The organism is Telluria mixta (assembly GCF_029223865.1).
GTDB lineage: Bacteria > Pseudomonadota > Gammaproteobacteria > Burkholderiales > Burkholderiaceae_D > Telluria > Telluria mixta.
This window is the reverse complement of record NZ_CP119520.1, coordinates 3,771,095-3,828,765: the sequence shown is the minus strand read 5'-3', so window position 1 is coordinate 3,828,765 and position 57,671 is coordinate 3,771,095. Positions and strand designations below refer to the sequence as shown.

42 protein-coding genes, 1 tRNA gene and 1 pseudogene (2 of these 44 running past the window's edge) are annotated in these 57,671 nt (G+C 66.6%); 21 read left to right on the top strand and 23 right to left on the bottom strand.

Annotated features, from left to right (window positions below; genetic code table 11):
* Together ppc and P0M04_RS16975 are read right to left on the bottom strand one after the other, a co-directional pair.
* Positions 1–2,351: the 5' portion of a phosphoenolpyruvate carboxylase gene (gene ppc / locus P0M04_RS16980; RefSeq protein ID WP_259452790.1), read on the bottom strand. The gene continues 397 nt to the left of window position 1, outside the view; the window shows 2,351 of its 2,748 coding nt (coding positions 1–2,351); its start codon is at positions 2,349–2,351; its stop codon lies off the left edge, out of view.
* Positions 2,352–2,550: 199 nt separating this feature from the next.
* The gene (locus P0M04_RS16975; RefSeq protein WP_259452789.1) at positions 2,551–3,402 is read right to left on the bottom strand and encodes a LysR family transcriptional regulator; all 852 of its coding nucleotides are present in this window, start codon (positions 3,400–3,402) and stop codon (positions 2,551–2,553) included.
* Between the two features lie 94 nt (positions 3,403–3,496).
* Here P0M04_RS16975 and P0M04_RS16970 point away from each other — a divergent pair, with 94 nt between their 5' ends.
* On the top strand, positions 3,497–4,039 hold the full coding sequence (locus P0M04_RS16970) for a lipocalin-like domain-containing protein (protein WP_307727370.1): 543 nt from the start codon (positions 3,497–3,499) through the stop codon (positions 4,037–4,039).
* On the opposite strand, the gene P0M04_RS16965 is transcribed toward P0M04_RS16970, so the two are convergent.
* On the bottom strand, positions 3,972–5,177 hold the full coding sequence (locus tag P0M04_RS16965) for a GGDEF domain-containing protein (RefSeq protein ID WP_259452788.1): 1,206 nt from the start codon (positions 5,175–5,177) through the stop codon (positions 3,972–3,974). The genes P0M04_RS16970 and P0M04_RS16965 overlap by 68 nt on opposite strands.
* Before the next feature lie 279 nt (positions 5,178–5,456).
* Here P0M04_RS16965 and P0M04_RS16960 point away from each other — a divergent pair, with 279 nt between their 5' ends.
* Together P0M04_RS16960 and eutC are read left to right on the top strand one after the other, a co-directional pair.
* A complete protein-coding gene (locus P0M04_RS16960) occupies positions 5,457–6,848 on the top strand; it encodes an ethanolamine ammonia-lyase subunit EutB (RefSeq protein ID WP_259452825.1) in 1,392 nt (463 codons plus the stop codon).
* Positions 6,849–6,858: 10 nt separating this feature from the next.
* Entirely contained in the window at positions 6,859–7,671 is an 813-nt protein-coding gene (gene eutC / locus P0M04_RS16955) for an ethanolamine ammonia-lyase subunit EutC (RefSeq protein WP_259452787.1), read from the top strand.
* A 64-nt stretch (positions 7,672–7,735) separates the two neighbouring features.
* Here eutC and P0M04_RS16950 read toward each other — a convergent pair.
* From P0M04_RS16950 to P0M04_RS16915, 8 genes are all read right to left on the bottom strand, one after another.
* A tRNA-Pro gene (locus tag P0M04_RS16950) sits at positions 7,736–7,812 on the bottom strand.
* Between the two features lie 59 nt (positions 7,813–7,871).
* Positions 7,872–9,767 (bottom strand): MFS transporter, encoded by a 1,896-nt coding sequence (locus tag P0M04_RS16945; RefSeq protein ID WP_259452786.1) that lies wholly within the window; start codon positions 9,765–9,767, stop codon positions 7,872–7,874.
* 152 nt (positions 9,768–9,919) lie between these two features.
* Positions 9,920–10,897 carry an AbrB family transcriptional regulator gene (locus tag P0M04_RS16940; protein ID WP_307734427.1) on the bottom strand — a complete coding sequence of 326 codons (978 nt, stop codon included), beginning with the start codon at positions 10,895–10,897 and terminating at the stop codon, positions 9,920–9,922.
* A gap of 53 nt (positions 10,898–10,950) precedes the next feature.
* On the bottom strand, positions 10,951–12,018 hold the full coding sequence (locus P0M04_RS16935; RefSeq protein WP_259452785.1) for an ABC transporter ATP-binding protein: 1,068 nt from the start codon (positions 12,016–12,018) through the stop codon (positions 10,951–10,953).
* Positions 12,019–12,036: 18 nt separating this feature from the next.
* Positions 12,037–13,833 (bottom strand): ABC transporter permease, encoded by a 1,797-nt coding sequence (locus tag P0M04_RS16930; protein ID WP_371877401.1) that lies wholly within the window; start codon positions 13,831–13,833, stop codon positions 12,037–12,039.
* A 144-nt stretch (positions 13,834–13,977) separates the two neighbouring features.
* A complete protein-coding gene (locus tag P0M04_RS16925) occupies positions 13,978–15,066 on the bottom strand; it encodes an ABC transporter substrate-binding protein (RefSeq protein WP_259452783.1) in 1,089 nt (362 codons plus the stop codon).
* A 20-nt stretch (positions 15,067–15,086) separates the two neighbouring features.
* On the bottom strand, positions 15,087–16,040 hold the full coding sequence (locus tag P0M04_RS16920) for a tripartite tricarboxylate transporter substrate binding protein (protein WP_259452782.1): 954 nt from the start codon (positions 16,038–16,040) through the stop codon (positions 15,087–15,089).
* 32 nt (positions 16,041–16,072) lie between these two features.
* Positions 16,073–17,128 carry a porin gene (locus tag P0M04_RS16915; protein WP_259452781.1) on the bottom strand — a complete coding sequence of 352 codons (1,056 nt, stop codon included), beginning with the start codon at positions 17,126–17,128 and terminating at the stop codon, positions 16,073–16,075.
* A gap of 164 nt (positions 17,129–17,292) precedes the next feature.
* Between P0M04_RS16915 and P0M04_RS16910 the strand changes: the two genes are divergently transcribed.
* Both P0M04_RS16910 and P0M04_RS16905 read left to right on the top strand, forming a co-directional pair.
* A complete protein-coding gene (locus tag P0M04_RS16910) occupies positions 17,293–17,991 on the top strand; it encodes a response regulator (RefSeq protein ID WP_259452780.1) in 699 nt (232 codons plus the stop codon).
* Between the two features lie 2 nt (positions 17,992–17,993).
* On the top strand, positions 17,994–19,487 hold the full coding sequence (locus tag P0M04_RS16905) for a sensor histidine kinase (RefSeq protein ID WP_259452779.1): 1,494 nt from the start codon (positions 17,994–17,996) through the stop codon (positions 19,485–19,487).
* On the opposite strand, the gene P0M04_RS16900 is transcribed toward P0M04_RS16905, so the two are convergent.
* The 4 genes from P0M04_RS16900 to P0M04_RS16885 all read right to left on the bottom strand — a co-directional run bounded on the left by P0M04_RS16900 (position 19,465) and on the right by P0M04_RS16885 (position 25,020).
* Positions 19,465–20,808, bottom strand: coding sequence for a sigma-54-dependent transcriptional regulator (locus P0M04_RS16900; protein WP_259452778.1), 1,344 nt, complete (start codon positions 20,806–20,808; stop codon positions 19,465–19,467). The two genes, P0M04_RS16905 and P0M04_RS16900, sit on opposite strands and share 23 nt — an antisense overlap.
* 11 nt (positions 20,809–20,819) lie before the next feature.
* On the bottom strand, positions 20,820–22,682 hold the full coding sequence (locus P0M04_RS16895; protein WP_259452777.1) for a sensor histidine kinase: 1,863 nt from the start codon (positions 22,680–22,682) through the stop codon (positions 20,820–20,822).
* Positions 22,683–22,711: 29 nt separating this feature from the next.
* The gene (locus P0M04_RS16890) at positions 22,712–23,671 is read right to left on the bottom strand and encodes a porin (RefSeq protein ID WP_503827475.1); all 960 of its coding nucleotides are present in this window, start codon (positions 23,669–23,671) and stop codon (positions 22,712–22,714) included.
* A gap of 77 nt (positions 23,672–23,748) precedes the next feature.
* Positions 23,749–25,020, bottom strand: coding sequence for a dicarboxylate/amino acid:cation symporter (locus tag P0M04_RS16885; protein WP_259452775.1), 1,272 nt, complete (start codon positions 25,018–25,020; stop codon positions 23,749–23,751).
* Positions 25,021–25,319: 299 nt separating this feature from the next.
* On the opposite strand from P0M04_RS16885, the gene P0M04_RS16880 reads away from it, so the two are divergent.
* The 3 genes from P0M04_RS16880 (at position 25,320) to P0M04_RS16870 (ending at position 28,028) form a co-directional block, all read left to right on the top strand.
* Positions 25,320–26,246 (top strand): LysR substrate-binding domain-containing protein, encoded by a 927-nt coding sequence (locus P0M04_RS16880; RefSeq protein ID WP_259452774.1) that lies wholly within the window; start codon positions 25,320–25,322, stop codon positions 26,244–26,246.
* A 99-nt stretch (positions 26,247–26,345) separates the two neighbouring features.
* Positions 26,346–27,629 (top strand): Glu/Leu/Phe/Val family dehydrogenase, encoded by a 1,284-nt coding sequence (locus P0M04_RS16875; RefSeq protein WP_259452773.1) that lies wholly within the window; start codon positions 26,346–26,348, stop codon positions 27,627–27,629.
* A 186-nt stretch (positions 27,630–27,815) separates the two neighbouring features.
* Positions 27,816–28,028 (top strand): hypothetical protein, encoded by a 213-nt coding sequence (locus P0M04_RS16870; RefSeq protein WP_259452772.1) that lies wholly within the window; start codon positions 27,816–27,818, stop codon positions 28,026–28,028.
* Between the two features lie 57 nt (positions 28,029–28,085).
* Here P0M04_RS16870 and P0M04_RS16865 read toward each other — a convergent pair whose 3' ends face one another.
* A complete protein-coding gene (locus P0M04_RS16865) occupies positions 28,086–29,405 on the bottom strand; it encodes a homoserine dehydrogenase (protein ID WP_259452771.1) in 1,320 nt (439 codons plus the stop codon).
* A 29-nt stretch (positions 29,406–29,434) separates the two neighbouring features.
* The gene (locus tag P0M04_RS16860; protein ID WP_036233021.1) at positions 29,435–30,661 is read right to left on the bottom strand and encodes a pyridoxal phosphate-dependent aminotransferase; all 1,227 of its coding nucleotides are present in this window, start codon (positions 30,659–30,661) and stop codon (positions 29,435–29,437) included.
* 289 nt (positions 30,662–30,950) lie between these two features.
* Between P0M04_RS16860 and P0M04_RS16855 the strand changes: the two genes are divergently transcribed.
* The 10 genes and pseudogenes from P0M04_RS16855 (at position 30,951) to P0M04_RS16810 (ending at position 41,251) form a co-directional block, all read left to right on the top strand.
* Positions 30,951–31,340 carry an Mth938-like domain-containing protein gene (locus tag P0M04_RS16855; protein WP_259452770.1) on the top strand — a complete coding sequence of 130 codons (390 nt, stop codon included), beginning with the start codon at positions 30,951–30,953 and terminating at the stop codon, positions 31,338–31,340.
* A complete protein-coding gene (locus tag P0M04_RS16850; protein WP_259452769.1) occupies positions 31,337–33,004 on the top strand; it encodes a glycosyltransferase family 39 protein in 1,668 nt (555 codons plus the stop codon). The genes P0M04_RS16855 and P0M04_RS16850 overlap by 4 nt, the downstream gene beginning before the upstream one ends.
* Before the next feature lie 9 nt (positions 33,005–33,013).
* Positions 33,014–33,388 (top strand): DMT family transporter, encoded by a 375-nt coding sequence (locus P0M04_RS16845; protein ID WP_259452768.1) that lies wholly within the window; start codon positions 33,014–33,016, stop codon positions 33,386–33,388.
* Between the two features lie 75 nt (positions 33,389–33,463).
* The gene (locus tag P0M04_RS16840; protein ID WP_259452767.1) at positions 33,464–34,603 is read left to right on the top strand and encodes a DegT/DnrJ/EryC1/StrS family aminotransferase; all 1,140 of its coding nucleotides are present in this window, start codon (positions 33,464–33,466) and stop codon (positions 34,601–34,603) included.
* Positions 34,604–34,614: 11 nt separating this feature from the next.
* On the top strand, positions 34,615–35,598 hold the full coding sequence (locus tag P0M04_RS16835; RefSeq protein ID WP_259452823.1) for a glycosyltransferase: 984 nt from the start codon (positions 34,615–34,617) through the stop codon (positions 35,596–35,598).
* Positions 35,599–35,740: 142 nt separating this feature from the next.
* Positions 35,741–36,658 carry a formyltransferase gene (locus tag P0M04_RS16830; RefSeq protein ID WP_259452766.1) on the top strand — a complete coding sequence of 306 codons (918 nt, stop codon included), beginning with the start codon at positions 35,741–35,743 and terminating at the stop codon, positions 36,656–36,658.
* Between the two features lie 22 nt (positions 36,659–36,680).
* Complete coding sequence (locus P0M04_RS16825; protein WP_259452765.1) at positions 36,681–37,721, top strand: bifunctional UDP-4-keto-pentose/UDP-xylose synthase; 1,041 nt, start codon at positions 36,681–36,683, stop codon at positions 37,719–37,721.
* Positions 37,722–37,736: 15 nt separating this feature from the next.
* Positions 37,737–38,678: a polysaccharide deacetylase family protein gene (locus P0M04_RS16820; protein WP_259452764.1), complete on the top strand. Its 942-nt coding sequence runs from the start codon at positions 37,737–37,739 to the stop codon at positions 38,676–38,678.
* 110 nt (positions 38,679–38,788) lie between these two features.
* Positions 38,789–39,210: pseudogene (locus P0M04_RS16815) on the top strand (peroxiredoxin).
* A gap of 223 nt (positions 39,211–39,433) precedes the next feature.
* The gene (locus P0M04_RS16810; protein ID WP_259452762.1) at positions 39,434–41,251 is read left to right on the top strand and encodes a PhoH family protein; all 1,818 of its coding nucleotides are present in this window, start codon (positions 39,434–39,436) and stop codon (positions 41,249–41,251) included.
* Between the two features lie 176 nt (positions 41,252–41,427).
* Here the strand turns inward: P0M04_RS16810 and P0M04_RS16805 are convergent, their stop codons facing one another.
* The 5 genes from P0M04_RS16805 to P0M04_RS16785 all read right to left on the bottom strand — a co-directional run bounded on the left by P0M04_RS16805 (position 41,428) and on the right by P0M04_RS16785 (position 51,900).
* Positions 41,428–42,183 (bottom strand): FecR family protein, encoded by a 756-nt coding sequence (locus P0M04_RS16805; protein WP_259452761.1) that lies wholly within the window; start codon positions 42,181–42,183, stop codon positions 41,428–41,430.
* Positions 42,149–46,270 (bottom strand): two-partner secretion domain-containing protein, encoded by a 4,122-nt coding sequence (locus P0M04_RS16800; RefSeq protein WP_259452760.1) that lies wholly within the window; start codon positions 46,268–46,270, stop codon positions 42,149–42,151. The genes P0M04_RS16805 and P0M04_RS16800 overlap by 35 nt, the downstream gene beginning before the upstream one ends.
* 10 nt (positions 46,271–46,280) lie before the next feature.
* Positions 46,281–47,855, bottom strand: coding sequence for a ShlB/FhaC/HecB family hemolysin secretion/activation protein (locus tag P0M04_RS16795; RefSeq protein ID WP_259452759.1), 1,575 nt, complete (start codon positions 47,853–47,855; stop codon positions 46,281–46,283).
* A gap of 200 nt (positions 47,856–48,055) precedes the next feature.
* Positions 48,056–50,278 carry a CHASE2 domain-containing protein gene (locus P0M04_RS16790; protein WP_443098683.1) on the bottom strand — a complete coding sequence of 741 codons (2,223 nt, stop codon included), beginning with the start codon at positions 50,276–50,278 and terminating at the stop codon, positions 48,056–48,058.
* A gap of 2 nt (positions 50,279–50,280) precedes the next feature.
* On the bottom strand, positions 50,281–51,900 hold the full coding sequence (locus P0M04_RS16785; RefSeq protein ID WP_259452757.1) for an HD family phosphohydrolase: 1,620 nt from the start codon (positions 51,898–51,900) through the stop codon (positions 50,281–50,283).
* Between the two features lie 210 nt (positions 51,901–52,110).
* On the opposite strand from P0M04_RS16785, the gene P0M04_RS16780 reads away from it, so the two are divergent.
* The 3 genes from P0M04_RS16780 to P0M04_RS16770 are packed head-to-tail and all read left to right on the top strand — an operon-like array spanning position 52,111 to position 55,691.
* On the top strand, positions 52,111–53,013 hold the full coding sequence (locus tag P0M04_RS16780; RefSeq protein WP_259452756.1) for an MBL fold metallo-hydrolase: 903 nt from the start codon (positions 52,111–52,113) through the stop codon (positions 53,011–53,013).
* Positions 53,013–55,406 carry a GspE/PulE family protein gene (locus P0M04_RS16775; protein WP_259452755.1) on the top strand — a complete coding sequence of 798 codons (2,394 nt, stop codon included), beginning with the start codon at positions 53,013–53,015 and terminating at the stop codon, positions 55,404–55,406. The genes P0M04_RS16780 and P0M04_RS16775 overlap by 1 nt, the downstream gene beginning before the upstream one ends.
* Before the next feature lie 36 nt (positions 55,407–55,442).
* A complete protein-coding gene (locus P0M04_RS16770) occupies positions 55,443–55,691 on the top strand; it encodes a hypothetical protein (protein WP_259452754.1) in 249 nt (82 codons plus the stop codon).
* 62 nt (positions 55,692–55,753) lie between these two features.
* Here the strand turns inward: P0M04_RS16770 and pulA are convergent, their stop codons facing one another.
* Positions 55,754–57,671: the 3' portion of a pullulanase-type alpha-1,6-glucosidase gene (gene pulA / locus P0M04_RS16765; protein WP_259452753.1), read on the bottom strand. 1,154 nt of this gene lie beyond the right edge of the window; 1,918 of the gene's 3,072 nt are visible here — the last part of the coding sequence; the start codon falls outside the window, past its right edge; it ends in the stop codon at positions 55,754–55,756.

Sequence of the window (57,671 nt, the reverse complement as noted above, 5' to 3'; positions counted from 1 at the left end):
GCGAGGCGCTCGGCCGGCGCGTCCGCGATGAAGCGCTCCACCGCCGTGCCGAAACCGTACCAGCCCGGCAGCATCAGGCGGCACTGGGCCCAGCTGAACACCCAGGGAATCGCGCGCAGGTCTTCGATCGAGCGCGATTTCTTGCGCGACGCCGGCCGGCTGCCGATGTTCAGGGCGGCGATTTCCGAGATGACCGTCGACTCCCAGAAGTACGTCTCGAAGCCTTCCGTTTCGTACACGAGCGAGCGGTAGGCGGAAAGCGCTTCCGTGGACAGGCGGTCCATCGCGGCTACCTGCGCCGCATCCGGCTGCGGTTGCGCATGCGACAGCAGGGTCGCTTCCATCGTCGCGGCGACGAGCACCTCGAGGTTGCGGCGGCCGACGTCAGCGTTGGCGTACTTCGCGGTGATGACTTCGCCCTGTTCCGTGAGGCGGATGCGGCCCTGCACGGCGCCCGGCGGCTGCGCGAGGATCGCTTCGTAGCTCGGGCCGCCGCCGCGTCCCACCGAACCGCCGCGGCCGTGGAACAGCTGCAGCTTGATGCCATGGGCGCGGAAGACGGCGATCAGTTCCAGCTCCGCCTTGTGCAGCTCCCAGCCGGACGTGACGTAGCCGCCATCCTTGTTGCTGTCCGAGTAGCCCAGCATGACTTCCTGCAGGCGGTCGCGCGACTGCAGCAGGCGCATGTAGAACGGCAGGCCGAACGCCGCCGCCATGATCGCGGGACCGGCGCGCAGGTCGTCGATGGTCTCGAACAGCGGGATGATGTTGACGTCGAGCGTGCCGAGCGTCGGATGCAGCAGGCCCGCTTCCTTCAGCAGCACGGCCACTTCCAGCAGGTCGGAGACCGAGGCGGCCTTCGAGATGATGTAGTTCGTGACGGCGGCGCGGCCATACGTCAGGTGCGCGCGCTTCGTCTCGCGCAGGATCGCCAGTTCGGACGCGGTCTCTTCGGAATAGTCTTCGAACGGCGACACGAGCAGGCGCGGCGACTGCAGTTCTTCCAGCAGCAGCGTGCAGCGCGCGGCTTCGTCCAGCGCCAGGTAATCGACGCCGGGACGCGCCTGCGTCAGCAGTTCGGCGATCACGCGCTCGTGCACGTCGGAGTTCTGGCGCAGGTCGACCGGCGCGAGGTGGAAACCGAATACCTTCACGGCGCGGCGCAGCAGGCGCAGACGGCCGCGTGCCAGCTGGCGGGCACCGTTGGCCACGAGCGAGTCGTGGATGACGTCCAGGTCGGCCAGCAGTTCCGCCGCGCTGGTGTAGGCCGTCGCATCCGGTTCATCGGCGCCGGCGACGAGCCACGCGCGCGTCGCCACGAGGCGCGCGTGCATGCCGTGCAGCGCCTGGCGGTACGGCTCGTCCTGGTGGTGCGGCGACTGGTCGGGCGTGCGCTCGGCGATGCGGCGCAGCGCGTCCGTGCTGCCGCACAGCGACTGCGCCTGCGACAGTTGCGACGCCAGCGTGTGCACTTCCGGCAGGTAGAAATCCAGCGCGCGGGTCGATTGCGCCTTCAGGGTGGCACGCAGGATGTCGGCCGTGACGAACGGGTTGCCGTCGCGGTCGCCGCCGATCCAGCTGCCCACTTTCATGAACGACGGCAGCTCCGTGTCGGCCCATGCGCCATCCTTCTGCGCGAGCGTGTCCTCGAGGGCACAATACAGGCGCGGCACGCTCTTGAACATCGTGTAGTCGAAGAAGGACAGGCCGTTCTCGACTTCGTCCAGCACCGACAGCTTGGTGGGACGCAGCAGGCGCGTCTGCCACAACGTCAGGATCGCGCGCGCGAGGGCTTCATCGTTGTCCTGCTCTTCGTCGGGCGTCAGCTGCGTGCGGTCACGTTCGCCGATCAGGCGTGCGATCGCCATCTGGCAGTTGAGGACACTCTTGCGCTGTACCTCGGTCGGGTGCGCGGTGAACACGGGACTCACGTGCGCGTCGTCGAAGAAGGCACGCAGGTCGTCCATGCGGCCGGCGTCGAACACGCCGTCGACGGCGTGGGCAATGCTGCCCTTCTTCGGTGCCGATCCGGCCGACAGGTGCGCGCGGCTGCGGCGGATGTGGTGCTGGTCTTCGGCGATATTGGCCAGCAGCGAAAAATACGTGAAGGCGCGGATCAGCTGGGTCTTCTCGTCGGACGAGATGTCTTCGAGGATAGCCGCCAGTTCCTCGTGCGCGCTGCCGTCCTCGTCGCGCCGGAAGCCGATGCAGCTCTTGCGGACCGACTCGATGCGTTCGAATACCCCGTCACCCTCCTGGGCCCGGATCGTTTCCCCCAGCATGCGGCCGAGCTGGCGGATATCCCGCCCCAGCAGCTCTTCCTTGAAGTTCCGTGCCTCTTCAACGCTCATTCAGCTCTCCAAAATGTAAATAATTTACAGAACACGCACCAGTTAACCAGCGTTGGCGGACAGATACCTTGTATATACCAGCCTTTATACACAGCGCGGCACGGCGAAAAATGCAATGTTATGAAATTTTACTACGAACATTGATCAGTTCGGTGAGCTTGGTTGAAAAAATGCTACACATGAAGAAACGAAAACGCCGCTATTCCTGCTCGAACATGGCGATGATCTCATCGGCCACCGCGCGCACGTGCGGGGCGCGGCGCACGTCGTCGTGCATCACCAGCCACAGTTTGCGGCGCACCGGACAGGCCGGATCCAGCACGACCAGGCCCGGTGCACGCGCCGCCGCATACCGGGGAAAGACACCCACGCCGCAGCCGCCGACTGCGGCCTGCAGCAACGTCAGCAGATCGTTCGAGCGCACGCTGTAGCGGCGGGCACCGCGCAGCTTGTCCAGCCAGTCCTGTTGCGGCGCATCCTGCTGCAGCTCGTCGTAGCCGAGGAATTCCCATTGCGCCGGCGCGCGGCTCGCCACGTAGTCTGCGTGCGCATACAGGGCGTAATCGACGTGCGCCAGCAGCCTGGTAACGAGGCCCGGCGCCGTGGGGCGCGCAAAACGCAGCGCGATGTCGGCCTGGCGCCGCATCAGGTCCGTCGTGCGCGCCTCCGCGCGCAGGTCGATTTCCACGCCGGGCAGGCGCGACAAGGGCGCACGGAGGCGCGGGGCGAGCAGGCAGGCCGTCAGCGCCGGCGGCGCCGAGACGCGCACGACACCCGCCACCTCGATCGCGCCGCGCGCCACGTTGAGCAGGGCGTGCATGTCGTCTTCCAGCTTGCGCGCATGCGGCACCAGCGCCGTGCCGGCCGCCGTCAGCGACCAGCCCCTGGGAAAGCGGTCGAACAGGCGGGCGCCCAGCGCGGTTTCGAGCGCGTCGATGCGGCGTGCCACCGTGGTGTGTTCCACCCCGGTCGCGCGCGCGGCGCCCGTCAGCGTGCCCGCCTCGCACAGCGCGAGAAAGAAGCGGAGGTCGTCCCAGTCAGGTGTCTGCATTGTGCAATTATGCACGGAACAGGTGCGGAATTCGGGAATTCCGTTCAGGCGCTGTCGTCGCTACGCTGATGCTTTCATCAGCAAGGAGAACGATATGAACAGGCAGATCGCCAGCATGGTGCTGGCCGGCGTCGTCCCGGCCGCACACGCCGCACTCCCCGACCTCGCGGGCACGTGGACCCTCGTCGCCGCCGACGTCCAGCGCCCCGACGGCAGCGTCGAACGCGACTACGGCGCGGCGCCCAAGGGCCGGCTCGTCATCGACGCGCAGGGACACTACGCGCTGCAGATCTTCAAGGCCGAGCGCCCGCGCTTCGCGTCCGCGGACAAGGCGGCCGGCACGAGCGACGAATTCCGCGCCGCCGTGCTCGGGTCCAGCACGCACTACGGCACCGTCGCGCTGGAAGACGGCCAGCTGGTGTTCCGCATCGAAGCGGCATCGTTTCCGAACTGGGAGGGCGCGGTGCAGCGGCGCAGCTTCGAGCTGCATGGCGACGAGCTGCGCTATCGCGTGCCGGCGCGGCCGGACGGCGGCATCCGATTTCGGTGTGGCGGCGCATGCCCTGAGGTCAGGCGATTTCGACCCGGTTGCGGCCGTTCGCCTTGGCGAGGTACAACGCCCCGTCGGCCCGTTTGATCGCCGCCCCGATGTCCTCTTCCGGCTTCAGCGACGTCACGCCGAAGGATGACGTGACGCGCAATCCCTGCGGCCACTCCTGCTTCGCCAACGCCGCGCGCAGCTTGTCCAGCATGGACACGGCATGCGGCACGTCGGTTTCCGGAGACAGGAGCAGGAACTCCTCGCCGCCCCAGCGCACCAGCTTGTCGCTGGATCGGATTTCGCCGCGGATGACCGCGGCGAAGCGCCGCAATACCTCGTCGCCGGCGTCGTGGCCATGCTGATCGTTGATCCGCTTGAAATGGTCGAGATCCATGAATACGACCGCCATCTCCTCGTCGACGTGGCCGGCGACGTGCAGGCGCTTCATCAACACCTCCCGGAGCCCCTGGCGATTCAATGCGCCGGTCAGCGGATCGGTATGGGCCTGGTTGGCCAGGTCGCGCGCTTCCAGTTGCAGCGCCTTGTTGACGGCGGCCAGCAGCTCCAGGCGCGCGTTGGTCGCGGAGAGACTGGAGCGGACATGCAACAGGCTCAGCGACAGCCCCAGCAGGCCGCAGCCGATCCACGCGCCCACCAGCCAGGTCAGCAGCCTGGTTTTCGAGATCCATTTTCCGCGAAACTCGATGGACCGCACGTCGATCGTGATCGATTGGCCGGGCGGTACCGATCCCGTCGAGATCTCCAGCGCCGTGACGTTGTCGAGCCGGGTATACGTTTTCTCCAGCGGGACGTCATGCGCCGTGATCCACCAGTCCGCCGTGCGCACGACATTGACGGGAATCGTGAACGTGGCCTGTGCCGGCGCGTCGAATTCGACGGAGTTGTATCGCTGCGAGTTCCAGTCGCCGACGGTGGAGAATTCCGGCTCGAAGTTCGTCATGTGCAGCCTGATTTTGCGCCCGGCCTCGCCCGCATAACGCATGTCGAACGTCACCGAATCGAACTGGCTGAAGTCCACGCCTTTGCCGGCCTGCCCAAGGTGGAACTGCAGCTTGCAGAATGGCCAGGCATAGCCCGCGCGCAGGGCACAGCCCATGATGAAGGCATCCGCGGTCGGCACCAGCGATGCGACGGAATTGCCGTTCTCGTGGCGGTCGTCGGTGACGGTCGCGCCGTACGGGTGCCGGGGCGAGATCTCGAGGACCCGGGTCATTCCGACGTGCTGCCAGACCAGTAATGTGGGCGTCAGAACCAACAATAATCCAACCAGGGACTGGACTATCGTCATTGCTCGCGCGGATCGACGAATCATGGCGGATCGCTGATGTATTTATAGGGCGATCAATATACTGAATTCATGATGATGCTGCGCCAGTTTTCTGTGCGGCAAACAGCGGAAGAGATGGTCCGTCAGCCTGGCGGCCATGCATAATGATGGTTCCCGGGAGCGCGCCACACGTGCCGCTCTTTCTGTCACTCGGTGGGGGCAATGATGAGTCAGTATCACCACACCGTCGGCGCGCGAACCTATACGTTCGCCGACCTGCGCGATCTGATGGCCAAAGCAACGCCCGCGCGCTCCGGCGATCATCTTGCCGGCGTGGCTGCCGGCAGCGCCGAGGAGCGTGTGGCCGCGCAGATGGCCCTCGCCACACTGCCGCTCACGACGTTTTTGAACGAACCGGTCGTGCCCTACGAGACGGATGAGGTCACGCGCCTGATCATCGACGAACACGACGCCTCGGCCTTCCTGCGCATCCGTCACCTGACGGTGGGCGATTTCCGCAACTGGCTGCTGGGCGACGAGGCCGACACGGCGACGCTGGCCCAGGTCGCCCCCGGGATCACGCCCGAGATGGCGGCCGCCGTGTCGAAGATCATGCGGATCCAGGACCTCGTCCTCGTCGCACGCAAGTGCCGTCCGGTCACGCGCTTCCGCAACACGATCGGCCTGTCGGGCACGATGTCGACCCGCCTGCAGCCGAACCACCCGACCGATGACGCGTTCGGCATCGCCGCCAGCCTGTTCGACGGCTTGCTGTACGGGAGTGGCGATGCGGTCATCGGCATCAACCCGGCGACGGACAACGTGCCGCAGGTCATCCGCATCGTCGAGATGCTGGACGAGATCATCGCGCGCTACAACATTCCGACCCAGTCCTGCGTGCTGACGCACGTGACCAACACGATCGCCGCGATCGACCGGGGCGCGCCGGTCGACCTGGTATTCCAGTCGATCGCCGGGACGCAGGCCGCCAACGCCAGCTTCGGCATCGACCTCGCGCTGCTGGCGGAAGCCCACGCGGCCGCCCTGTCGCTGCGACGCGGCACGGTAGGCGACAACGTCATGTATTTCGAGACCGGACAAGGCAGTGCGTTGTCCGCCAACGCCAACCACGGCGTCGACCAGCAAACCTGCGAGGCACGCGCCTATGCCGTGGCGCGCAAGTTCAAGCCGCTGCTGGTGAATACCGTGGTCGGCTTCATGGGACCGGAATACCTGTACGATGGAAAGCAGATCATCCGTGCCGGCCTGGAAGATCACTTTTGCGCCAAACTCCTTGGACTGCCGATGGGCTGCGACGTGTGCTACACCAATCATGCGGAAGCGGACCAGGACGACATGGACGTCCTGCTGACGATGCTCGGCACTGCCGGATGCACGTTCGTGATGGGCGTCCCGGGTGCGGACGACATCATGCTGAACTACCAGACCACCTCGTTCCATGATGCGTTGTACGCACGCCGCGTCTTGAACCTCCAGCCCGCGCCGGAATTCCACGCGTGGCTGCGCGACATGGGCATTTTCGCGGGCGATGGGGAGATCAGCCTGGGGCGCACCCTGCCCGCGCCGTTCGAACGCGCGTTGACGCGTATCACCTGAGGAGGACGCCGTGCCGGACACCATCGTCACACCCAACCCCTGGCAGGCACTGCGCCAGTTCACGGCCGCGCGCATCGCGCTCGGCCACACGGGTGTCAGCCAGCCGACGTCGGCCCAGCTGGATTTCCAGCTCGCGCACGCGCGTGCGCGGGATGCCGTGCACCTTGCGCTGGATACGCAGGCACTGCGGACCGATATCGAGGCCGTCTGGCCCGGGATCGGTCCATGCGTGCAGCTGCACAGCGCGGCCGCCAACCGCAACGTCTACCTGCAGCGTCCCGATCTCGGACGGCGGCTGGATGACGATTCGCGTGCCGCCCTGGCCGCCCTGCGCCCGTCCGCGCCGGCGATGCCGCCCTACGACGTCGCCTTCGTGGTCGCGGATGGTCTTTCCTCTCTCGCGGTCGCGCAGAACGCGGCCCCGTTCCTGCAGGTGGTGCGTGCTCGGCTTCTGCAGGAGCAATGGCTGGTTGCCCCGCCTGCCATCGTGCTGCAGGGACGCGTGGCGGTCGGCGACGAAGTCGGCGAACTCTTGGGGGCGAACATGGTAGTCGTCCTGATCGGCGAGCGTCCGGGCCTCAGTTCGCCCGACAGCATGGGCCTGTATGTCACGTGGGCGCCCCGGGTCGGCCTGACCGACGAGCGCCGGAACTGCATCTCGAACGTCAGGCCGGCCGGTCTACGGTACGACGAGGCCGCGGGCAGGTTGCACTACCTGCTGGCGGAAGCGCGCCGGCGCGGGTTGACGGGGGTGGAACTCAAGGATGAGACGAGCGGGTCGGTCGAGCTCGCGGGTGAGGAAAAGCGGAATTTTCTGCTTTGACCGCGACGACCGGCCGGAAACGAAAAAGGCCAGCTCGAAAGCTGGCCTGATTCACTGAATTCATTGGTCGGGGCGAGAGGATTCGAACCTCCGACCACGTGCACCCCATGCACGTACGCTACCAGGCTGCGCTACGCCCCGACTCGGGCCACAATTATAACAGAGGGACGCAAGATGACTAGCTTTTTTGTCACGTGACACTATTTCCAATCGCCACGTAATGCCAGCACTTCTTCGTACAGCCCCTCCGGCGTGACCTGCTGCGGCGGCACCGGCCGCCCGACGGCCAGCGCCAGCCGCGACCGCAGCCCGCGGGCAAAAGACCGCTCGAACACATTCGACGGATCGCGCGAAAACACACTCCCCCACAACCCGCGCAGCGCCATCGGGATCACGGGCACCTGGCTGCGCGCGAGGATCTTGGCGATGCCGCCGCGGAATGCGTTCATCTCGCCCGTGCGCGTCAGCTTTCCCTCCGGGAAGATGCACACGAGTTCCCCTTCGTGCAGCGCCTGGGCGATGTCGACGAACGCCTTTTCCATCAGCCACGGGTTTTCCTGCGCCGGGGCGATCGGGATTGCCTTGCCGGTGCGGAAGATGAAGCCCAGCAGCGGCGTTTTGAAAATGCGGTGGTCCATCACGAAGCGGATCGGGCGCGGGCTCGCGGCCAGGATGACGATGGCGTCCACGTAGCTGACGTGGTTGCAGACGAGGACCGCGGGGCCCTCTTCCGGGATGCGCTCGACGTCCACCGTCGACACGCGGTGGATCGTGTGGATCAGCAGCCAGGCCAGGAAGCGCATCAGGAATTCCGGCACGAGCGAGAAGATGTAGATGGCGACCACGGCGTTCAGCAGCGCGGTCGTCAGGAACATCTCGGGGATGCTGAAGCCGCGGCCGATCAGGAACACCGCGACGCCGGCCGACGCCACCATGAACAGCGCATTCAGGATGTTCATGCCGGCGATGGTGCGCGAGACGTGCGCCGGGTCGCAGCGCGTCTGGATCAGCGCGAACAACGGCACGATGAAGAAGCCGCCGAACACGCCCAGCAGCAGGATGTCGGCCAGGATGCGGAGCGTGCCATGCTGCGCCAGCACGCCGACGAAGTCGACGGGGGCCGTGTTCGTGTAGCCGAGGCTCGCAAAATACAGGTCGATGCCGAACAGCGACAGGCCGATGGTGCCGAACGGCACGAGGCCGATTTCGACCTTGCGGCCGGAGAGCTTTTCGCACAGCAGCGAGCCGGTGCCGATCCCCAGCGAGAAGATGGTCAGCAGCAGCACGAATACGCTGTGGTCGCCGTGCAGGTAGTCCTTCGCGTACAGCGGGAATTGCGACAGCACGAGGGCGCCGTAGAACCAGAACCAGGAATTGCCCAGCATCGACAGGAACACGGTGCGGTTCTTCTTCGAGAACGCCAGGTTGCGCACGGATTCGGCGACGAAGTTCGCGCTGATCTTCAGCGCCGGCGCGGGCGCCGGGGACACCGGAATGCGCCAGCTCGTGGCGAGGCCCAGCACGGCGACGGCCAGCGTTCCGAACGCGACGAGGTGCACGCCGGCGGCGCCGTGGCCGGCCAGGATCGCGCCCATCACTTCGCCCAGCAGGATGCCGACGAACGTGCCCATCTCGATGACGCCGTTGCCGCCCACGAGTTCTTCCGGTTTCAGGTGCTGCGGCAGATAGGCATATTTCACGGGGCCGAACAGCGTCGAGTGCACGCCCATGCCGGCGACGGCGGCGACGAGCAGCCACAGGTTGTGCGTCAGCCAGCCGATGGCCGCGATGCCCATGATGCCGATTTCGAGCAGCTTGACGAAGCGCGCCAGCCGGCCCTTCTCGACCTTGTCCGCGACCTGGCCCGCGGTCGCGGAGAACACGACGTACGGCAGGATGAACAGGCCCGGGATCAGGTTGTTCAGCAGCGCGGGGGGCAGCGTCGTCCACGACAACGCGTCATAGGTCAGCACGACCAGCAGCGCCGTCTTGAACAGGTTGTCGTTGAAGGCGCCCAGGAACTGGGTCCAGAAAAACGGGCCGAAGCGGCGCTGGGTCAGCAGGGCAAACTGGCTGGTGTGGTTCGGGTGGCTCATGGTCGATGATGCGAATGTCGGGGATGCGACAATCTACAACACAACCGGCACGTTGAACACACAATGTTGCTGGGCGTGAATCAATGGTCGCGCAATCCGCTACCCGAAGCGACTGGATATGCAACCACGCTAGCGCCAAGTCGCGCCCGGCGTCACCCGACCCGCATCCACACCCGGTACAACGGCCCGATCCCCAGCACCACGACGACCATGCGCGCGACGTGGAACGCCGTCACGACGGGCACGCCCAGGTGCAGCACGCGCGCGGTCAGCGCCATCTCCGCGATGCCGCCCGGCGACGTGGCCAGCACCATCGTGCCCGGATGCAGGCCCGTCACCTCCGCCACGCAGAACGCGAACAGGCCGGCCAGCAGCAGCGTGACGGCCGTGCACGCGGCCACGCTGGCCAGGAAGCGCGGCGCCGTGTGCACGAACGCCGGCGTAAAACGGGTGCCGAGCGAGACGCCGATGAACAACTGGCCCGTGCGGATCATCCATTCCGGAAGGCGCGAGAGCTGCACGCCGGCCGCCGTCAGCATCAGCGCGACGACCAACGGGCCGATCACCCACGCATTCGGCACGCGCAGGCGTTTCAGCGCCAGCGCGGCACAGCTGGTGACGGCGATGAGCACGCACAGGCCGGCGGCGTCGACCCGGCCGGCGAGCGGCACGAACGCATCATGGCCGTTGCCCCAGCCGTGGGCCGCAAGCCAGCGCACCACGAAGGGAATGGTGCCGACGACCATCATGATGCGCAGGCTGTGCGCGGCCGCCACGCGTTCGACCACGGCACCGTGGCGCTCCGCCTGCACGGCCATCTCGGAGGCGCCGCCGACGGCCATCGCGAAGAACGCCGTCGCGGCGTCGCTGCCGGACAAGCGGCGCAGCAGCGCGCTGCCCGCCATGCCGAGGCAGATCGCGAAGGAGACGGCCAATGCGATCCAGCCGAGGTGTCGGGCCAGCACCGCCAGCACGGGCGCGCTGAAGTACAGGCCCAGCGCGGTACCGATGGCCCACTGCCCCGCTTCGCGTGCCTGCACGGGCGCGGAGAGACGCGCGCCCAGCATGCAGGCGATCGCCGTCGAGAACAGCGGGCCGATCATCCACGGCAGCGGCGTGTCGAGGAAGATACAGAGCTGCGCCGCCGTGAAGGCCAGCGCCAGCGCGGGGAGGAACGTCCTGATCAGAACACCCAGAGCTTCTCGGCCGGCATCTCGAGCCAGTAATTGCCCGGATCGACGCGGTATTTCGAATACGCGCGCACGTTCGAGTTGCCGTGCTTGAACAGGCATTCCCACCGGTCGCCCAGGTACATGCACGTGGACAGCGGGAGCTTGATGCCGTTCTCCACGGGGTCGCGACCGATGCGCACTTCTTCCACCCGGATCAGGGCCGTACCCTCGACGTCGGGCGCGCCGCTGCCGCGCGCCGTCGCGTTCAGCGCCATGCCTTCCACCTGCACGCGGGCCGCGCCGCCGTTGCGCGCCACCACGCGCGCCGGCAGGCGGTTGTTACTGCCCATGAACTCCGCGGTGAACAGCGTGTCCGGCGACTCGTACATCGATTGCGGCGTGCCCTGCTGCTCGATCTTGCCGTTGTTGAGCAGGAGGATGCGGTCGGAGATCGCCATCGCCTCGGCTTGGTCGTGCGTGACCATCAGTGCCGAGAGGCCCAGGCGCACGATCAGCTCGCGCAGGAACGCACGGGCTTCCTCGCGCAGCTTGGCGTCGAGGTTCGACAACGGTTCGTCGAGCAGGATGACGGGCGGGTTATAGACCAGGGCGCGGGCGATCGCCACGCGCTGCTGCTGGCCGCCGGAGAGCTGGTGCGGGAAGCGTTCGCCCAGGTGGCCGAGGCCCAGTTGCGCGAGCACTTCGCGCACCTTCGGCTCGATGTCGCGCGCGGCCATCTTGCGCAGCTTGAGGCCGTAGGCGACGTTGTCGAACACGGTCTTGTGCGGCCACAGCGCGTACGACTGGAACACGAGGCCCAGGTTGCGTGCCTCCGCCGGCAGTTCGAGCTTCTTGCTGCCGTCGAACACGCGGCGCTCGCCGATGTCGATCGTGCCCGATTTCGGGCTTTCCAGGCCGGCCACGGCGCGCAGCAGCGTGGTCTTGCCGCTGCCCGAAGGGCCCAGCAGCGCCACCACTTCGCCGCGCTGCAAATGCATCGACACGCCCTTCAGGATCGGGTTGGCGGTGGCGCCATGGCCGTAGTCCAGGTGCAGGTCGTTGACGGTCAAAACGTTCATGATATGTCTCGTATTGAATTAGTTATGAAGCTTGACGCCGAAGCGCAGCGCGATCCCGAGGCCGATGGCCACGAGCGTGATGTTGATGAACGAAAGCGCGGCCACGAGGTCCGTCGAGCCGCCCGCCCACAGCGACACGAGCATCGCGCCGATCACCTCGGTGCCGGGCGACAGCAGGTACACGCCCGTCGAGTATTCGCGCTCAAAAATCAGGAACACCATCAGCCAGGCGCCCAGCATGCCGAACTTGATGAGCGGGAGCGTCACGTCGCGGGTGACCCTGCCGCGGCTCGCGCCGACGGCGCGTGCCGCCTCTTCCAGTTCCGGGCCCACCTGCAGCAGCGACGTCGACACGAGGCGCATGCCGTACGCGAGCCACACGACGGAGTACGCGAGCCACAGCGCGAAGATCGTCGAGCGCAGCTGGCGCAGCGCCGGGATGAAGTGCTCCGACAGCCAGGCGGCCACGCTGTTGTCCATGCCGTGCAGGATGCCGTCCAGCCAGCTCGGCACGAACAGGAACACCCACAGGAACGACAGGCCGGCCAGCAGGCCCGGCACGGCGCGCGGCACGAGGACGCTGTAGTCCAGCAGGCGCGTGACGCCGTCGTTCTTGCGGTGCATGGCCAGCGCGATCGCGGTATAGCACGCCACCGCCAGCGCGCCGCCGATCACGCCGATCAGGATCGTGTTGACGATGCCGCGCACGAGCGACGGCTGCTCGAAGATGTCGCGGAAGTGCTGCAAGGTGAGCACGTCGGCCAGTTTCACGCCCTCGCCCCAGTACTGGACGAACGAGCGCAGCACGATGCCGGTCAGGGGCAGCACGATGGTGACGAGAAGCCAGACGCCCAGCACGGCGAATGCCATCCACTTCCATTTGCCCAGCGCGAGCGGCTTCTGGCGCGCGCCCTTGCCCTTGATCGAGACGTATTTGTTGGCCGATTTAAGGAGCCAGCGCTGCAGCATCACGAGCGGCAGCGTCACGGCAACGAGGCAGACGGCGACGGCGGCCATCAGGTGGTACGACGGCGTGCCCAGTTTATTGGTCAGCTTGTACAGGTAAGTCGCCAGCACGAGGTGGCCTTCCGGGTCGCCCAGCACGAGCACGAGGCCGAACACTTCGAAGCCGAGGAAGAACACGAGCACGCCCGCATACGCGAGGGCCGGCATGATCATCGGCAGCGATACGTTGAACATCACCTGCCACGGCGACGCGCCCGAGACGCGCGCCGCTTCTTCCACGTCGGAGCCGAGGCTCTTCAGTGCGGACGAGGCGTACAGGTACACGTGCGGCACGTGGGTGAGGCCGGCGATGACGACGATGCTCGTGAACGAGTACACGTTCCACGGCACGAAGCCCAGCAGGTCGTGCGCCCACGTCGAATAGAAACCGACGGGGCCCATGGAGACGACGTAGCCGAAGCCCATCACCATCGGCGACACGAAGATCGGCACGAGCAGCAGCGGTGCGATGAAGCCGCGGCCCGGCAGGTCGGTGCGGACCATCAGGAAGGCGAGCATGCCGCCCAGCGGCACGGCGATCGCGGCGAGGCCGGCGGCGAGCACGAGGCCGTTCTTGAAGGCGAGCCAGAAGTCGGCATCGTCGAAGATGAAGCGGTATGCGTCCAGCCCGATCATCTTGTCGGGCATGAAGAACGGCGCCGTCAGGAAGCTCTGGTAGAAGATGAGGTAAAGCGGCAGGAAGATGGCCACGCAGGTGAGCAGCACGACGATACCGCGCGTCCAGTTGAAGCGCGGCGCGCGCACGGCCGGCAGGCTGCCGGCGTCGGCGCCCTTGGATTCCAGTGGCATGGTTGAAGTAGGCATGGGAGTGTCCGATCGATTAAGAACCAGCAGCCTTCCGTCGTTCCCGCGGAAGCGGGAACCCATACTGAGCGTCCTGGTTGGCTCAGCATGGATCCCCGCGTGCGCGGGGATGACGGCTTAACGGCTGGCTTACTTTTTACCTGCGGTAGCCTTCCACTCCTTCAGGAACGCGAGGCGCAGCGCCGGATCCAGGTATTCCCCGACGGCCGGGCTGACTGGCAGCGGCTTGATGTTCTTCTCGCCCACCATCTTGATCAGGTCGGTCGACGTCGTTTCGCCCGTGACGTCGGCGCGGATCGCATACAGCTTGGACGCGTTGGCGATGATGGTCTGGCCGCGCTGCGACAGCATATAGTCGATCCACAGCTTCGACGCGTTCGGGTGCTTGGCCATCTTGTTGATGAACTGGACGCGCGAGATGATCAGGGTGTAGTCCTTCGGCAGCACGACGCCCAGCGACGGATCGTTCTTGGCGCGCACGAGCGCATACGAACCCATCACGTTGTAGCCGATCAGGTTTTCACCCGACGAGATGCGCTCCAGCATGGTGCCGGTCGAGGACTGTACGCGCACCTTGGCCGCGCCGAACGCCTGCTCCAGCTGTTTATATTGCGGGAAGGTGCGCGCGTCCGCCGTCATGAACATGAAGCCGACGCCGGATTTCTCGATGTCGTACGTGGTGACCTTGTCCTGGAATTTCGGTTGCTGGATGATGCGCACGAAGTCGGCGTGCGTCTGCGGGACTTCCTCGGGCTTCAGCAGGCGCTTGTTGTAGACGAAGGCGGCCGGCTCGAACGTCGTGCCGTAGGCCATGTCCTTCCAGACGGCCCAGCCGGGGATCTTCGCCGCCTCGACCGATTTGTACGGCAGCGCGTAACCGCCCGCGGCCAGCTTCATCTGCAGGTCCATCGCCGAGGACCACAGCACGTCGGCCGTGTCGCCGCCGGCCGCGTTCTCGGAGAAGAAGCGGTTGTAGACTTCGGTCGAGTTCATGTCGTTGTACTCGACCGTGATGCCCGGGTACATCGACTTGAAATCGGTGATCAGCGGTTCCGCGGCCTTGCTGTCGGTGGCGCCGTAGATCACCAGCTTGCCTTCCTTCTTCGCGCCGTCGATCAGTTGCTGGTAGCCGGCCGGGTAGCCTGCCGGGGTCTGGGCCAGCACCGGTGCGGTGACGGCGAAGATAGCTGCTGCAATCAGGGTCTTCTTGAAATTCATGGTTGTCTCCTAGGGTGTTGTCAGTGTTCGCGGACCAGGTTGAATTCCCTGGCCTGTCGGTTGTAATCAAGGACGGCCTGCTTGACCCAGCGCGTGAGCGCGTCGCCCGTGAGCGAGAACGGGTACAGCCCGGCCTGGGCGCGCAACTGCGCGAAATCGGGGGTCGCCTGCATGCGGGCGAAGGCGTCGACCCAGCGGCGGTAGTCGGCATCCGGCACGCCGGGTCCCATCCACACGCCGCGGATCACGGGCCACACGATGTCGTAGCCCTGCTCGCGCGCCGTCGGCACGGACGCCAGCACGCCGGGCAGGCGCTTCTCGGCCAGCACGGCCAGCACGCGCACCTTGCCGGGACCGGCGTACAGCGCCGCTTCCGATGCGTCGCCCGAGATCACCTGCACGTAGTTGGCGCTCATCGCCGTGAACGTCTCGCCGCCGCCTTCCAGCGCGACGAAGCGCAGGCGGCGCGGTTCGATGCCGGCGCGGCGCGCCAGCAGCGCGACCTTCATCCAGTCTTGGCTGCCGATGGTGCCGGACACGCCGATCAGGACCTGCTGCGGATTCTTGCGGATCGCATCCATCAGTTCGTCCAGGCTGTGCCACGGCGCGTCGGAACGCACGGCGATCATGCCGTAGTCGACGCCGAGCGCCGCCACCCAGCGCACATCGTCCGCCGTCGCCTTGCCGAATTTTCCTTCGGCGAGATTCAGCAGCGAACCGCCCGAGAACGCGACGAGCGTGTCCGGCTCGGCGCGCCGCTGCGAGACGAGCGTATGCCACGCGACGGCGCCGATCCCGCCCGGCAGGTAGGCCAGTTTCAGCTTCGTGTCCGGCAAGGCCTTCTGGGCCAGCTTGCAGGTCAGGTCCATGGCGCCGCCCGGTTTGGACGGCACCACGCATTCGGCGCTGGCGCTGGCCGCCGCCGCTGCCGCGAGCAGGCTCGCGGCGGTCAGGATTTTGATGGCGCGCTTCATGATATTGCGGCCGCAGATTGGTCAGACCCGGGTCAGAACCGGTACTGGATGCCGGTGGTGATGCCGGTCTGCGTCGATCCGAAGCCCGGATCGTCGCGCGACAGGCCCACCAGCTGGCCGTGGTCGGCCTTGGCGTGCGCCACCGACGCGTACAGCCAGACGCGCTTGGACAGCGAGTACATGGCGCGCGCCACGAGCATCGTCGGATCCGCATCCTTGTCGGCCGGCAGATTCTTCGTGTTGACGTGGTAGACGGCGCCGGTCACCGTCCACGGGTAGGCCGCCCAGGTGGCGCCGGCCCAGTAGGTGTCGCCGCGCACGTCCGGCGTGGCTGCCTTGCCCGATTCCAGCTTGTAGCCGCGCATGCCCGCCTGGTAGGTCATCGAACCGGCCTTGTACTCGGCGCCCAGGTGGAAGGCGCTCGTCTTGTCGCGGTTGCCGGTGGCGGCGAGCGTGTTGCCGTTGATTTGCTCGTACGCCGCCATCAGGCCGACGGGGCCGCCGAACCAGGAACCGCCGACGGCGTACTTGCGGCCATCGGCCGCGCTGCCGGCCTGTTCGCCCATGCCGACGGTGGCGCCGTAGGTGAAGCCGCCCGTGGTGCCGGTGTACTTGATCAGGTTGTCGAACGCGGTCGTCATGCCGTATTTCGACGGGCCGGTGGCGTTACCGCTCGTCGCCCACGAATAGTTGGGTGCGAAGCCCATCGGGTCGAACTTGATGACCAGGTCGTAGGTCGTCGTGAACGAGCGGCCGATGATCACGCGGCCGAAGCCGCCTTCGAGGCCGACGTTGGCCTGGCGCTTGAACAGGTTGCCGTCCTGGGCACCGGTGTCCAGCATCACGCCGCCTTCCAGGTTGAAGACGGCTTTCAGGCCGCCGCCCAGGTCTTCGCTGCCGCGGAAGCCCCAGCGCGACGTGTTCTTGCCGCCCGAGACGACGCGCACCTGGCTGCCGTCGTTGGCGTTGGCGTGGTTCACGTATTCGACGCCGGCATCCATGATGCCGTAGACCTGGACATTGGTCTGGGCGGATGCGTTCAGGGAAAGCGCTGCCAGGACGGCGAGCGCGAGGGCCGATTTCTTCATATTGTCTCCGTTGTTGTAATCCGTGCGGTCGGGTGCCGCTTCGTGAGACCAAGGATAGGGCCGCTTACCTTTCAATCAGCTTTCACTGAACCTTTCAATGTTGCGTGTTGTGGAAATCACGTAGCCGGGGAGACACGGCGCGTTCAGTGGCTTACACTGGCGCGATGCGAATCCTGTTAGTCGAAGACCACGTCGAGCTGTCCCACTGGGTATCCAAAGCCCTGCGCGACGCCAATCTCACCGTCGAATGCGCGGCCACCGGAGCCGACGCCGACGCGTTGCTGCACACCCAGGACTACGCCCTCGTGATCCTGGACCTGACCCTGCCCCGCATGGACGGGCTGGAAGTGCTGCGCCGCCTGCGGGCGCGCGGCGGGACGCGCGGGCGCACGCCCGTCATGATCCTGACGGCGCGCGGCGGCCTGGAAGAGCGGGTGCAGGGCCTGAACCTGGGCGCGGACGATTACCTCGCCAAGCCGTTCGAGCTGGCGGAGCTGGAAGCGCGCGTGAAGGCCTTGCTGCGGCGCAGCGTGGGCAACGAGGCGCCCGTGCACACGTGCGGGCAGCTCAGCTTCGACACCGTCGCGCGCATGTTCACTTACTGCGGCGAGCCGCTGGCGCTGACGCCGCGCGAGCACGCCGTGCTGGAAGCGCTGATCTCGCGCCCGGGCCGCGCCGTCTCGAAGGAAAAGCTGTTCGACGAAGTGTTCGCGCTGGACGACGACGCCAACCTCGACGCCATCGAGCTGTACATCCACCGCGTGCGCAAGAAACTGGACAAGCGCCCTGACGGCGGCGCCGCCATCGCCACCCTGCGCGGCATCGGCTACCTGCTGCAGGAACGGCCGCCGGCAGCGTCCTGAGCATGCGGTTCCTGGCGGCGACGATCCTCGGGAGGCTACGCCTCGCGCCTGACGGCGCGTCGGCAAAGAAACTCGGCAGCCTGCGCAACCAGCTGCTGCGCTGGCTGATCGTGCCGCTCGTGATCCTCGTGGCGGCGAATGCCGTGTCGCTGTACCGCGACGCGCTGGACGCCGCCGACATCGCCTACGACCGCTCCCTCCTCGCCTCCACGCGTGCGCTCGCGGAGCGGGTGTCCGTCCGCGACGGCAAGGTCGTGGCGGACGTGCCCTACGTGGCGCTGGACAGCTTCGAGACCGACACGCTGGGGCGCATCTACTACCGCGTGGGCGGGCTGCACGGCGAGACGGTGTCCGGCTACGACGACCTGCCGCCCGTTCCGAAGGACACGCCCCGCTCGGAACTGTATCCGGCCCTCGTGCGCTTCTATCACGCCGACTACAACGGCGAGCCGGTGCGTATCGCCGCCCTGCTGCAGCCCGTGTACGACGATTCCATGCGCGGCATCGCGCTGATCCAGGTGGGCGAGACGCTGGACGCGCGCCGGGCGCTGTCGCGGAGCATCCTGGTCAATACCCTGCTGCGCCAGGCGCTGCTCGTGCTGGCGGTGGCCACACTCGTGTGGTTCGCCGTGCGCCTCGTGCTGCAGCCGCTGATGCAACTGAAACAGGTCGTGGAGACGCGCGCGATTTCCGACCTGTCCGACGTCGACGAAGCCCTCGTGCACCGCGAAGTGCGGCCGCTCGTCGCCGCCATGAACGGAACGATGGCGCGCATGCAGAACCTGATCGCGAGCCAGCGCCGCTTCATCGCCGACGCGTCGCACCAGCTGCGCACGCCGCTGACGGTGCTCAAAACACAGGCCGAACTGGCGCTGCGCGAAAACGATCCGGCCGCGATGCAGGCCATCGTGCGCTCGATCGCGGCGACGACGGATTCGACTGTGCACCTGGCAAACCGCCTGCTGACGCTCGCGCGCATCGAGCATGGCGGCGCGAACGCGGCGCTCTCTCCCGTCGTGCTGTCCGAGGTTGCCCGCCAGGTGGGGCTGGAACTGGCGCTGCCGGCCGTCCAGAAAGGCATCGACCTGGCGCTGGAAGCGGAAGACGACGGCGCGACGACGATCGACGGCCAGGCGCTGCTGCTGCACGAACTGGTGAGCAACCTGGTCGACAACGCGATCCGCTACACGCCGCCGGGCGGCACGGTGCTGCTGCGGGTGCGCCGGTTGATCGGCGTCGTCGTGCTCGACGTGCAGGACAGCGGGCCGGGGCTCGATCCGGCCGAATACGACAAGGTGTTCATGCCCTTCTACCGCGCGCAATCGACGCTGGAGAGCAATCCGGGCGGTACGGGGCTGGGCCTGGCCATCGTGCGCGACATCGCGACGGTGCACGGAGCGACGCTGGAGCTGGCCAAAGCCGAAAGCGGGCGCGGATTGAAAGTCAGCGTCACGTTCCCGGCACCGGGCATGGTCATCGATAATCGTCCGGCGTGATGCCGTACTTCTGCATCTTGTAGTACAGCGTCTGCTTCGGCATCCCGAGCGCCGCGGCGACGTCCACGACGCTGCCGCCCGCCCGGCGCAATTCCTGTTCGATGACGGCGCGCTCGAACGCGCCCACCTGGTCCGCGAGCGGCACCGGCGCCGCCGTGCGCGTCGCCAGCAGGCCGTCCGCGCCGCTCGACAGGCCCAGCGCGAAACGCTCGGCGATGTTGCGCAGCTCGCGCACGTTGCCGGGCCAGTCGTGCGCCATCAGCGATTGCATCAGCGGTCCCGGCACCGTGGGCACGCTGCGCTTGTAGCGCGCGGCGGCACCCAGCAGGAAGTGCTCGAACAGCAGCGGAATGTCCTCTCTCCGCTCGCGCAGCGGCGGCAGGTTCAGCACGATCAGGTTCAGGCGGTAGTACAGGTCGCTGCGGAATTTCTGCTGGTCGGACCATTCCTTCAGGTCGACCTTGGAGGCGGCGATCACGCGTACGTCCACCGGCACCGGATGGTTGGAACCGAGCCGCTCGACGTAGCGCTCCTGCAGCACGCGCAGCAGCTTGACCTGCAGCGACAGCGGCAGGCTTTCGATCTCGTCGAGGAACAGCGAGCCCTTGTCGGCATGCTCGATCTTGCCGACCTGGCGCTTGGTCGCGCCCGTGAACGCGCCCGGCTCGTGGCCGAACACTTCGCTCTCGAAGATGTTTTCCGGGATCGCCCCGCAATTCAGGGCGACGAAGTGGTGCGTACGACGGCGGCTGAACTGGTGCAGGCAGCGCGCCACCATCTCCTTGCCGGTACCGGTCTCGCCGTAGATCAGCACGTCGGCCGATTCGTCGGCCAGGTCGAGGATCAGGCGGCGCAGGTCGCGCATGGGGGCCGAATCGCCCAGCAGCATCGCCTCGATGCCCTCGCCGTTCGCGATGCGGTGACGCAGCGTCTCCACTTCCAGGATCAGGCGCCGCGTTTCCAGCGCGCGCTGCACCGCCTCGACCAGCTGCTCCGATGAATACGGCTTGGGAATGAAATCGTAGGCGCCGCCGCGCATCGCGCCGACGGCCATCGAGATGTCGCCATGGCCCGTCACGAGGATCACGGGTACCTGCGCATCGATGGCCTTGACGGCGGCCATCAGCGCGATGCCGTCCATGCCCGGCAGGCGCACGTCGCTGACGACGACGCCGGCAAACCCGGATTTTATCTGCGCCAGCGCCGGCTCGGCGGCGTCGAACGCCTCGACCTGGAAGCCGGCGAGATCGAGCGCCTGCGCGCTGCCCGCGCGGACGATGGCGTCGTCTTCGACGAGCAGGACTTTCATGGATTCGTACATTGTGTTGTCTCCTACTCCGCCCGGGGCAGATCGATGATGAAGCGGGCGCCGCCCTCGGGTGGCGACTCGGCCCGCAGCTGGCCGCCTGACTCGCGCACGATCTGCTCGGAGATCGCCAGCCCGAGGCCCAGCCCCTTGCCCTGCGGCTTGGTGGTAAAGAAGGGTTCGAACAGATGCGCGCGGACCTCGTCGGGGAGACCGGGGCCGCTGTCGGTCACGGTGATGAGGACGCGCGCGCCGTCGCACCCGCCCTCGACGACGAGCTGGCGCGGGCTGCTCTCCGCCATCTCCATCGCGTCGAGCGCGTTGCTGAACAGGTTCACGAGGACTTGCTGCAGCCGGTTGCTGTCGCACAGCGCATACAGGTCGCGCGGATGCGTCGCCATGCGGAATCCTACACGCTCCTGCGCGATGCGGCGCTCGACGAGGAACAGGGCGGCGGTGACGGCGTCCGCCACCGGCACGGCGCTCGGCCGCGTGTCGGACTTGCGCGCGAACTGGCGCAGCTGCCCGGTCAACTGCCCCATGCGTTCGACCAGTTGCGAGATGGTGGCCAGGTTGTTGCGCGCATCGTCGAGCCGGCCGCGCTCGATCAGCACGCGGGCGTTGTCCGCCATCGTGCGCAGGGCCGTCAGCGGCTGGTTCAGTTCATGCGTGATGCCGGCCGAGAGCTGACCCAGCACGGCCATCTTGCCCGCCTGGACCAGTTCGCTCTGCGCCTTGCGCAACTGCTCTTCGGCCTGGCGGCGCACGGCGTTCTCGTCGCGCAGGTCGCGCGTCATCTGCTGCAGGCTGGCGGTGCGCTCGGCCACCAGGTTTTCCAGCTGATCGTAGGCGCGCTGCAAATCCTCGCGCGCCCGCTGCCGTTGGCGGCCGAGCCGGTGGCGCTGGCGCGCATACAGCACCAGCATGACCGCCAGCGCTTCCGACAAGACCGTCAGCAGGGCCGCCGCGCGGGCGCTCGCGCGGGCGGGCGCGAGGTCGGACAGGTACACCATCTGCCAGTTGCGCGTCACCAGTGCCCGCGCCTGGCTCAGCATGGGCCCCGCAGCCGGCGGCGGCCCGGTGACGATGCGCGCCCGGCTGTCGAGCGTACGCAGGTCGCGCAGGCCGAGCGGCGTGAGCGCATGCGAAAAATACTGGCGCGACTGTTCCAGTTCCTGGCGCGCGGCCGGTGTCAGCGGCGCCAGGGTGCGGTATTTCCATTCCGGCACCGAGCTGAGAAACACGACGCCGTGGGCATCGGTGAGCAGCGCCCTGCCCCCGGCTTCGGCCCAACTCGCCTCCAGGCTCTCAATATTGACCTTCACGGTCGCCACGCCCAGCATGCGGCCGTCGTGATAGATGCCGCGGGCGAAGTAATAGCCAGGCTCGCCCCGGGTCGTGCCGACGCCGTAGAAACCGCCCGGCATGCCGCGCAGCGCGTCACGCACGTAGGGCCGGAATGCGACGTAGTCGCCGACGAAACTGTCGGGCGCGCGCCAGTTGCTGGCGGCCTGCGTCACGCCGCCCAGGTTGACGATGTAGATGCTCGTCGATCCGGCCAGGCGGTTGACACGCTCCAGGTAGGTGTTCACTTCCCGGCGCAGGGCCTCGTCGCCGGGCTGGCGCAGCAGCGCGATGACGTCCTTGTTCAATTCGAACGTGCCGGGCAGGAAATCGTACTTGGACAGCAGGTGCTCCAGGCCGGCCGCATACGTGTCGAGCCGCTGCGCGCCGGACAGCCGCAACCGGTCGATCGCCGCATCCTCGGCATACCGGTACGCCACGGCCGCCAGCGCCGCGCACACCAGCACCAGCAAGACCGACAGCCCCAGCCGGCGTGGCCAGTGGCCGGCCGGGCGCGGGTTGACGGTGGGTGCGGCTGCGGGCATGGCGGTCCTGGAATGTTTACGTTGTGCGATTAAAACACATGACGCACGCCCAGGTTAATGCCCGTGGTGCCGGTGCCGGCGTTCGTGGCGTCGCCGACCGTGTACGCGGCGCCGTCGCGGTTGACGATATGGCCATACGCCGCGTACAGGTCGGTGCGGCGCGACAGGCTGTACTCGTAGCCGATCGCGGCCTGGCGCGCGTGCGCCCCGCGTCCGGAATCGTCGCGGTGGACGATCACGGAGGCCAGTACCCTGCCCGCCGCGCCGGCCTGCACGGCCGCGCCCAGCAGCGCGTCGCGGCTGGCGTGGCCCGGCACGTTGCGGTTGCGCGCGAAGGCCGCGTGCGCCGTCACGATGCCGAAGCGGTAGCGGCCCACCACCATCGTGTTGCGGTCGTGCGCGGTGCCCGTCGCGTCGTTTTGCCGGTGATGCGTCAGCGCGAGCGTCAACGGACCCGCCTCGTACGTGGCCGAGGCGTCGAGGGTGCGGTTCTTCGCGGCGTCGCCGGCAGCCTCGCCCGCGCCGACCAACACGTCGGCGGACAGGCCGTTCCACTTCGGCGACTGGTACTCGACCGAGTTGTCGACCCGGCCGAGTCCGGGGAGGATGTTCTGTGCATTGCCCGCGAGGCCAGTGCAGAACGGGTCGACGATGTCGCGCATGACCTTGTAGTACGGCGCGTACTGGCGGCCCAGGCTGATCGTGCCGGCCGCGCCGGACAGGCCGACATAGGCCTGGCGGCCGAACAGCAGACCGCCCTGCGCCGCCTTGCCGGTGTCGATGTTGTAGCCGTTTTCCACCACGAAGACGGCGCTCAGGCCGCCGCCGAGATCTTCCTTGCCCTTGAAGCCCAGCCGCGAGCCGGACGCCACGCCGCTGCCGATGTTCTGCGACGAACCCGCGGCGCCGCCGCGGTCCAGCACGATGCCGGCATCAGCGACGCCGTAGACCTTCACGAACGATTGCGCCTGCGCGCACGAGGAAAACATGGCGAGCGCGCACGCGCCGGCGCCAGCGATATGACGATATTTCAATCGAAGTCTCCGTGTGTTGATTTTGTATGTGGTCAGCCGACTTGCGCGACGACGGGTGCGACCTGTTGCGGCTTGTCTTCCAGCGCGCCTTCCCAGTTGGCGACGACGGCCGTGGCGACGGCGTTGCCGACGGCATTGGTGGCCGAACGGCCCATGTCGAGGAACTGGTCGATGCCCATCAGCAGCAGCAGGCCCGCTTCGGGGATGTGGAACTGGTTCAAGGTGGCGGCGATGACGACCAGCGACGCGCGCGGCACGCCGGCCATGCCCTTGGAGGTCAGCATCAGCAACAGCAGCATGGTGATCTGCGTACCGAGCGACAGGTCGATGCCGTATGCCTGCGTGATGAACAGCACGGCGAAGGTGCAGTACATCATCGAGCCGTCCAGGTTGAACGAATACCCCATCGGCAGCACGAAGCTGGAAATCTTGCGCTGCACGCCGAACTGGTCCAGCGCCAGCAGCAGCTTGGGATACGCGGCTTCCGAGCTGGCGGTGGAAAACGCGAGCAGGAACGGTTCGCGGATCAGCACCAGCAGGTGCAGCACGCGCTTGCCGATGAACAGCGAGCCGCCCAGGATCAGCAGCACCCACAGGGTCAGGAGACCGAGGTAGAAGCCGCCCATGAACTTCGCGAACGTGAGGAGGATGCCCAGGCCGTTGGTGGTGATGATCGACGCCATCGCCGCGAACACGGCCAGCGGCGCGAGGTTCATGATCACGCCGGTGATGCGCAGCATGACCTGCGCCAGCTGGTCGATCACGGCGGTCAGACCGGCGGCTGACTGGCCCAGCGCGCCCAGCGCGCCGCCGAAGAACAGCGCGAACACCAGCACCTGCAGGATCTCGTTGTTGGCCATTGCCTCGATCGGCGATTTCGGCACGAGGTGGGCGACAAAATCCTTCAAGGTGAACGCGGTCGTCTTCAGGCCGGTGGCCGCGTCGACCGGCGGCAGCGGCAGGTTCAGGTGCGCCCCCAGCTGCATCACGTTCGACAGCACCATGCCCAGGCTCAGCGAGATCAGCGACGCGATCACGAACCAGGCCATCGCCTTCATGCCGATGCGGCCGGCGGCACGGCCGTCGCCCATGTGCGCAATGCCGACGGCCAGCGTCGAGAAGACCAGCAGCGAGATGATCATCTTGATCAGCCGGAGGAACACGTCGGTGACGATGGAAATGTGGGCGGCGATGTCGGCGCTGAGCTGTTTGTCGGCGACGGTTTCATGCAAGCCATAGCCGACCGCGGCGCCCAGCACCATCGCGATCAGGATGTACAGGGTCAGGGGACGCTTCTTTTTCACTTTGATCTCCAAGAATCGCGGCGTTTCTTGGCGCCGCGTGTTGTCGTGACCCGGCGGGAACCGGGTGCGACCACAACAGCAAGCCGCATGCCAGTGAGATCTGCAGAATATTTACGATGTAAAGTACTGATTCATAACGTGTTTTATTTTGGAAACGGAGATTTGGCAGCCTGGAGCGTCCAACTTTCTGGATGGCCGTGGCGGGGGTTGTATGAAAAATTGGAAGGCCACGCCAGCCCTGTATTCCGGGCAAGGAATGGCCTTACAATGCCGCGATGATTCACACTGCAGGACGCGGCATGGAAACCAAATGGCTGGAAGATTTCATTTCACTGGTCGAGACCAAGAACTTCAGCCGCTCGGCCCAGCTGCGGCACGTGACGCAGCCCGCGTTCTCGCGCCGCATCCGTTCGCTGGAAAACTGGCTCGGCACGGACCTGATCGACCGCACCACGTTTCCGACCCGCGTCACGCCGGCCGGCATGGTGTTCTACGAACAGGCGCTGGAGATGCTCGGCCAGATCAACGGCGTGCGCGAGATGCTGCGCAATAACCGCGTCACGGCGACGAAGACGATCGACCTGGCCGTTCCCCACACCCTGTCGCTCACGTTCGTGCCGAAGTGGCTCGCGGCGCTGGAACGCGACTTCGCGTCGATCAACAGCCGCCTCATCGCCCTGAACGTCCATGACGCGGTGCTGCAACTGGTCGAAGGCGGCTGCGACCTGCTGCTGTGCTACCACCATCCGCGCCAGCCGGTGCAGCTCGACCCGGGCCGCTACGACATGCTGCTGATGGGGCGGGAGGCGCTGTGCGCGTATGCCCGCTGCGGCGCGGACGGCGCCCCCGAATACCGGCTGCCCGGCCGCAAGGACGCGCCGCTGCCCTTCCTCTCCTACACGACGAACGCCTACCTCGGGCGGATGGTGGACCTCATCTTCGCCGACGCGAAACCCGGCCTGCACTTCGACAAGCGCTACGAGACCGACATGGCGGAAGGGCTCAAGATGATGGCGCTGGACGGCCACGGCATCGCGTTCCTGCCCGAGTCGGCGGTCACGCGCGAGGTCGCGCAGAAGCAGCTGGCGCGGGCCGGCGAACCGGGACAGTGGGAGATCGAGATGGAGATCCGGCTGTATCGCGAAAGGCCGTCCGATGCGCGGCCGGGCAAGCAGATCGTCGCGGATCTGTGGGAATACCTCGTCGCGGAGCAGTCGACTGCCTGATGCTTTTTGCGCATGACCGCATGCGCAAGCAGCATTGGCCAGCCTCCGGGAGCCCATCCTATGATGCGCTCAGCCTTGAATCACACACGGAGACTTGCCATGACCACCGACTACATCCCTTCCTACCTGAACCCGAACGACCTCGGCCCGTGGGGCCAGTACCTGCAGCAGGTCGACCGCGTCGCCCCGCACCTGGGCAGCCTGTCGCGCTGGGTCGAAACGCTGAAGCGTCCGAAGCGCATCCTCACCGTGGACGTGCCGATCGAGCGCGACGACGGCACCATCGCGCATTACGAGGGCTACCGCGTCCAGCACAACCTGTCGCGCGGTCCGGGCAAGGGCGGCGTGCGCTTCCACCAGGACGTGACGCTGTCGGAAGTGATGGCGCTGTCGGCATGGATGTCGGTGAAGAACGCGGCCGTCAACGTGCCGTACGGCGGGGCAAAGGGCGGCATCCGCGTCGACCCGGCCACCCTGTCGAAGGGCGAGCTGCAACGCCTCACGCGCCGCTACACGAGCGAGATCAGCATGCTGATCGGCCCGACGAAGGACATCCCCGCGCCGGACGTGAACACCAACGAGCAGGTCATGGCCTGGATGATGGATTCGTACGCCATGATCGAAGGGAACCTGTCGACGGGCGTCGTGACGGGCAAGCCGGTCTCGCTCGGCGGCTCGCTGGGACGCCGTGAAGCGACGGGCCGCGGCGTGTTCGTCGTCGGCCAGGAAGCGGCGGCACGGCGCGGCGTCGCGCTGGCCGGCGCCAGGGTCGCGATCCAGGGCTTCGGCAACGTGGGCGGCACCGCGGCCACGATCTTCGCCGATGCAGGCGCGAAGATCGTCGCCGTGCAGGACCACACCGGCACCATCGTGCGCGACGGCGGCCTCGATGTCGCGCAACTGCACAAGCACGTGGCGGAAGCGGGCGGCGTGCAAGGCTTCCCCGGCGCCGATGCGACGCTGGACCGCGACGCGTTCTGGGACATCGAATCCGACATCCTGATCCCGGCCGCGCTGGAGCGGCAGATCACGGCGGAGGTGGCGGCGCGGCTGCGCACGAAGATCATCCTGGAAGGCGCGAACGGCCCGACGACGCCGGAAGCCGACGACATCCTGGCCGACAAGGACGTCCTCGTCGTGCCGGACGTGCTGGCCAACGCGGGCGGCGTCACGGTGTCGTACTTCGAATGGGTCCAGGATTTCTCGAGCTTCTTCTGGACGGAAGACGAGATCAATGCCCGCCTCACCCGCATCATGCAGAGCGCGTTCGGTGCCGTGTGGGACGTCGCGCAGGAGAAGAAGGTGAGCCTGCGCACCGCGACGTTCATCGTGGCCTGCACCCGCATCCTGCAGGCGCGTGAAGTGCGCGGCCTGTATCCGTAATCTCGACTGGAGGTCGCGTGGCGCGCCTGCCGGTACGGCGCCACGCGACTTCAAAAAAATCCGTTTTTCACCGCACATTGCGCGCAGATAAGCATGCGTTGCAGCACATTCTCACATCTTTGAGCGAGGGCAAACATGCCTTCGCACACCATTTCTTGTGCGCTGCAGCACAGGTAAGATGGTTGGATGAAAACGACCCATACCCCTCCCCCATCTCCCGGCGCGGACGACGCGCTGTTCGACCACATCGAGCGCCGCCTGCTGGCGCTCACCACCGCCCCGCTGCACACACGAACACAGGTGGAACGCCGCTGCGTGGATGAATTCGCGGACGGCTTCCTCGGCCACATCGGGCTCGCGCCGATCCCGCTGGCGCGACGCTGGCGCACCGCACCATGAAACGAAAAAGCCGCCGGCCGTTCGAGCGGCGGGCGGCTTCGATTCAGGCCAGTAAGATCAGCCCAGGCTTTCCAGGCGAATGCGCACAACCTTGCCCACGGTCGTCGCCAGGCTCTCGATCTTGGCGATCGCGGCGTTGACGTATTTTTCGCGGGTCTGGTGGGTGATGATGACGATGTCCGTGCGCGCCTTCTCGCCCGGCTCCTTCTGCAGCACGGCGTCGATGGAGATGCCGGCGTCGGCCAGGATGCGGGTCAGGTCGGCCATCACGCCCAGCTGGTCCTGCACGGTCACGCGCAGGTAGTAGCTGGTGCGGATTTCTTCCATCGGCAGGATCGGCACGTCGGCCAGTTCCGTCGGCTGGAATGCCAGGTGCGGCACGCGCGAATACGGGTCGGCGGTCGCCAGGCGGGTTACATCGATCAGGTCGGCGATGACGGCGGACGCGGTCGGCTCTGCACCGGCGCCCTTGCCGTAGTACAGCGTCGCGCCCACGGCGTCGGCCTGCACGAGCACGGCGTTCATCGCGCCTTCCACGTTGGCGATCAGGCGCGCGCCCGGCACCAGGGTCGGGTGCACGCGCAGTTCGATGCCCTCTTTACCGTCGACCGTCGTGCGGCGGGTGATGCCCAGCAGCTTGATGCGATAGCCCAGTTGTTCGGCGTAGCGCAGGTCCACGGCCTGCAGCTGGCTGATGCCCTCGATGTGGGCGCTGCCGAACTGCACGGGGATGCCGAACGCGATGGCGGACATGATGGTCAGCTTGTGCGCCGCGTCCACGCCTTCGATGTCGAAGGTCGGATCCGCTTCCGCATAGCCCAGTTCCTGCGCCTGCTTCAGCACGGTGCCGAAGTCCAGGCCCTTGTCGCGCATCTCGGACAGGATGAAGTTGGTCGTGCCGTTGATGATGCCGGCCACGGATTCGATGCGGTTGGCCGACAGGCCTTCGCGCAGCGCCTTGATGATCGGGATGCCGCCGGCGACGGCCGCTTCGAACGCCACCATCACGCCCTTGGCCTGGGCCGCCTCGAAGATTTCGTTGCCGTGCAGCGCCAGCAGCGCCTTGTTGGCGGTGACGACGTGCTTGCCGTTGGCGATCGCCTGCAGCACCAGTTCGCGCGTCAGGTCGTAGCCGCCGATCAGTTCGACGACGATGTCGATGTCCGGATTGTTCACGACGGCGAACGGGTCGGCGACGACCTCGACTTCGCTGCCCACGATACGCTTGGCGCGTTCGAGGTTACGGACGGCGACCATCGCCACCTCGATGCCGCGGCCGGCGCGGCGGCGGATTTCTTCCTGGTTGCGTTGGAGGACGTGGTAGGTGCCTGCACCGACGGTGCCGAGGCCGAGCAAGCCTGCTTTGATGGGTTTCATATGGGTTTACTGTCTGCTGTCTGTCGTTCTCAGCGCGCGTGGCGGCGCCGGTAGCCGTCGAGGAAGCGGGCGATACGGCCGCACGCATCCGTCAGGTCGTCGGAATTGGGGAGGAAGACCAGGCGGAAATGGTCCGGCGTCTTCCAGTTGAAGCCAGTGCCTTGCACCAGCAGGACTTTTTCCTCGGACAACAGCTCACAGATAAATTGCTGGTCATCGGCGATCGGGTAGATCTTCGGGTCGAGGCGTGGGAACATGTACAGCGCCGCTTTTGGCTTGACGCAGGTAACGCCCGGGATATCGGTCAGGAGTTGGTGAGCCAGGTCGCGCTGGCGTGCGAGGCGGCCGCCGGGGGCCACGAGGTGCGCAATGCTCTGGTGGCCGCCGAGCGCGGTCTGGATCGCGAACTGGCCCGGCGCGTTCGCGCACAGGCGCATCGACGCCAGCATGTTCAGGCCTTCGATATAGTCCTTCGCATGGCGTTTTTCGCCGGAGAGGACCATCCAGCCGGCACGGTAGCCGCACGAGCGGTAGTTCTTCGACAGGCCGTTCAGCGTGACGAACAGGACGTCGTCGGCCAGCGAGGCGATCGACGTATGCTCTTCGCCATCGTACAAGGTCTTGTCGTAGATTTCGTCGGCGTAGATGATCAGCTGGTGCTGGCGCGCCAGTTCGACGATCTCCAGCAGCACGTCGCGCGAATACAGCGCGCCGGTCGGGTTGTTCGGGTTGATGACGACGATCGCGCGCGTATTCGGCGTGATCTTCTTGCGCATGTCGTCGATGTCCGGCAGCCAGCCGGCCTGTTCGTCGCAGACATAGTGCACCGGATTGCCGCCGGCCAGGCTCACGGCCGCCGTCCACAGCGGGTAATCGGGCGCGGGCACGAGGACTTCGTCGCCGCTGTTCAGCAGGCCCTGCATGCCCATCACGATCAGTTCGGAGGCGCCATTGCCCAGGTAGATGTCGTCGATGCCGACGCCGCGGATGTTCTTTTCCTGCGTGTAGTGCATGATCGCTTTGCGCGGTGCAAACATGCCCTTGGAGTCCGTGTAGCCGGCCGAGCCGTGCATATTGCGGATCATGTCCTGGACGATCTCGTCCGGCGGATCGAAACCGAACACGGCCAGGTTGCCGATGTTCAATTTGATGATCTTGTGGCCATCTTCTTCCATCTGGCGCGCGATCTGCAGCGCCGGGCCACGGATCTCGTAGCAGACGTCGTCGAGCTTGTTGGATTTCAGAATCGGTCGCAAAATATCACCTTGGAAATATGTCTAGCCGCATCAGCACTGTTTCGGGGGCCTCGAGAAACCGTAGCGAGCGGCAGCAGTTTTGTCCGAGAAGCGCAGCTGTACGCAAGTACAGCGAGCATCGCAGGACGAAAATGCAACGCGCAGTAGGTTTATCGACGCCCCCGTTGTTGCAATGCGAAAAATTCCATTCTGCCGAAAGCAGGCGGATTAAGCAACCCGCCATTGCTGGGACGTGGTGGAAACCAGTTACAATACGCGCCCTGTGCGTGTCATTCCCCGGCTTGCCATCATGAAGCTCCATTCCAGCAGCACCGAAAAATACCAGACGGTCACCGGCTACGACCGGGCCGGCGTCGAGATCAACGCCCAGCGCTTCGACTACAGCGTGCTCGTGATGCCCGAGGTGGCACCGCGCCCGTGGCCCGTGACGCGCTTCGAGGACCTGAAAGCCGAACATTTCGAGGCGATCGCCGCCGACAAACCCGACGTCGTCATCCTCGGCACCGGCGAGCGCCAGCGCTTCGTGCATCCGCGCCTGGTCACCAGCCTGTCCAGCCAGCGCATCGGCGTGGAGAGCATGGACAGCCATGCCGCCTGCCGCACCTACAACATCCTGATGGGCGAAGGCCGCAAGGTGACGCTGGCGCTGATCATCGAAGGGGACGCGAAGGCCGCATGAACGACCTGCACCGGAACAAGACCCTCACCTGGACCCTGCTGATCGCCTTTGCCGCCGTCCTGCTGTATGTATTGGGCGCACGCACGCTCGTGCCGCCGGACGAAGGCCGCTACGCCGAGATGGCGCGCGAGATGTTCGCCAGCGGCGACTGGATCACGACGCGCCTGAACGGCATCAAGTATTTCGAAAAACCCCCGCTGCAGACGTGGATGAACGCCCTGTCGTTCACCCTGTTCGGCCTCGGCGACTGGCAGGCGCGCCTGTGGACGGGCCTGTGCGGCCTGCTCGGCGTCGTGCTGACCGGCGTGGCGGGCACGCGCGTGTTCGGCGCGCGCATCGGTTTCTATGCCGCGCTGGTGCTGGGCTCCTCGTTCTACTGGGTGGCGTGCAGCCAGATCGATTCGCTCGACATGGGCCTGTCCGGCATGATGACGGTGGCCCTGTGCGCCCTCCTCATCGCCCAGCGCGACGATGCTTCCGAATCCGAACGCCGCAACTGGATGCTCGTATGCTGGGCCGGCATGGCGCTGTCGGTGCTGTCCAAGGGCCTGATCGGCCTCGTGCTGCCGGGCGGCGTGCTCGTGTTCTACACGATCTTCTCACGCGACTGGGCCATCTGGACGCGCCTGCACATCGTGAAAGGCCTGATCCTGTTCTTCCTGATCGCCACGCCGTGGTTCGTGCTGGTCGGACTGAAGAATCCGGAGCAGCCGCACTTCTTCTTCGTCCACGAACACTTCGACCGATTCCTCAAGAAGGAACACCACCGCGAAGCGGCGTGGTACATCTTCTTCGTGCTGCTGGCCGCCGGCAGCGTGCCGTGGGTCGGCGTACTGATGCAAAGTCTCGTGGCCGGTGCGCGCCGCGACGGCGAGACGACGGCCTTCCGCCCGCGCCTGATGCTGCTCGTGTGGGTGGCGTTCATCACGCTGTTCTTCACCAAGTCGAATTCCAAGCTGCCCGGCTACATCCTGCCCGTGTTCCCCGGCGTCGCGCTGCTGGTGGCGGTCTACCTGGACGCCGGCACGCGCCGCGGCCGCATGCTGACGGCCGCCCTGACGGCGCTGCTGGGCGTGGGCTTCCTCGTCACCGTCCCGTTCATGCACAAGTTCGCCAGGCATGCGGGCGAGGACGTACTGTACGCGGCGTATCAACCGTGGGTGCTGGCGGCCGGCCTCGTGCTGCTGATCGGCGGCTGCCTCGCCCTGCTGTACGCGCGCCAGATGCTGCGCGACCTGTTCGTCGTCGTGCTGGCCGTCGCCGGTTTCGCCGGCACGCAGCTGCTGCTCGTCGGCTTCGAGCCGATCGGCCAGGTGCGCGCGGGCGTCAACCTGCTGCCCGCGCTGAAGGCGGCCGGCGCCGCGAACCCGGCCATGAAAGTCTATTCGGTCGGGATCTATGAGCAGTCGCTGACCTTCTATCTCGGCCGTCGCGTGACCCTCGTCGATTACCGCGACGAGTTCGACTTCGGCCTTCAGCAGCAGCCGGAACTCGCGATCCCGACGATTCCCGCATTCCTGGTCCGCTGGCGCGCGGATGCGGCCGCGGGCGTGCGCAACGTGGCGATCACCCGTCCGGAGATCGCAGCCGACCTGCAGCGCCAGGGCGTCCCCCTGCGCATCGTGGCGGCGGACGCGCGCCGTACCGTCATCGCGAATTTTTAACACTCCCCCATGAACCTCACCACCTTTGCCTTCATCATCTCCGGCGTGATCCTGAACGCCTGTGCCCAGCTGCTGCTGAAAGCGGGCACGAACGCCCTTGGCGGCGCCATCCACCTCACCATGAGCAACTGGTTCTCGACCTTCATCAAGGTCGTGACCCAGGCGCCGATCCTGGGCGGCCTGGCGTGCTACGGCATCTCGCTCGTCGTGTGGATCATCGGCCTGTCGCGCACGGACGTGACGATCGCGTATCCGATGCTGTCGCTGGGCTATGTCGTGTCGGCCTTCGGCGCGTGGATGTTCCTGGGCGAGGCGGTGTCGCCGCAGCGCCTCGTGGCCATCGGCGTCATCGTCATCGGCGTCGTGTTGCTGGCGAGAACCTAATTTGGCGCCAGACAGTGCGCTGTTACAATGCCAGCTTTGTCTGCATATCTTTACCAAGAGAATAACGAGCTTCCCATGACTGCCGAGCTGCCCTTCCTGCCCTTTTCCCGGCCCACCATCGACGAAGAGACCATCGCCGCCGTCGGCGAAGTGCTGCGCTCCGGCTGGATCACGACCGGTCCGAAAAACCAGGCATTCGAGGCCCTGCTGTCGGAATATTTCGGCGGCCGTCCGGTCCGCACGTTCAATTCCGGCACCTGCACGATGGAGATCGCGCTGCGCATCGCCGGCATCGGTCCGGGCGACGAAGTGATCACGACGCCGATCTCGTGGCCGGCCACCGCCAACGTGATCATCGAAGTGGGCGCGACGCCGGTCTTCGCCGACATCGACCCGGTCACGCGCAACATGGACCTGGACAAGCTGGAAGCCGCGATCACCCCGCGTACCAGGGCGATCATCCCCGTGTATCTCTCCGGCCTGCCGCTGGACATGGACCGCCTGTACGCCATCGCGAACAAACACAACCTGCGCGTCGTCGAGGATGCCGCGCAGGCCATCGGCTCGCTGTGGAACGGCAAGCGCATCGGCTCGTTCGGCGACTTCGCGTCGTTCAGCTTCCAGGCCAACAAGAACATCACGACGGGCGAAGGCGGCTGCCTCGTCCTGAACAACCTGGAAGAGGCGCGCCTGGCCGAGAAGTACCGCCTGCAGGGCGTGACGCGCAGCGGCGTGGACGGCATCGACGTCGACCTCCTGGGCGGCAAGTACAACATGAGCGACATCATGGCGACCATCGGCCTGGGCCAGATGAAGAACCTGGAGAAGCTGACAGCGCACCGCGCCGCGCTCGCGCGCCATTACTTCGACTGCTTCGGTCCCGATTTCGAAGAGTCCACCGGCGCCCAGCTGCCGATCCAGGCCTTCGGCACGAGCAACTGGCACCTGTTCCAGATCATCCTGCCGGACAACGGCCCGGGCACGCGCGCCGACTTCATGACCCGCATGCAGAAGGAACACAACGTCGGCACCGGTTACCACTACGCGCCGATCCACCTGTTCACCCTGTACCGCGAGCGCGGTTTCAAGGAAGGGATGTTCCCCGTCGCCGAGAAGATCGGCCGCCTGACCGTCACGCTGCCGATGTTCAATGCGATGACCATTGCCGACGTCGAACGCGCGGTGGCTGCTGTCAAAGCGGTGCTCGCCAAATGACGACGGTGGCCATGAAGCCGGAAGTCTCGGTCGTCATTCCGGTCTATAACGAGGAAGCTGGCCTGGCGAACCTGTTCGCGCGCCTGTACCCGGCGATGGACGCGCTGGGCCTGCCGTACGAAGTCATCTTCGTCAACGACGGCAGCCGCGACAACTCGGTGGCAATCCTGGCGGAGCAGTACCGCAAGCGCCCGGACGTCACGCGCGTCGTCCTCTTCAACGGCAACTACGGCCAGCACATGGCGATCCTCGCGGGCTTCGAACAGACGCGCGGCCAGATCGTCATCACGCTCGATGCCGACCTGCAGAACCCGCCGGAAGAGATCCACAAGCTGATCGCCAAGATGCGCGAGGGCTACGACTACGTGGGCTCGATCCGCCGCAAGCGCCAGGATTCCGCGTGGCGCACGGTCGCCTCGAAGGCCATGAACCGCGTGCGCGAGCGCATCACGAACATCCACATCACGGACCAGGGCAACATGCTGCGCGCCTACGGCCGCAACGTGATCGACCTCGTCAACCAGTGCGGCGAAGTGAACACCTTCGTGCCGGCGCTCGCCTATAAATTCGCGCGCAAGCCGACGGAAATCGTCGTCGAGCACGAGGAACGCGCGGCCGGCGAATCGAAGTATTCGCTGTACAGCCTCATACGCCTGAACTTCGACCTGATGACGGGCTTCTCGCTCGTGCCGCTGCAGATGTTCTCGCTGCTGGGCATGACCCTGTCGCTGCTGTCGGCGCTGCTGGTGGTCGTGCTCATCTTCCGCAGATTCCTGCTGGGCGCCGAGGCGGAAGGCGTGTTCACGCTGTTCGCGATCGCGTTCTTCTTCATGGGCGTGATCCTGTTCGGCATCGGCCTCGTGGGCGAGTACGTGGGCCGCATCTACCAGCAGGTGCGCGCACGGCCGCGCTACGTCGTCGCAACGATCCTGGAGGGCGTGCCGCCGGACCTGGCGGAACTCGACGGGATCGAGAAGCGGCAAGTCGCGCGCTGAGCGTCTGGCCGTAGCCATAAAATCGTCGTTCCCGCGGAAGCGGGAACCCATGCTGAGCGTCCGGAATTGGCTCAGCATGGATCCCCGCTTCCGCGGGGATGACGGTGTTTTTGCATGCTCATCCCAAATTGACTCGAACACTATGACCCAACCCCGCAAACGCGCAGTCGTCTTCGCCTACCACAACGTGGGCGTACGCTGCCTGAAGGTGCTGCTGGCCGGGGGCGTCGACGTCGCCCTCGTCATCACGCACCAGGACAGCGCCACCGAGAACATCTGGTTCGAATCCGTCCTCTCGCTGTGCGAGACCGAAGGCATCCCCTACCTGACGCCGGAAGACGCGAAAGGCGCCGACCTGCTTGAAGCGATCAAGGCCGCGCAGCCGGACCTGATGTTCAGCTTCTACTTCCGCCACATGCTGCCGCAGGCGATCCTCGACATCGCGCCCGCGTACAACATGCACGGCTCGCTGCTGCCCGCGTTCCGCGGCCGCGCGCCCACCAACTGGGCCGTGCTGCACGGCGCCACCGAGACCGGCGCCACCCTGCACGAGATGACGGTGAAACCGGACGCCGGCGCCATCGTCGCGCAGCAGGCCGTGCCGATCCTGCCCGACGACACCGCGTTCGAAGTGTTCGGCAAGGTGACGGTCGCCGCGGAGCTGGCGCTGTACCACGTGCTGCCGAGTCTCCTCGCCGGCACGGCGCCGCGCACGCCCAACGACCTGACGAAAGGCGGCTACTTCGGCGGCCGCAAGCCGGAAGACGGCCGCATCGACTGGACGAAACCCGCGCAGGAGGTGTACAACCTGCACCGCGCCGTGGCCCCGCCCTATCCCGGCGCCTTCACGGACGTCGGCCCACGCCGCTACGTCATCGAACGCGCTCGATTACAGAACGGTAATGTTCAGGGCCTCACGCCGGGCCTCGCGGTCGTCGATAATGCCATCCTCGGCGTCTGCGGCGACGGCCGCGCGCTTGTCATTCACAGCCTGCTGGCCGACGGCCTGCGCATCTCTCCTGCCGAACTGCGGGCACAACTCGCGGAAGGCCAGGCCTGAACAAGCATCCAGGAAAACCCAAATGAAAAAAGTCCTCATCCTCGGCGTCAACGGCTTCATCGGCCACCACCTCTCCAAGCGCATCCTCGAGACGACCGACTGGGAAGTCTACGGCATGGACATGAGCTCCGACCGCATCAGCCACCTGGTCGACCATCCGCGCATGCACTTCTTCGAAGGCGACATCACGATCAACACGGAATGGGTCGAGTACCACGTCAAGAAATGCGACGTGATCCTGCCGCTGGTCGCGATCGCGACGCCGTCGACGTACGTGAAGGAACCGCTGAAAGTCTTCGAGCTGGACTTCGAGGCGAACCTGCCGATCGTCCGCTCGGCCGCGAAATATAAAAAACACCTGATCTTCCCGTCGACGTCGGAAGTCTACGGCATGAGCCGCGACGCCGAATTCGATCCGGAGAACTCGGAACTGGTCTACGGCCCGATCAACAAGCCGCGCTGGATCTACGCCTGCGCGAAGCAGCTGATGGACCGCGTGATCTGGGGCTACGGCATGGAAGGCCTGAACTTCACACTGTTCCGTCCGTTCAACTGGATCGGCGCCGGCCTCGACTCCATCCACACGCCGAAGGAAGGTTCGTCGCGCGTGCTGACGCAGTTCTTCGGCCACATCGTGCGCGGCGAGACCATCCAGCTCGTCGACGGCGGCCACCAGAAACGCGCCTTCACGTACATCGACGACGGCATCTCGGCGCTCATGAAGATCATCGAGAACAAGGACGGCCGCGCCACCGGCCAGATCTACAACATCGGCAACCCGACGAATAACTATTCGATCCGCGAACTGGCCGACATGATGATGAAGCTCGCGGCGGAGTACCCGGAATACGCGGCCGGCGCGGAGAAAGTGCAGATCGTCGAGACCAGCTCGGGCGCCTACTACGGCACCGGCTACCAGGACGTGCAGAACCGCGTGCCGAAGATCGAGAACACGAAGAACGATCTCGATTGGGCCCCGTCCGTGACGATGGCCGACGCGCTGCGCCACATCTTCGACGCCTACCGTGGCCAGGTCGCCGCGGCCCAGGCGCTCGTCGACTGAAGCAAAGGACGCGCCTTGGCACCGCTGCTCGTCCTCAAGATCGACGTCGACACCTACCGCGGCACGCGCGAAGGCGTGCCCAACCTCGTGCGCATGTTGACGGCGCACGGGGCCGGTGCGACGTTCCTGTTTTCGCTGGGCCCGGACCACACGGGATGGGCGATGCGGCGCGCGCTGCGTCCCGGCTTCTTCCAGAAGGTGTCGCGCACGTCCGTCGTGGAGCACTATGGCTTCAAGACGCTGATGTACGGCGTGCTGCTGCCCGGCCCGGACATCGGGGCGAAGGCGGCCGCCGAGATGCGCGCCGCGCGCGACGCCGGCTTCGAATGCGGCATCCACACGTGGGACCACGTCTGGTGGCAGGACAACGTACGCGGGCGCGACGCCGCGTGGACCGACCGCATGATGAAGAAGAGCGAGCAGCGCTACACGCAGGTGTTCGGCGAGCCGCCGCACACGCACGGCGCGGCGGGCTGGCAGATGAACCAGCACGCCTTCGCGCGCCACGATGCCGTGGGCTACCGCTACGCATCGGACGGCCGCGCCCAGCTGCGCGACGACGGGTCGCTGGCCGATCCGCAGTTCGGCCCCTACCGCTACCGCGGGCTGTCGCACATCCAGATGCCCACCACCCTGCCTACCTTGGACGAGCTGCTGGGCCGCGAGATCGACGGCACCGTCATCGACGAGACCAATATCGCGTCCCACCTGCTGAAGCTGACGGCGCACCCGCAGCGCGACCACGTGTATACCTTGCACGCGGAGCTTGAAGGACAGAAACTCGCCCCCATATTCGAGCAGCTGTTATCAGGTTGGAAAGCCCAAGGGTACCGACTTGCCTCGATGGCGGACTATTATGAGAAGATAAAAGGCGACCCGCTGCCGGAACATCCCGTCCAGTGGGGCGAGTTACCGGGACGATCGGGCCAGCTGATCATCCTCGACAAGACTATGTAAGCACGCGGTGCCAGGCCGCGAGACAGGAGAAAACCGTGGCCGAAAGCCCAACCGCAGCACCCGCAACCGCAGACGGCGCCACCGCGCCTTTGGCGAATTTCAACGCGCCAATGACCGGCGACCAGACCTTCCAGCTGAACGGTCGCCCGGCGCGCTACACGGTGCTGTACTTCTATCCCAAAGACAATACCCCCGGCTGCACGACGGAAGCGATGAACTTCCGCGACCACTACGACGAATTCAGGGCGCTGAACACCGACATCTACGGCATCAGCCGCGATTCCCTGCGCTCGCACGAAAACTTCAAGTCCAAGCTGGGCCTGCCCTTCGACCTGATTTCCGATCCGGACGAAGCCGTGTGCACCCAGTTCGACGTCATGAAGATGAAGAATATGTACGGCAAAAAAGTGCGGGGGTAGAGCGCAGTACGTTTGTCATTGACGCTGACGGCAAGTTGGTGAAAGAATGGCGTGGCGTGAAGGTCAATGATCACGTCCAAGAAGTGCTGGAATTTTTAAAGAGCCAGCCTTGAAAGAGCGGGCTGGCGATGGTTACTGAAAACCCTTAGCCGAGCGTTCGCCTATTTTGAGTCACTGTTTTACCTCACCGCATCATTCCAATCTGGCTGCCGGCCAGGGCCCCCGTCCGGGCTTCGCCGGCGCCTCGCAGCTCCCCCCAGTTGCATCTGTCTGCCCGACGGCGCGCGCGTGCCGTGCGGTGCGTTTTTTCGACTTCTTTTCTGGATTGAGAACCTGATGCCACTGCCTAAACTCCCTACCAAGCCGGCCACCATTTTGCTGGCCAAGGATTATCCGAGGGCCGAACCGGGCAAGACGCCTGTGCGCGCAGCCGCGAAAGCGGAAAACGACCCTGTCGAAGACCTGATCAGCGGCCCGGCCGTGCCCGCGCCCAAGACCACCAAGGCGCGCAAGTCGAAAGCCGCCCTGCTCGCCGAGCCGCCCGCGCGCGAAGACACGCCGCCTGAAGCACCAGCGATTCCGACGATGCCCGCCCGCGGCGAAAAGCCCGCGAAACCCGGCAAGGCGAAGGCCGAAGGTGCCGGTGCCAAGCTGCGCGAGACCGACATGAACGAACCGCATCCGGCCAAGCACAAGCCGGTCGAGGTCAACGTCAAGTCGCAGGCCAGCCGCAAGGCCGACACGTCGGGCACCACGAAGGTGTTCGTGCTCGACACCAACGTGCTGATGCACGACCCGACCTCGCTGTTCCGCTTCGAGGAACACGACGTCTACCTGCCGATGATGACGCTCGAGGAACTCGACAACCACAAGAAGGGGATGTCGGAGGTCGCGCGCAACGCGCGCCAGGTCTCGCGCACGCTGGACGCCCTGATCGCCAACGTCGACGACGACGCCATCGAGACCGGCATCCCGCTGGCCAAGCTGGGCAACAAGGATGCGAAGGGCCGCCTGCACTTCCAGACGCGCCTGAACGGCGCCGCCCTGCCCGAGGGTCTCCCGTCCGGCAAGGCCGACAACCAGATCCTCGGTGTCGTGCGCGCGCTGGAAGCCGAGCAGCCGGGCCGCGCGATCGTGCTGGTGTCGAAGGACATCAACATGCGCATCAAGGCGCGCGCGCTGGGCCTGGCCGCCGAGGACTACTTCAACGACCACGTGCTGGAAGACACCGACCTGCTGTACTCGGGCATCGTCCAGCTGCCGGACGACTTCTGGACGAAGCACGGCAAGGGCGTGGAATCGTGGCAGGAGATCAAGGGCGGCTACTCGTCCACGTTCTACCGCATCACGGGTCCGCTGATCCCGACCCTGCTCGTCAACCAGTTCGTGTACCTGGAACCGAAGAACGGCGAAGCGCCGCTGTACGCCCAGGTCAAGCAGATCAACGGCAAGACCGCCGTGCTGCAGACCCTGCGCGACTATTCCAGCAACAAGAACAACGTGTGGGGCATCACCGCGCGCAACCGCGAGCAGAACTTCGCGCTGAACCTGCTCATGAATCCGGAAGTCGACTTCGTCTCGCTGCTCGGCCAGGCCGGCACGGGCAAGACGCTGCTGGCGCTGGCGGCGGGGTTGGCGCAGGTGCTGGAAACGAAGGTCTACAACGAGATCATCGTCACCCGCGTGACGGTGCCCGTCGGCGAAGACATCGGCTTCCTGCCCGGCACCGAGGAAGAAAAGATGTCGCCGTGGATGGGCGCCTTCGACGACAACCTGGAAGTGCTCATGAAGGGCGACGGCGACGCGGGCGACTGGGGCCGCGCGGCGACCCAGGACCTGATCCGTTCGCGCATCAAGATCAAGTCGCTGAACTTCATGCGCGGCCGCACGTTCGTGAACAAGTTCCTCATCATCGACGAGGCGCAGAACCTGACGCCGAAGCAGATGAAGACGCTGGTCACGCGCGCGGGCCCGGGCACGAAGATCCTCTGCCTCGGCAACATCGCGCAGATCGACACGCCTTACCTCACCGAGGGCTCGAGCGGCCTGACGTACGTGGTCGACCGCTTCAAGGGCTGGGGTCACGGTGGCCATGTGACCCTGGCGCGCGGCGAGCGTTCGCGCCTGGCGGACCACGCGAGCGACGTGCTGTAACGGTCGGCTGACCTCAACAAAAAAGCCTGTGCGCCGGAAGGTGCACAGGCTTTTTTCATTGTGAGCCTCACTACGTCGTCCCCGCGCAGGCGGGGACCCAATTTTGCTGGCGTTACCGCATTGCTTGCGAATCAGGCCCCTGCCTTCGCAGGGGCGACGTTGTTTGGCAGTCCGGCTTATCGCACGATGCAATCCACCGTGTTCTGCAACGCCCCCGGCCCCTGCGACGCCAGCGGTCCGCCCGCACCGATATTGAATGCCGGCGGCGGCGTGAACTTCAGTCCCGGGTTCTGCGGGAGCACGACGGGCGGCGCGGTCATGTTGGGCACGAAGCCGAACTGCCCGGCCGCGAAGTGCTGCGCGCCGCCCGGGTTCGTCACGACGATCAACCCGTCCAGCACCGCCACGTGCAGGCCGGGCGTGAGGTCCGGCACCCGCGCCGCGGGGAGCGCAGGTTCGACCCACTGCGCGATGAACGTCGTGCCGCGGATGCCGATCGTGGCGGCCGGCGTCTTGAGCTGGAACTTCTCCTTGTTGCGCTTGCCCAGCAGGCCCGTGATCGAGCGCAGGCCGCCCTTGACGAGACTGAACACGGCACTGTCGCCGTCCGGCTTGTCGGTGTCGTAGGCGAAGTTGTCGATCTTGAAGGTGGTGCCGGGACGCAGCGTGATCTCGCTGTTGTCGATGAAGCGGATCTGCGCATACGTGTTCTTCTCCGCCACGAGCGTGTCGCCGCTCTCCACCTCCGACTTCGCGGCCAGCACCTTGACGGTGCCGTCGGCCTTGCGATCCATGAGCGGGCCGCTCAGGTGCTCCACGACGCCCACGGCCTGCCCTGCCCATGCCGCGCCGCCGGCGAGCAGCAGCACGGCGCACAGCAGGGTCCGGGCCAGCGCCTCAATTGCAGTACGTTTTGGTCGCAGGTTTTTCATTCTTGACTCCAGATTGTTCCACTTGCGCGAGGCCCGACAGGCGTTCGGCCGGCTTGCCGGCCGCTGCGTCCTTGTCGCTCTTGCCGGCGCCGCTGCCGGCGATAGTGGGCGTCGACGTGTTGATGAGTTGGACGACCGTCTGCACCGCCTGCGCCACCGGCGTGCCCTGCGCGTTCTGGCCGGTGCCGGTACCGCCGCCGAACACCACGCAGACGGCGTCGCCCGGATGCGTGCTGCAGAACGACGCCGTCGGCAGCACGGCTTCGCACCCTGCCGTCGACGGTGCCGCCGCGCACACCGCGAGGCTCGGCAGGCGTACGTCGCAGCCCTGCAGGCTCGGGCTGCCGATGCACTGGGCCAGCGTCGGCAGCACGACCTCGCAGCCGGGCAGCTTGCTGTTGCCCTGGCATTGCGTCAGCGTGGGCAGGATCCCGCTGCAGCCCGGATCGTGCGGATTTGCGAGGCAGGCCTGGAAGCCCAGCGCCAGCACCTGCGTACAACCTTCCAGCGACGGCGTCAGCTTGCACACGTCCAGCTTCGGCAGGACGTCGCCGCATCCGGCGCCGGACGGATTCGCGAGGCAGGCGTCGAATCTGGCGCGCGCCAGCACGGCCGCGCAGCCGTAGGCACTGCCGTCCGCGCGGCACTGGTCCAGCGGCGGCAGCGTCGTCGTGCAGCCCGGCGCCTTCGGATCGGCGATACACGCGGAGATCGCGTCGTGTTCCTTGATGACGACCGAGCAGCCATACGTCGACGGCGCCGTCTTGCAGACGTCGTAGACGGGCAGAGTCGTCGCGCAGCCGGGCGCCTTCGGGTCGGCCATGCACGCGGTGATCGCGTCGTGTTCCTTGATGATGGGGGCGCAGCCGGGCGCGGTGGGCTGGGCCGAGCACGTCTCGTACGTCGGCAGGATCTCGCCGCAGCGCGGGCCGGACGGATTCGCCGTGCAGGCCTGCACCGCGGCCGCCAGCACGGGGGCGCAGCCGGCCGTCGTGCGGTTGGCGAGGCAGGCGTCCAGCGTCGGCGTCGGGTTCGGGGTCGGCGTACCAGTGCCGTTGGTGTTCACCTGCAGCTTGTCCGGACTGGACACGCTGATGCTGTCTGCCGCGATCTCCGTGGAGCCGCCCGTGACGCTGACGTTGCCGCTGACGGACATCACACGGGCGCTGGACGAGATCGTGACGGCGCCGCCATTGTCGGCCAGCAGACGCACGTTGCCGCTCGTCGTCGCCACGCGGCCGTGGATCGTCAGCGGGCTGTGCGTCGTGAGACTGATGTCGCCGCTGTTGGTGCGCACTTCGCCGGCGCCGTCGGTCACGTCGAACGCGGGCACGGTCATGCCGCCCACGCTGTCGACGACGATCGCGCCGCCATTGCCTTGGCCGTCCTGCACGGCCCGGCGCAGCAGCAGCGGCCCGTCGTTGGCGACGTTGATCGGCAGGCTGCCCGTGCCCTGGTTGGACGCCGTCAGCGTACCGGTGCGGGTGTTGAGCGGGGTCGTCGTGGTGCCGATGCCGGCGCTGGACTTCAGCGCCAGCGTGCCGGCCTGCAGCAGGCCGCTGCCGGCGATGCCCGCCGCGTCCAGGGTCGCATCGGCGCCGCCGGCGATGCCGGCATCGAGCATCAGGAGGCCGCCGCTGACGAATTGCACGCTGGCGTTGGGTGCGGCGATGCCGCTCATGCCGTCGACGGTGCCGATCCGCAGGCCGCCCTGGTTGACGACGTGGAACAGGTTGCCGCTCGCGCTGCCGGACAAGGTGCCGATCACGTTGGCACCCGTGAACACGACCTGGCCGCCGCGCAGTGCCACGTTGCCGGCCTTGACGATGCCGGTATCACGTTCATAGATGCCGAGGTTGGATGTCAGCGCCAGCGTGCCGGTCGCGCTCAGCGGCGCCTTGATCGCCAGCTCGCCGTTGCCGGCGTCCAGGGTCAGCTTCGCACCCGCGAAACTGGCGGCGCCGTCGACGTCGATGCCGCCCCAGCCGCCCGCCAGTCCGCCGATCGTAAGATCGGCCGTCTGCACGTTGGACAGCGCAGCCTGGCCGAGCGTGAAGCCGTCGCCGGCGCTGGTGCCGCCGATGACCATGTGCGTGCCCGCGCTGTTCGGTTGCAGCTTGACGCCGCCGGCGGACACGGTCGCGCCGATGGCGAGGCGGTCCCCCTGCAGCAGCACGGACTTCGCTGCCTTCACGGTCCCCGCGACGTCGATCAGGCCGCCGCTCGCGTACTGGCTCGCGATGAAGCGGCTGGCCGCGTTCGCGGACAGGTCGACGGGCGCGCCGATATGAATGTCGCCGGCGTTTTCCAACACGACGTTGGTCGCCGCAGTCAATGCGCTGTCGACGGACACGGTGCCCGTGTGCGCGCTGTTGCCCACGTTGATCTCGAAGAGATTGCCGCTCAGGCGCTGCAGGGACGAGGCGTCCAGCGCCAGCGCCCCCTTGCTGCCCGTCCCCGAACCGATGCTGATGGCGCGGCCCGGATCGGCCGACGTCAGGGTCAGGATCGGCAACTGGCCGCTGCCGGCGATGCTGCCGGCGAGCGTGATCTGGTTGGCGCTGATGTCGATGTAGTTCCCGGTCTTGAGCAGGCCGTTGGCACCCAGCGTGAACGCATTCTGCGCGCGGAAATCGAGGTCGCCGCCCGCGCTCACCTGGGCGTTGACGCGGATATCGTTGCCCGCCTGTGCCCGCACGCTGCCGGTCGCGTCCAGCGCGTCCGTGACGGTGAGGTCGTGCTGCGCCTGCAGGATGACGTCCGTGCCCGCCGCCGTCAGCGTGGCGGGTGCCACGCGCGTGACGCCCGTCGAGGTGCCGCCGGTGGAGGTCTTGACATCGTTCGCGTTCGCCGTGCCGCCCGCCACGACTTCGATATCGTACGGGTCCAGCAGCCACGTGCCGTTCCTGCCTTTGCTGCCGGATGCATCGACCGCGATGCCGTCCACGTCGAGCGCATGGCCCGACGTCTCGACCTTGCCGCCGGCCGCGCTGCCGCGCGCCGAGACAACGCCGTGCGCCGCCGTCGCGCCATCGGACCACAGCACGACCTTGCCGCCGTTACCGGCGCTGCCGTCGGCACGTATGACGGCGCCGTGCGCGACGGAGGTGTTCTGCGCGCGCATGACCTTGCCGCCGCCCTGCCAGTCGCCGCCGACGAGCACCGTGCCGCCATTGCGGCCGCTCGCATCGACGCCGGCACCCGCGGCAATATCCACCTGCTGGCCCAGCACCTGCACGGTGCCGCCATCCGCGCCCGCGTTACCGGCAGCGCGCGTGACGCTGCCCGCGTCCAGCGCGACCGCGCGGCTCGCTTTCAGGACGACGCGGCCATTCGCGCCCATGACGGCGCTGTCCGCGTTGACGACGCCGCGCTGGTTCACCAGGGCGCCGTAGATGCCGATGCGCCCGCCCTGCGCGATCACCTGCCCCAGGTTGACGGCCTGTCCCGCCGGCGCGGCGAGTTCGACACGCAGGTCCGGATCGTTCGAATCCACCAGCTGCACGCTGTGGCCTGCCGCGAGGATCACGTCGCCGTTCGGTGCCGTAACGAGACCCGTGTTCTCGACGTGCGGCGCGATCAGGAAGACCTGGCCGCCGGATGGCGTCGCGATCGTGCCCTCGTTGCGCACGGTGCCCTCATTTCTTTCCTTGGCCCCTGCCTGGAAGCGCTTGCGGCCCGCCTGGAAGTCGGCGTCGCTGATGTTCAGGGTGGAGGCCACGAGGCCGTTCACGTCCACGCGCGCACCCTGGCCGAACAGGATGCCGTTCGGGTTGATCAGGAAGACCTTGCCGTTCGATTGCAGCGCACCGAGGATCTTCGACGGATCCTGGCCCAGCACGCGGTTCAGCACCGCGCTGTCCGCATTCTGCTGGATGAAGCGCGCGACCTCGCCGGCACCGATGTTGAAGCTCTGCCAGTTGATGATGGCGCCGGGCGTGTTCGTGATCGAGAACACGTTGCCCTGCTGGTTGAACGTCGCCTGGCCGGCGACGACCTGCGGCAGCGTGGGCGCGGCAGAACCGGTCGCGCAGTAGCATGCCGCGAGCAGCAGTGCACCGAGCCGTCTTTGGATGGAAGAAGTCATGGATGGATCCTCAATACGCCAGCGCCACGCGCACGTGGAGCTTGTTCCGGCTGGTGGCCGCCACCTGGCCGACGTGCATGCCGTGGCCGTAGTCGAGCTGCACGCTGGCCGCGCCGCCCGCCGAGACACGCAGGCCGAGGCCCGTGCTGGAGATCGCGGTGCGATGCAGTTCGGCCGGCAGCGCGCGATTGCGCTCGCCCCAGGCCGTGTCGTAGAAGCCGAGCAGGCGGCATTGCCAGCCCGCGCGGCCGCACAGGTCCGGCGTGTACAGTTCGATGTTGGAGACGATGCCCGTGTCCGTCGCGAGATCGCGCTCGCCGAAGCCGCGCACGGTCGTCGCGCCGCCGGCGCCGAACTGCTCGCCCGGCACCAGCGCGTCGTGCGTCCACTGGCCGTTCAGCAGCACGCGCGTCTGCCAGTCGGCCGCGATGACGTTGGTGAAGGCGGCCGCGAAGCGCACCATGCGATAGCCGGCCTTGGCGCCGCTGCGCACGGCCGCGAAGTCGTCCGCGCTGCCGCGCGAGCCGCCCGGCACGTTCTGTAGCAGGGCGATCGAGAAGTCGGTCTGGCCATCGGGCGCCGCGACACTGCCGGCCCAGGCGATGCTCAAGGGCCGCACGGTGACGTCGTTGCCGAAGTTCTGCGTGCCGAACACGACGTTGTTGCGGTAGGCCTTGACGTCGAAGCCATAGACGATCCGGCTCTCCAGGTTGCCGCGCTTCGGCAGAACATGGTTGTAGCGGCCGCCGTAGACCGTGCCCTTGCCGCTCACGGCGAGGTCGAACAGGCCGGCGTTGACGGCGCCCGAGTCGACGTCCGAATAGCTCGCGAACAGGTCGATGGAATCGCCCAGCGCGTACAGCGGCACGTGGTAGCCGGCGGCCCACACGGCCACGCGGTCCGGGCGCTCGGCCGTCGTCGTGTACTGCAGGGTGCCCACGTGGTCGCGGCCCCACAGGTTCGCATGCTGTAGCAGCACGCCCGCGTGGGTCTTGCCGGTGGACTCGGTGCCCGTGTTGTCCACGTTGAACATCACCTTCCACGGGCGCTCGTCCGCCACTTCCACTTTCGCGTCGACCGCATCTTCGCCATTGGCGTCGGCGCCAGCGAGACTCAGCTTGACCTTCTTCGCCGGGTTCTCGTTGACGAGCCTGAGGTTGCGCGACACGTCCGCCAGATTGGGCGTCGCGCCCGGCACCAGCGTGGGCAGGCCGGCACGCACGTTCGCCTCGGAGAACCAGCGGTTGCCCGTCACCTCGACCTGGCGCACCTTTGTCTGGACGACGTGCAGGCGCACGACGCCGCCATTGAGTTCCTGTTCGGGCAACTGGACGGTGACGACGTTCCAGCCGCGCGCGTGGTACAGCGCCTCGAGCGCTTCCAGTGCGCGCTGGACGTCGCCGAAATCGCGACCCGCGCCCGTGTACGGCGCGACGGCGGCCTGCACCTCGGCAGCGGGCAGCAAGGTGTTGCCGCTCACGTCGAAGCGGCTGATCTCGAACCGGATCGCATCGTCGGCCCAGGCGGCGCCGACGGCGGCAGCCAGCACCGAGCCCGCGACCAGGCGTGCCAAGCGTAGTTTCATGTTGTGGGTGACCATATCGTTGTTGTTCTGGCCCATGCATTCCCGGGCCTGCGGCACTTCCGCGTAGAGGAAAACCTCGGTTTCGTTACGAGTGTAAAGAGGTTTTCCTTGCTTGAGAGAAAAAAACTTGAAAATCAGAACTCTTCCCCACGGGATGGGGGAATACCGGGCAAGGACGTTGCGCGGCCGACACGCCGGCGCTACTTGGTCTCGAACGTCGTCACACCATCCCACCCCGCTCCCGGCGGATCGGCACGCCAGTGCGCGATCCGTTCCAGGTACAGGGCGTAGAGCGCGCGCTGCGGATGCGCCGCCTGCAGCGCCGCGACGGCTTCTTGCGCGCCGTCCCAGTCCTGCGCCCGCACCCTGGCCAGCGCCGCGTCCCAGGCGGCCAGTTCGTCCAGCACGGCGGGGGCGAGATCGGCCGGTTTGCCGAGCGGTTCGAAGATCGCCACCGGTTCGTTCTTGCCTTTTACACGCACGAGATCCAGTGCACGGTAGACGAATTCCGGCGCCGCCAGGCGCGTGGCCTCGCCCACCGCGATGCCGACGCCGTACACCTTCGTGATGCCCTCCAGGCGCGAACCGAGGTTCACCGCGTCGCCCATCACCGTGTAGGCGCGGCGGATCGCGGAGCCCATGTCGCCCACGTGCATCAGGCCCGAGTTGATGCCGATGCCGATCGCGAGCGGCGGCCAGCCGCGCCGCTGGAAGTCCTCGTTGAGGCGCGCCGCGCTGGCCTGCATCAGCAGCGACGTGGCCACCGCGCGGCTCGCGTGGTCGGCGAAGGCGACGGGCGCGCCCCAGAAGGCCATCACGGCGTCGCCGATGTATTTGTCGAGCGTGCCCTGGTGGCTGCCGCGGATATCCTCGGACATCGCGGTGAGGTAGAGGTTGATGTACTCGCGCAGCGCCTTCGGCGACAGGCCTTCCGAGATCGTCGTGAAGCCGCGCACGTCGACGAACATCACGGACAGCTCGCGGCTTTCTCCTTCCATCGTATAGGCTTCCGGATTCTCGGCCATCTGGGCGACGAGTTCCGGCGCCACGTATTCGCCGAAGCGCGAGACGAGCGCGCGGCCCTTGCGGTGCTCGAAGAACCAGCCCCAGGCCAGGTTCAGAACGAACAGGACGGCGATCAGCAGGAGGCAGATGAACATGTCCGTCGTCCAGTCGAGCGCGCGGTACGCGTACCAGTTCAGGCCCGCCACGGCCGTGAAGGCCACGCCGGACGCAAGCACGGCCGCCACTGGCGCGAGGGCCGGCAGCAGCAGCGCCAGGACCAGACCCACGACGATCACCTGCATGTACTCGATGCCCGACGCGTAATCGGGATGCGTCTTGTAGTGCTGGTCGAGAATGGACTTGATGACGTTGGCGTGCACCTCGACACCCGGATATTCCTTGTTGACGGGCGTGGCGCGCAAGTCCTGCAGGCCGGGCGCCGTCGTCCCGACCAGCACGATCGCGCCTTCCAGCACCTCGCGCTTCACCCGCCCCGCCAGCACGTCCGCCGCCGACACATAACGGAATGCCCCGCCCTGCGGGCCGCCCGGGCCGCGGAACTGCACGTTGGTCAGGAGGCCCAGTCCGACGGGGATGCGGCGCGCGCCGCGCGTGCCCGACAGGCGGATGAAGTCGGCGGCGCCGCTGTCGGCGTCCGCCGTGTCGAACACCGGGGCGATCGCGCTCGCGTCCAGCCAGACGGCCGCCGTGGCCAGCGCCAGCGACGGGTAATAGCCGTCGCCGATGCGCTGCAGCAGCGAACTGGATCGCACCATGCCGTCGTCATCGGAGATCACCGTGAAGCTGCCTGCGCCGCGTGCCGCGGCCTGCAGGCGCGCCAGGTTGGCCTCATAGCCGTCCGCGGCGTAGGCGACCAGGTCGCGCCCTTTCAGGTCGGCCAGCGTAAACGCAGGCGACGGGAGCGCGCCGCGCTTTACTTCCGCCAGGTTATAGCCCAGCACGACGGGCCGGTCCTGCAGCGCCTTGGCGAACAGGCCATCGTAGTCGAGCGCCGGCTGTAGCTGCGCCAGCCGCGCGTGCAGGGCTGCGTCGTCCTTCAAATCGTGCGCCGCCAGCCGCTCCAGCACGGCGTAGCCCGAACTGGTGTCCGGCTCGGGAAAGGAAATGTCGAAGCCGATCGCGCCGGCCTTGTAGTGCCCGGCCAGCTGGTCGACCAGCTTCGCCAGCACGTTGCGGCTCCAGGGAAACCGCCCGACCTCCCCCAGGCTCTTCGTGTCGATATCGACAATCACGATACGTGGATCGAGCACGGGGGCTTCCAGGCGCATGCGCAGGTCGCCGATGATGGTGTCCTGGCGCGCGATCGCGTGGCTGCTCCACACGTTCATCACGTAGGCCAGCGCGGCCAGCGTCAGCGCCAGCCCCAGTGCCCAGCGCGGACCGTAGCGGCGCAACAGCTTCACGGCGTATAGCCCGGGATCGCCGCTTCGTCGACATGGTCGATCTGCGACGCATCCAGATTCTTGCGCGCGAATTTCAGGTACACCTTCTGGCGTACGAAGATGTCGAACAGGTCCGGGTCGATGTGGCCGTTGAGGGCGAACTTGCCGAGGATGTGCAGCGATTCGGACAGCGTCTTGCCCTTCTTGTACGGGCGGTCGCGCGCCGTCAGGGCCTCGAAGATGTCGGCGATGGCCATCACGCGCGCCTGCACGGACATCTGCTCGCGCGTGAGGCCGCGCGGATAGCCCTTGCCGTCCATGCGCTCGTGGTGGCCGCCGGCGTATTCCGGGACGTTCTTGAGGTGCTTCGGCCAGGGCAGGGATTCGAGCATGCGGATCGTCACGACGATGTGGTTGTTGATGATCTTGCGTTCGTCGTCGTTGAGTGTACCAAAGCGTACGGTCAGGTTGCGCACCTCGTCGTCGTCGAGGAAGTCGCGTTCGACGCCGTCCGGCCCCGTCCAGCGGTATGCGGCGATACGGCGCACGCGCTCCTGGTCCTCCGGCGACATGCCTTCGCTGCCCACGTTGGCGTGGCGCAGGAAGTCGCGATCAAGCCGCAGGCGCGCCTGCTCGGACGCGAGTCGGTCGGCGATCGCCGCGCGGTTCGCGTCCGGTTCGCATTGCGCGCGCAGCGCGCGGATCTCGGCGTCGCGCAGCAGCACCTCGAAGCGCGTGTCGATCATGTGGATGCGGTCGAAGATCGTCTCGAGCTTGGTCGCCTTGTCGACGACGTGGACCGGCGTCGTGATCTTGCCGCAGTCGTGCAGCAGGCCGGCCAGCCACAGTTCGCGGCGGTCGCGGTCGCTCATGCGGAACGACGCCATCGGGCCGATGCCCGTGTCGTGCACGGCCTCGGCCAGCATCATCGTCAGCTCCGGCACGAACTGGCAGTGGCGGCCCGTGTACGGCGATTTTTCGTCGATGCCGATGTTGATCAGGTTGACGAGGGCTTCCAGCAGCTGCTCCATCTGCACGACGAGCTGCTGGTTCGTGAGCGCGACGGCCGCCTGGGCCGCGAGCGCCTCGATGAAGCGCTGGTCGGTGTCGGAGAACGCGCCGATCTCGCCGGTGTCCCGGTCCCGGGCGTTGATCAGCTGGAGCACGCCGACCAGTTCGCCCTCGTGGTTCGTCATCGGCACCGTCAGGATCGACTTCGATCGGTAGCCGAACGTCTGGTCGAACGAACGCATGCCCGAGAAATTGAAGACGTCGGCCTGGTACACGTCGGCGATGTTCACGGACTGGTGAAAGTTGGCCGCATAGGCCGCCACCGACGCGAGGTTCTTGTTGCCGTACTGGTCGTACAGCGGGATCGGCGGCAGGTCGATCGTGTTGCCGCTGGCGCCGCCCTGGTAGAGTTCCAGCGTGTCGTTCAGCGAGATATGGAAGCACAGGCTGCGCTCGTCGCTGCTCGGGCGGTACAGCGTGCCGCCGTCCGCGTGCGTCATGCTCTTGGCAACCTTCAGGATGCGGTCGAGGAAGGTGCCGATGTCGTGGCCGTCACCGAGGGCGACGCTGACCTCCGTGAGCAGGTCGAGCCGCTCTACGATATTGGTCGGGGTGAGCTCTTGCATGTGATGGATCGCCACATTAATTGCCGGGATGAAATTCCGCCACAGTGTAACGTCGTTACACGCCGCTGTACACCAAGTGATGCAGAATTGCAAATTTCAGATAATCGGTTACAAATAAACGTTATGATCTGACATATATTGCAACGGTGCTGGCCTGGCCGCGACGGAAAACAGAGCAGACGACGAGGCTGCACAGCAAGAGGAGTCCTAATGAAATTCAGATTCTGGGGAGTACGCGGATCGATCCCGTCCCCCGGGCCGCGTACCGTGCGCTACGGCGGCAACACCACGTGCATCGAGGTGCGCGGCGACGACGGCACCCTCGTGGTGCTGGACGCCGGCACGGGGATCTACGCGCTCGCCCAGGACCTGATGCGCCGGCGCGCGGAAGACGGCGCGCCCGTGCACGCCAACATCTTCATCACGCACAGCCATTGGGATCACATCCACGGCCTGCCCTTCTTCACGCCGCTGTTCGTGAAGGGCACGCGCGTATGCCTGCACGGTGTCCACGATCCCGTCACGGGCCAGGGCATCGAGCACGTGATGGGCGTGCAGCTGCAGAACAGCTACTTCCCCGTCAGCGAGGAACGCATGGATGCCACGATCGACTACCGGACACTGGAGATCGGCGTGCCGCACGCGGTCGGCGACGTGGTCGTGCACAACGTCGTGATGAACCACCCCGTGACGAACCTCGGCTACCGCGTGGAATGCAACGGCCGCGCCATGTTCTTCACGGGCGACCACGAACCCTTCTTCAATCCGCACGCCCCCGGCAGCGCGGCGTACGACACGGCGCAGCGCGAAATCGAACGGCGCGAGCGCGAGATCGAGCGCACAATGGAAGGCGTCGACGCGCTCGTCGCCGACTGCTCTTACACCGTGGAGGAATATCCGGCCAAGCAGGGCTGGGGCCACGGCACGTTCGACGGCGCCATCGCGCTGGCGCTGAAGGTCGGCGCGCGCAGCCTGGTCTGCACCCACCACGAGCCGACCCGCTCGGACGACGAGCTGGAAGCCGTGTTCGCGCAGGCCGTCGCACGCTGGCAGGACAGGTTGAACGGCCTCGCCGTGACACTGGCTTACGAAGGCCTGGAAATGGAGCTCTGATGAGCGACGATTTCGTGGATCAGCAGACAGGAGAACGGCGGGTCGACCGGCGCGCGCCCGACGACACGGCGCGGCGGCTCGACTTCCAGCGCCGCCTGCAGGCCATCACCACGAGGATCCACGCCACCGCCAACCTGGACCAGATCATGCTCGACCTGGGCCAGGATTTCTGCGGCCTGTTCGATGCCGACCGTTTTACCCTGTACGCCGTCACGCCGGCGCAGGACGCCCTCGTCGCCAAGGTCAAGACCGGCCTGTCCGAAATCCGCCACCTGCAGCTGCCGATCGGGCCGGGCTCCATCGCCGGCTTCGTGGCGCTGGCACGCCTGACCGTCAACATCGCCGACGTCTACGACGAAGCCGAGCTGCGGCGCCTGGCGCCCACGCTGCGCTTCCAGCGCGGCGTCGACCAGCGCACGGGCTACCGCACGCGCGAGATGCTGGTGGCGCCGCTGATCGACGCGGGCGGCGCGCTGCTCGGCGTCATCCAGTTCATCAACCACCGTTCCGGCGGCCCCTTCCCCCAGCTGTGCCTGGACGGCATCAAGCAGTTGTGCGACACCCTGGCCGTCGCATTCAGCCAGCGCCTGCGCGCCCCGCTGCCGCGCGGCCGCTACGACGCCCTCGTCACGCGTGCGGTCCTCGCCGTGCAGGAACTGGAACTGGCCACGCGCCTCGCGCGCGAGCGCGACGCCGACATCGAGGACGTGCTGCTGTCCGACTTCCACCTGAAGCCGGCCCAGATCGGCGAGGCGTTGTCGGCGTACTGCGGCCTGCCCTACGAACCGTTCCGCGCCGACCGCGTGAAGCCCGTCGAGCTGCTGCGCAACCTGAAGCCGCAGTACGCGCTCGAACACGGCTGGCTGCCGCTGGAGGATGGTCCCGACGGCCTCGTGCTGATGGCGCTCGACCCGGAGCGCGTGGCCGCCAGCCACATCGCCGCACAGGTGTTCGGCCGCGCGCGCATCGCGTGGCGCGTGACGACCCGCCACGACCTCAACCAGACGGTGGCCCAGTTCTTCGGCGCCGCCGCGGCCGACGATGGAAGTGTCGGCGAACTGCTGTCGAACCTGGCGGAGGACAGCGATCCGGACGAGGATGCGGACGGCGGCGGCACCGAGGTCTCGGCCGCCGTCGAGAACGAGCTGGTCAAGCTGCTGAACCGGATCATCGTCGACGCGCATCGCCAGGGCGCGTCCGACATCCACATCGAACCCCAGCCGGGCCGCGGCAAGACGGGCATCCGCTTCCGCAAGGACGGCGTGCTGGTGCCGTACATCGAGATCCCGGCCAGCTACCGCAACGCCCTCGTCGCACGTGTCAAAATCATGTGCGACCTCGACATCTCCGAGCGGCGCAAGCCGCAGGACGGCAAGATCCGCTTCCGCAAGTACGGCCCGCTCGACATCGAACTGCGCGTGGCGACGATCCCGTCCAGCGGCGGCGTCGAGGACATCGTGATGCGCATCCTGCAAGCGGGCGAGCCGATCCCGCTCGACGCACTGGGCATCCTGCCGCACAACCTGGCGCGCCTGAAGGCCGCCGTCGCCAAGCCGTACGGCCTGTTCTTCGTGTGCGGGCCGACCGGCTCGGGCAAGACCACGACCCTGCACTCGATCCTGGCGCACCTGAATACGCCGGAGACCAAGATCTGGACGGCCGAGGACCCGGTCGAGATCACCCAGAAGGGCCTGCGCCAGGTGCAGGTCAACCGCAAGACGGGCCTCGACTTCGCCACCGTCATGCGTGCCTTCCTGCGTGCCGATCCGGATGTGATCATGGTCGGCGAGATGCGCGACCGCGAGACCGTCAGCACGGGCATCGAAGCGTCGCTGACGGGCCACCTCGTGTTCTCGACCCTGCACACGAACAGCGCGCCGGAATCCGTCGTGCGCCTGCTCGACATGGGCATGGACCCCTTCAATTTTGCCGACGCCCTGCTGGGCATCCTGGCGCAGCGTCTGGCGCGCCGCCTGTGCACCGCGTGCCGCCAGGCCTACCACCCCGACGACGCCGAGGTGGAAGCGCTGCTCGACGAATACTGCGAGGAGTTGCGCGGCCAGGATTCTTACAAGACGGACCCGCAGACCGCGCGCGCGGCCGTGCTGGCCGGCTGGCGCCAGCGCCACGGCGATGCCACGGGACGCTTCACGCTGTACCGTGCCGTGGGCTGCGCCGAGTGCAACAAGGGATACCGCGGGCGCGTCGGCCTGCATGAATTGATGCTGGGCAGCGAGCGTATCAAGCGCCTGCTGACCGAGCACGCGCGCGTGGCCGAACTGCTCGCGGCCGCGCTGGAGGACGGGATGCTGACCCTGAAAATGGACGGCATCGAGAAGATCCTGGGCGGCGTCACCGACATCAAGATGGTGCGCGCCGTTTGCATCAAATGACCTGCCAACCGCAACTCACTACAGGAGAGTCACGTAATGAACCGCATCGTTCCGCCGATCCTGGCGGCCACCGCCATCCTGCTGTCCGGCTGCGCCGCCGATGGCGCCAAACCGACGCAAGGTGGTAACACCTACCTCGATTCGAGCTACACGCCGACCGGCACCCTCATCCCGCGCAAGGCCCCGAGCCGCACGGACAACCTGACGATCGTCGACAAGCAGGCGCTCGAGAACGACCGCACGAACGGCGGCGGCACCAACAACTGGGCGGCCGGCAAGCCCTGAGCCGCACCACGCCATGGCAAAAAGGCCGGAGATCGCATCTCCGGCCTTTTTATTTCACCCGATCAGTCGTTCGCGTTCTGCACGAACACGGCCGCGGTGCGCGCCGGGATCGCGAACGTGCCGCTGTTGCGCTCGAAGTACGACGCCTTCACCAGTTCGTCGCTGCCGTTCTTCTGGATGCGGTGCAGCTGCAGCTTGCGGCCCTTCAGTTCCGGGATCGTGATGGTCTTCGGGATCTTGTCGACGTTGAACACGACGGCGACCGCCTTGTACTGCGCGCCCGGATAGCGCGTACCGTCGATGCTCAGCGCGACGAGGCCCGGCACCTGGTCCGGTCCGACGTTATAGAACTTCAAACGGTCGATCACGTCCTGCGCCGTGCGCAGGCGGAACAGCGTGCTGTCCGTGCGGATCGCGAGGAAGTCTTCGAACGCGTTCTTCGCGGCGAGGATCGCGCGCGTGTCCGGCTTGATCAGCGGGTTGGTGAGCACCGGCGACATCAGCGACCAGTTGTCCTGGTTCTGCCCCGCCATCGGCAGGCCGACGCCGAAGTTATTCGACGCGTAGCTGTAATCCAGCTTGTTGAACCAGTCGCCCGCGTTGTAGCTGTCGCGGTCGAGCGATTTCGAGCGCAGGATTTCCTGGCCGGCGTGGAAGAACGGGATGCCCTGCGCCAGCACGTTGATCGCGGCACCGAGGGTCTGCACGCGCACACGGTCGGACAGCGGCGTCGATTGCGGCAGGCGGAACGCGTTGATGTCGAACAGCGTCTGGTTGTCGTGTGCCTCGATGTAGTTGATCGTCTCGGCCGGATTCGCCGCGAAGCCGGCCTGCTGGCCGAAGTAATCGATCTGCGCGTTCGTGCGGACATTGCCGAAGCGGTCCGTGAAGCGGTAGTCGCGCAGCGTGCCGGACAGCGCGACGCGCACGAGGTCCGCGAGGCGCAGCGCATCGTCGCGCGTCTGCGTCGACAATGCGTTCGGGTCCGTGTAGACGCCGTTGATGAAGCCCTGCTGGCTGATCAAGGCCTGGCCGCCGTCGCAGCAACCGCCGCCGCGCACGGTGTCGCGGATGCGGTCGTTGAAAGAACCGATGCCGGTGCCCGCCATGTTGGCCTGGCGCGCCTGCACGAAGCGCGCGTCGTTGCCGACGCTGCCGAAGTTCCACGCCTCGCCGTACAGGTAGATGTCGCGGCCGGCGGCCTGGTTGACGCTCGCCTGCAGGCGTTTCAGCAGGTCCAGCGGCGTGAAGCCCATGATGTCGAAGCGGAAGCTGTCGACCTTGTACTGGCGCGCCCACAGCGACACGGAATCGATGATCAGCTTGCCCATCATGGCGTTTTCCTGCGCGGTGTCGGCGCAGCAGCTGTCGTTCAGGATGTGGCCGTCGTTGGCCAAGCGGTAGTAATAGGTCGGCACGATGCGGTCGAGGACCGACAGCGGGCCTTGCTGCGACTGGCTCGTGTGGTTGTACACGACGTCCATCGTCACGCGCAGGCCGGTCTCGTGCAGCGCCTGTACCATCGCGCGGAACTCGCGCACGCGCACGGCGCCGTCGTCGGCATCCGTCGCATAACTGCCTTCCGGCGCGCTGTAATGCACCGGGTCGTAGCCCCAGTTGAAGCAATCCGCGTCCGCGACGGCGGCGATCGCAGCCTGCTGCGCGGTCGAATCGGCCGCTGCATTCGGGATGGCCGGCGCGACGCAGCCCTTCTCGTTGACGCTGGCGATATCGAAGCTCGGCAGCAGGTGAATGTGCGTCATGCCCGCCTTCTGCAGCGATTTCAGGTGGCGCATGCCGTTGGCGTCATCGTCCGTGAAGGCCAGGTATTTGCCGCGGTGGGCGGCCGGCACGGTGGCGTCGGAAGCCGAGAAGTCGCGGATGTGCAGCTCGTACAGCGCGATGTCGGTGGGCGCGTCGAGCTTCGGGATGCGCTGGTCGTCCCAGCCGGCCGGCTTCAGTTGCGGGCTGTCGAGGTTC

Coding starts and splice junctions, on each gene's coding strand:
- P0M04_RS16975 (WP_259452789.1), bottom strand. CDS start 3,402: ATGCAGACACCTGACTGGGACGACCTCCGCTTCTTTCTCGCGCTGTGC.
- P0M04_RS16970 (WP_307727370.1), top strand. CDS start 3,497: ATGAACAGGCAGATCGCCAGCATGGTGCTGGCCGGCGTCGTCCCGGCC.
- P0M04_RS16965 (WP_259452788.1), bottom strand. CDS start 5,177: ATGACCCGGGTCCTCGAGATCTCGCCCCGGCACCCGTACGGCGCGACC.
- P0M04_RS16960 (WP_259452825.1), top strand. CDS start 5,457: ATGAGTCAGTATCACCACACCGTCGGCGCGCGAACCTATACGTTCGCC.
- P0M04_RS16945 (WP_259452786.1), bottom strand. CDS start 9,767: ATGAGCCACCCGAACCACACCAGCCAGTTTGCCCTGCTGACCCAGCGC.
- P0M04_RS16935 (WP_259452785.1), bottom strand. CDS start 12,018: ATGAACGTTTTGACCGTCAACGACCTGCACCTGGACTACGGCCATGGC.
- P0M04_RS16930 (WP_371877401.1), bottom strand. CDS start 13,833: ATGCCACTGGAATCCAAGGGCGCCGACGCCGGCAGCCTGCCGGCCGTG.
- P0M04_RS16925 (WP_259452783.1), bottom strand. CDS start 15,066: ATGAATTTCAAGAAGACCCTGATTGCAGCAGCTATCTTCGCCGTCACC.
- P0M04_RS16920 (WP_259452782.1), bottom strand. CDS start 16,040: ATGAAGCGCGCCATCAAAATCCTGACCGCCGCGAGCCTGCTCGCGGCA.
- P0M04_RS16915 (WP_259452781.1), bottom strand. CDS start 17,128: ATGAAGAAATCGGCCCTCGCGCTCGCCGTCCTGGCAGCGCTTTCCCTG.
- P0M04_RS16910 (WP_259452780.1), top strand. CDS start 17,293: ATGCGAATCCTGTTAGTCGAAGACCACGTCGAGCTGTCCCACTGGGTA.
- P0M04_RS16905 (WP_259452779.1), top strand. CDS start 17,994: ATGCGGTTCCTGGCGGCGACGATCCTCGGGAGGCTACGCCTCGCGCCT.
- P0M04_RS16900 (WP_259452778.1), bottom strand. CDS start 20,808: ATGTACGAATCCATGAAAGTCCTGCTCGTCGAAGACGACGCCATCGTC.
- P0M04_RS16895 (WP_259452777.1), bottom strand. CDS start 22,682: ATGCCCGCAGCCGCACCCACCGTCAACCCGCGCCCGGCCGGCCACTGG.
- P0M04_RS16890 (WP_503827475.1), bottom strand. CDS start 23,671: ATGTTTTCCTCGTGCGCGCAGGCGCAATCGTTCGTGAAGGTCTACGGC.
- P0M04_RS16880 (WP_259452774.1), top strand. CDS start 25,320: ATGGAAACCAAATGGCTGGAAGATTTCATTTCACTGGTCGAGACCAAG.
- P0M04_RS16875 (WP_259452773.1), top strand. CDS start 26,346: ATGACCACCGACTACATCCCTTCCTACCTGAACCCGAACGACCTCGGC.
- P0M04_RS16870 (WP_259452772.1), top strand. CDS start 27,816: ATGAAAACGACCCATACCCCTCCCCCATCTCCCGGCGCGGACGACGCG.
- P0M04_RS16865 (WP_259452771.1), bottom strand. CDS start 29,405: ATGAAACCCATCAAAGCAGGCTTGCTCGGCCTCGGCACCGTCGGTGCA.
- P0M04_RS16855 (WP_259452770.1), top strand. CDS start 30,951: ATGAAGCTCCATTCCAGCAGCACCGAAAAATACCAGACGGTCACCGGC.
- P0M04_RS16850 (WP_259452769.1), top strand. CDS start 31,337: ATGAACGACCTGCACCGGAACAAGACCCTCACCTGGACCCTGCTGATC.
- P0M04_RS16845 (WP_259452768.1), top strand. CDS start 33,014: ATGAACCTCACCACCTTTGCCTTCATCATCTCCGGCGTGATCCTGAAC.
- P0M04_RS16840 (WP_259452767.1), top strand. CDS start 33,464: ATGACTGCCGAGCTGCCCTTCCTGCCCTTTTCCCGGCCCACCATCGAC.
- P0M04_RS16835 (WP_259452823.1), top strand. CDS start 34,615: ATGAAGCCGGAAGTCTCGGTCGTCATTCCGGTCTATAACGAGGAAGCT.
- P0M04_RS16830 (WP_259452766.1), top strand. CDS start 35,741: ATGACCCAACCCCGCAAACGCGCAGTCGTCTTCGCCTACCACAACGTG.
- P0M04_RS16825 (WP_259452765.1), top strand. CDS start 36,681: ATGAAAAAAGTCCTCATCCTCGGCGTCAACGGCTTCATCGGCCACCAC.
- P0M04_RS16810 (WP_259452762.1), top strand. CDS start 39,434: ATGCCACTGCCTAAACTCCCTACCAAGCCGGCCACCATTTTGCTGGCC.
- P0M04_RS16805 (WP_259452761.1), bottom strand. CDS start 42,183: ATGAAAAACCTGCGACCAAAACGTACTGCAATTGAGGCGCTGGCCCGG.
- P0M04_RS16800 (WP_259452760.1), bottom strand. CDS start 46,270: ATGACTTCTTCCATCCAAAGACGGCTCGGTGCACTGCTGCTCGCGGCA.
- P0M04_RS16795 (WP_259452759.1), bottom strand. CDS start 47,855: ATGAAACTACGCTTGGCACGCCTGGTCGCGGGCTCGGTGCTGGCTGCC.
- P0M04_RS16785 (WP_259452757.1), bottom strand. CDS start 51,900: ATGCAAGAGCTCACCCCGACCAATATCGTAGAGCGGCTCGACCTGCTC.
- P0M04_RS16780 (WP_259452756.1), top strand. CDS start 52,111: ATGAAATTCAGATTCTGGGGAGTACGCGGATCGATCCCGTCCCCCGGG.
- P0M04_RS16775 (WP_259452755.1), top strand. CDS start 53,013: ATGAGCGACGATTTCGTGGATCAGCAGACAGGAGAACGGCGGGTCGAC.
- P0M04_RS16770 (WP_259452754.1), top strand. CDS start 55,443: ATGAACCGCATCGTTCCGCCGATCCTGGCGGCCACCGCCATCCTGCTG.